Source organism: Kitasatospora sp. NPDC036993 (assembly GCF_055607525.1).
The window spans coordinates 653,978-707,626 of sequence record NZ_JBVJRP010000001.1 but is presented as its reverse complement, the minus strand read 5'-3'; the positions used below and the strand labels follow the sequence as shown (position 1 = coordinate 707,626).

The following is a 53,649-nucleotide window of genomic DNA, read 5'->3' as shown; positions in this document are numbered from 1 at the left end:
TCATCCAACTCGCCGGTGTCTTCGGGGCTTTGACGCCCTGTCCGACGTTTCAAACTCTAGCCGATCCCCGCTCCGAAAAGCGAATCCGACCGCAATCCGATAAAATGCGCACGCCGAATAAGCCCCAGGCCGTCACGCGGAAAAGCGAAACGACCGGCACGAACCGGAAGTGGTGATTCAAAGGATTGGCCACCCGGGGGCCGTCCGCGCAAACGCGTGTCCGGTGCTCCCTGCCAGGCAACTCGAAGAACTCTAGACCTCTGGGGTGGCCGGGTCAAGCGGCGCAAGCGGATTTTCGGCGCCCTCCTCCGCCGGCAGCTGGAAGGCCAGGACGGCGACGTCGTCGTCGTGCTCGGAGGTCACGCCCATCGCCCGGAGCAGCCGGGCGCAGATCACCTCGGGGGCGCCGATCGCGCCGGTCAGGGTGCGGGCCAGGAGGTCGAGGCCTTGGTCGATGTCCTCGTCGCGGCGCTCGACCAGTCCGTCGGTATAGAGGACGCCGGTCGTTCCGGGGAGCAGGCGCAGGGTGTGGGAGACGTGGGTGCCGCCGCCGGTGCCGAGCGGCGGGCCGTTCTGCTCCTCGCTGCGCAGGATGGTGCCGTCCGGGCAGCGCAGCAGCATCGGGAGGTGTCCGGCGGAGGCGTAGGAGAGGGTGCGGCGCCGCGGGTCCCAGGCGGCGTAGGTGCAGGTGGCGATCTGGTTGGCGTCGATCTCCATGGCGAGGCCGTCGAGCAGGCGCATGACCTCGTGCGGGGGCAGGTCGAGGCGGGCGTAGGCGCGGACGGCGGTGCGCAGCTGGCCCATGACGGCGGCGGCGCGCAGGCCTCGGCCCATCACGTCGCCGATGACCAGGGCGGTGCGTCCGCCGTCGATGGCGATGACGTCGTACCAGTCGCCGCCGACCGCGGCCTCGGCGCCGCCCGGCTGGTAGGTGGCGGCGACCCGCAGGTCGGCCGGCTGGTCGAGCTTCTGCGGGAGCAGGCTGCGCTGGAGGGTGACGGCGGCCTCGCGCTGCCGGCGTTCGGCTTCGCGCAGCCGGGCGGCGGCGAGCACCTGGTCGGTGACCTCGGCGGCGAAGACCAGCACTCCGGCGGGCGGGCCCTCGGCCGGGGCGTCGCGGTTCTCGCCGGTTCCGAGCGGGACGCAGGAGACGTTGTAGTAGCGGTTGCCGGTGAGGCCGAGGATGCAGCGGGCCTTGACGCTGCGCGGGCGGCCGCCGCGGATGACCTGGTCCATCAGGGGCAGGACGCCCATGGTGCCGAGTTCGGGGAGCGCCTCGCCGGCGGGCAGGCCGGTGGGGCGCTCGCCGAACAGTTCGCGGTAGGCGCGGTTGGCGTAGCCGAGCTGGTGGTGCGGGCCGTAGGTGACGGCGACCGGCGCGGGGATGCGGTTGAGGACCTCGCGCAGGTGCTGCGGCTTGTGCGGGTCGAGGAGCTCGGTGGTGGCGGTGGGGCCGCTCGGGTCGCGGGGGCTGGGCACGACGACGCCGTCGGGGCAGGGCGTGCCGTCTCCGGGGCCGGTCCCGTTGGCCGGGACGGCACGCCAGGGGACTCCGGTGAGCCGGGCGCTCCAACGCATGAGGTTCAAACGACGCCCGCTTCCTCGTTTTCCAGGCATATCATCACTTTTTGTGTACGCGAAAGCACACGGGGTAATGACCAGGTCGGGCTGATCCTGTCAGGCGGAGGCCCGGTTCCGGAAGTCGCGCGCCCGGCGTGGCCGCCCGATCCACCACCCGATCCGCCGTCCGATCCGCCGTCCGATCGACCACGGGCCCGGGTCGGCGGGTGCGGTCACCCGGGGGCATCCGGTCCGGCGTCGGTCTGCCGTCCGGACTTCGGATCGAACCCGCCCTCGAAGGCCGAGCGCGGGTGCTCCATCGCTCCCAGCGAGACCACTTCTCGGGAGAACACCCCGCCGAGCACCCAGTCCATCAGCACCCGGACCCGGCGCTCCGCGCTCGGCAGCCGTCGCAGGTGCCTGGCCCGGTGCAGCCACCAGGCCCGCCGGCCGGTCAGCTTCCCGCCCCGCCGGGTGTGCGCGACGGCCCGGCGCGGGCCGAGCGAGGTCGAGCAGGCGGCGGGCCCCGGCCGGTAGGCCGCCAGGCCCGGGGCGTGCGGCCCGCCGTCCAGGGCGACCACGACGTTGCGGGCGAGCAGCTCGGCCTGGGCGAAGGCGTGCTGGGCGTTGGGGGCGCAGGGGGCGCCGTCCGCGTTCGGATCCGGTACGGCGGCGCAGTCGCCGGCCGCCCAGACGCCGGGCAGGGCGCGGCCGTCCGGTCCGACGGCCTGGAGGGTCGCCAGACATCGGACCCGGCCGAGGGTGTCCAGCGGCAGGTCGGTCTCGCGCAGCAGGGGGGCCGGCCGGACACCCGCCGTCCAGACCAGGGTGCGGGCACCGAAGCGGCTGCCGTCGGAGAGCGCCACGACCCGGTCGGCCGCGGACTCCAGGGTGGTGCCCAGCCGGATCTCGACGCCGCGTTCGCGCAGTTCGCCGAGGGTGTGCTCGGCGAGCTCGGGCGACTCCTCGGCGAGGATCCGGTCGGTCGCCTCGACCAGGACCCAGCGCAGGTCCTCGGGACGGACGTTGTGGTAGGTGCGCACGGCGGCGCGGGCCATGTCCTCCAGTTCGGCGAGCGCGCCGACGCCCGCGTAGCCGGCGCCGACGAAGACGAAGGTGAGCGCGGCCTCGCGCAGCGCGGGGTCGCGGGTCGCGGAGGCGAGGTCGAGCTGCTCCAGGACGTGGTTGCGCAGGCCCACCGCCTCCCCGACGGTGGAGAAGCCCAGGCCGTGCTCGGCGAGGCCGGGCACCGGTGCCGTCCGGGAGACCGAGCCCGGGGCCACCACGAGGACGTCGTAGGGCAGTTCGACAGGCGCGGGGGGTTCGCCCGGGCCGGCGGCGTCGGCGAGCGCCCGGCGGGCGGCGTGTTCGATCCGGGTGATCCTGGCGGTGAGCACCCGGCAGTCCGGCAGGACCCGGCGCAGCGGGACGACCACGTGTCTCGGGTCGATCGAGCCGGCCGCCACCTCGGCCAGCAGCGGGTGGTAGGTGAAGTAGGCCTGGGGTTCGACGACGGTGATCTCCGCCTCGCCGCGCCGCAGCCGTTCCCGCAGGGCGCGCTGGAGGTGGAGTGCGGCGGCCGTTCCGGCGCAGCCGCCGCCGGCGATCAGGATCCTGATGGTGCGCCTCCTGCCGATGTGACGTTTCGCCCCGGCCCCGCGGCCGGGGGTGTCCCCCCGTTCACGCCCCCTATGAAGTACCGGCGGGGGGCGTCTTGTCCACAGTCCGTACGGTGCTGGTTGCGACCCGAGTGGCCACCGGGGCCAGATGTGCTTGCCGGGCGACTTTCTGACGCACTTTCGGCCGCGAAGAGTGGTGAACTATGGTCGGATTGTGTACCGGGGCGGCCGTCGCCATGACAATCGGCGGCGACGCACCGTGGAGCGGCCATTACGGCCAGTTCCAGCGTTGGCGTGAGAACCCGACTGGGGGACAGTCATCCGGGGAAGGGTAGTTCCCGGACAGGGCCCCGGACGGTGCCGACGCGCCGAGCCGGACGTGGACCCGGCACGGCGGCACGAACCGTGGTCACCGGAACGGGACGGGCGGCACGAGCGATGGTTCATCGGGTCATTTCTGACGGGCTGAGCTGCACCGGGGGGTGCAGGGGCGGGCGACGACAGGGTCCGGTTTCGGACGCCTGCGGGGGAGAGTTGGGATGATGGAGCAGGAGCAGGTGTTGGGGCGGGTAGGTGCACCGCAGGCCGGACCGGGCATGGTCCCCGAGCAGCGTGGTCCGGTGGATCTGCCGCCACAGGGCGGATCGGGACAGGCCGCGATGGCGCGGGCCCCCGTGCCGTACCGGGCCGAGCCGGCGCCGGCCGCCGTGCCGGTGCCCGGGGCCCGGCTGCGGGTGGACGCCCGGCGGAACCTGGAGAGCGTGCTGCGGGCGGCCCGCGAGGTGTTCGGCGAGTTCGGCTACGGCGCGCCGATGGAGGAGGTCGCACGCCGGGCCGGGGTCGGGGTCGGCACGGTCTACCGACGCTTCCCGAGCAAGGAGGTGCTGGTCCAGCGGATCGCCGCCGAGGAGGTGGCGTGGCTGACCGCGCAGGCCCGGGAGTCGCTGTACGGCGGCGACGGAGCCTGGGAGGCGCTGGCCGGCTACCTGGCCCGCGCGGTGAGCAGCGGCGCCGGGCGGCTGCTGCCGCCGGAGGCGTTCCGGTACGCGGAGGAACTGGGCCGGGTGCCCGAGCAGCGGGCGCCGGAACCACCCGCGGCCGTCCGCTTCGACCTGCGCGGCGAGGAGGCCCGTTCCGGCGGGGTGGTCGAGCCGTCGGCGGCGGACGCCGATCCCCGGCTGCTGCTCCAGTTACTGGCCGCCCTGGTGGCGCGGGCCGGTGCGGCGGGCGAACTGCGGCCGGGCGTCACGGTGTCGGACGTGGTGCTGGTGCTGACCGCCTCGGTGCCGGTGCACGCGACCCGTGCCTCGGTCTCCGCACCGGCGGCCGGCGGTTTCTCGCCGATTTCTCCGCAGACGGACGGCCAGTCGGCCGCCGGACCCGCGGACCGGCTGCTGGAGATCCTGCTGGACGGCCTGCGGGCGCGCTGACGCCCGGCGGCCGGCCGGGCGTCACCCGCGACGGACACGGGAGTTGGAGGGATGACCGGCGCGCGGCCCGAGTGCGCGCGCCGGGTGTGGGAGTCGCACACCCCGTCGCCGCACGCTGGGCGAACGCACCCGCGACGGCCCCACGGAGGAGGGACGGCGGCCGGTCCGGCTACCGTCGGTCCCTGCGCTATGCCATCCTTTGCCCGTGGTTGGAGTCAATGTCCCGATGCGCGCCCTTCGCGCGCCGTCGGCGCCGTACGTCGGGGAACCGTGCGCCTACGCACTCCCGCGCGCCCTGCCACACTACGGGGGCTGTCGTGGAATCTGGGGTCCGTTGTGAGCGCCGAGGAACAGAACGACTACGGGTACGGGCTCGACTTCGGAGGCTTCTCCGGTAGTACGGCCGGGGGGTCCGCCGCGGGCCCCGGTGGTACCGGCGGTGCGGGCCAAGTGCCGGGCGCCGCCGCGGGTCCGACCGCCGGTCACGTCCCCGACCAGGCCGGGATGCCCAGCCGCGAGTCGCTCTCCGCCTCCGGCGCCGCGCTGCCGCCGGGCCGGGTGCCCGGGCAGGCCCCCGCGGGCCTCGGCGGCGTCGCCCCCGAAGCGTTCGTCGGCGAACCTTTCCCCGGCCGGACCGCCCGGCCGACCGTGCCCGCCCCCGCCGACCCGGTGGACGGCGAGCGCCCCGCCTCCGACGCCGAGTTGACCGCCAGGGTGCGGGCCGGCGACGACACCGCGTACGAGGAGATCTACCGTCGGCACGCCGACTCGGTGCGCCGCTACGCGCGCACCTGCTGCCGGGACAACTTCACCGCCGAGGACCTCGCCGGCGAGGTGTTCGCCCGCACCCTCCAGGCGCTGCGGGCGGGCAAGGGGCCCGAGTTCGCCGTCCGCGCGTACCTGCTGACCGCCGTGCGCAACGTCGCCGCCGCCTGGCACCGCAGTGAGCGGCGCGAGCAACTCGTGGACGACTTCGCCGTGTTCGCGCAGACCTCGGCCGCCGTGGTCGACTTCGACCTGGCCGACCCGGGCGCCGACGCCTGGGCGATGGCGATGGCCGACCAGCGGATGGTCATGCAGGCCTACGCCGAACTGCCCGAGGACGACCGGGTGGTGCTCTGGCACACCGAGGTCGAGCGGGAGTCGCCGAAGACCGTCGCGGTGATGCTCGGCAAGACCGCCAACGCCACCGCCGTCCAGGCCCACCGGGCCCGTGACCGGCTCGCGGCCGCGTTCCTCCAGGCGCACGTCTCGGGCAGCCAGGAGAGCGGGTGCGAGGCGTACGCCAACCGGCTCGGGGCGTACGCGCGCGGCTCGCTGCGCAAGCGGGCCTCGGCGGAGGTCGGCCGGCACCTCCAGGAGTGCGACCGCTGCACGGCGGCCTGCCTGGAACTGACCGAGATCAACACCGGGCTGCGCGCCCTGCTGCCCGGCGGGGTGCTCGTCTGGATCGGCGTCGGCGGGTTCGGCGCCGCCGCGGCCGCCGTGGGCGGTGTCGCCGCGGTCGGCGGTGCGGCCGCCGCGGGCACGGCCGCCGCGTCCTCCGGGACCTCGGGCGCCGCCGCGGGTGCGGCCGCCGCCGGGTCGGCCGGTGCGGCCTCCGGCGGGAGCGGGGCCGGCGCGGCCGCGGCCGGCGAGGGACTGGGCACCGCGGCCAAGGCCGGGATCGCCGCCGCGATCGCGGTGGCGGCGGCCGCCGTCGCCGCGTACGCGCTCACCGGCTCGCCCGAGCCGAAGCCCCCGGCGGCCGCTCCGCCGGTCACCAGCGCCCCGGCCGTCCCCGCCCCGGCGCCGCCCGCGACCGCGGCTGCGGCCGCGCCCGCTCCTGCTCCCGCGCCCGCCGATGCCCCCGCCCCGGCGCCCGGCGCCGCCGAGCCGGCTCCGGCGGCACCCGCGACGAGCCCCGGCGCCAAGCCGGCCGACAAGCCCGCCCCGGCGCCCCCGTCCGCCGCCACCCGGGCACCGGAGGAACCCACGACGCCCGCGTCCGGCACCCCGAAGGCGCCGAAGCCGACCACCGCTCCCCCGGTCGTGCCCGTGCCCACCCTGCCGCCGCTGCCCACGCCCGACGTGCCGGTCATCCCGACGCCCACCGTGCCGCCGGTGCCGACCCCGACCTTCACCCAGCCCTCGCCGCCCGCGCCCACGGACTTCTGGGGCAACTCGCTGCCCGTGCTCAAGCCCGGCAACAACCGGGTGCCGCCGCCGGAGCCGAGCATCCGGCAGAAGGGCAGCGACGCGTTCTGGCAGCGTGACGGCGGCTGGATCGGCGGCGACTACCACCAGCACGCGATCACCGTGCACGCCCCGGCGACCACCCTGATCGACCTCAACCGCACCTGCACGTCCTTCGACGCGGTGGCCGGGGTGGACGACGCCACGCTGTCGCCGGGCGGGGTCGTCTTCTCCGTCCAGGGCGGCGACGGCACCACGCTGTGGCGTTCCCGTCCGCTGGCCGTCGGCGACGAGGCGGTGCCGGTGCACGTGCCGCTGGCCGGGCAGAAGTCGGTCAAGCTGGTGGTCGCCCCGGTCAACGGGATCTGGTCGGCGCTGAACGTCGCGAACTGGGCCCAGGCCCGCTTCCGCTGCTCGTGACGAGGGCCCGCGCCGGGCGGTCGTGACGGGCGGTCGTGACGGAGGCCCGCTCCAGGGGTCCTGGAGCGGGCCTCGGGTCCGCGGCGATCCAGGCGGGGGCCGCCCGGGGACGTCAGATGGCGCAGGAGCCGTCCGCGCAGGCCTCCCCGGCCGGGGCGACCTGCACCGGGACGGGGCGGCGCTCGCCGATCTCGGTGGCGACCTGCTCCAGCACCTTGCGGAAGGTCGCGGCGTCCTGACCGCCCTGGACGGCCCACTTGCCCTCGAAGACGAAGGTCGGCACGGCGCTGATGCCCAGCTCCCGGCCCTCGGCCAGCTGGGCGTCGACCTCGGCGGTGCCCTCGTCGCCCGCCAGGTAGCCGGTCACCCGGTCCCGGTCCAGGCCGGCCGACACGGCGACGTCGGTCAGCGCGGCCCGGTCGCCGACGTCCACGCCGTCGGTGAAGTGCGCCTTCAGCAGTGCCTCCTTCAGCCGGCCCTGGACGGCGGGGCCGTACTCCGTCTCGGCGAGGTGCAGCAGGCGGTGGCCCAGGAAGGTGTTGGCGTGCAGCGCGGCGTCGAAGTCGTAGCTGATGCCCTCGGCGCGGCCCAGCTCGGCCACCTGCGCGTCCATCGCCACCGACTGCGGGCCGTAGCGCTCGGCCAGCCAGGCACGGTGCGGGCTCGCCGTCTCCGGGGCGTCCGGGACCAACTGGTACGGACGGTAGACGACCTCGACCTGCTCCTTGCCTGCGAAGTCCGCGAGGGCCTGCTCGAAGCGGCGCTTGCCGATGTAGCACCAGGGGCAGGCGATGTCGGACCAGATCTCGACCTTCATGCGGATGGCTCCAGGGGACGTCTTGTGGGATGCGGACAAGATGGGTGAACGATGAACCATCTCGGTACATTCCCGGCACCTCATGGGCGTCCCGGCCGGTCAGGCCCCGGACGGGCCGGTCAGACCCCAGGCGGGCCGGTCAGGCCCCGGACGGCGCGGGGACCACCAGCACCGGGCAGGCCGCGTGGTGCACCACCGCCGAACTCACCGAACCCAGCAGCAGCCGGGCGAAGCCGCCGTTGCCCCTGGTGCCGATCACCAGCGTGTGCTGCCGGGTCGCCGCCTCCAGGAGCACCTCGATCACGTTGCCCAGCACCACGTGCAGCGACAGCTCCCCCGCGTACGGCACCGGGCGCTGGCGCTGGACGACGGCCACCGAGCGGCGCAGCCCGTCCGCCATGCTCTCGACCAGCGTCTCCACGCTCTCCTGCACCAGTTCCGCCATCCCCGGCGGGTAGCCGGCCGGCGCCGGGTTGACCACGGCGAGCACGTACAGCGGCAGCCCGAACAGCCCGGCCTCCGTCATCGCCCGGTCCAGCGCCCACAGCGACCCGTCCGACCCGTCGCACGCCACCAGCACCCCCGGCACCCGCCCGGCGGGCGGACGCCCGAGCACGGACAGCACGACCGGCACCTCCCTCCCCGCGCTCCCACCGGCCACCGCACGTCCTCCTCACCCCGGATGCACAACCCCGCCATCATCACCGGCCCCCCGATCCGGAACCGGCAACCGCGCCGCAGGGAGGAGGCGGCCGGAGAGGCGGGCGGCCGGAGAGGCAGCGGGCCCGGACCGGGTCAGGGGCTGAGGGCGGGCTGCCGCGGACCGGGCAGGCCGGTCCAGCAGGCGCCGTGGCGGCGGGCGCGGACGCGGCGGAGCCAGAGTTCGGTGGCGACGAGGTCGGCGAGGCCCGCGAGGGCGAACGGCGAGAGGGCGGAGGGGTCCGCGGAGCGGGCGAGGCCGGCCCGGACGGCGGTCAGGTCGATGAGGCCGGCTTCGGCGAGCAGGGGGGCGTCGAAGAGTTCGGCGAGGCCGTCGGCGGCGAGGCGCAGGCCGGCCCTGGCGGGGGCGGTGCGGTCGGGGCGGGGGGTGCGGCCCCAGTCGGGGGGCAGGTCGGTGCGGCCGGCGCCGGTGAGGACGGCGCGCAGGAGGGCGTGCCGGGCGCCGGGCTGGAGGCGGACGTCGTCGGGCAGCAGCCGGGCGGCCCGCACCACCTGGTTGTCGAGGAAGGGCGCGTGCAGCCGCTGGCCCGGCTGTTCGGCGGCGTGCACGAGCGTGCGGAAGGAGCGCGCCTGCCGGTAGAGGGCGTGCCGGGCCCGATGTGCGCCCGGATGCTCCTCGGGCGCCGGCTTGCGCGCCGCCAGGCGGAGCCGCAGGGCCACCGCGGAGAGCGCCTCGTCGGAGAGCCAGCGGGCGGCCGGGCCCGGCACGCACCAGGCGAGGTCGGCGGCCGAGCGGGCCCCCGCGGTACCGACGCCGTCCGGGACGTGGCGGGCGGTCAGCTTGGCGGCAGCCTCGTCCAGCGCCTCGGCGTAGCGGACCCGGGAGAGCCGGTGGGCGGCCCGGAGCACGGTGAGCGGGGTGCGCAGCGCTCCGGTGAGGACGCCCGCGGCCGCCCGGTCGGCACCGGCCAACGCGGCGACCGGGGGCAGCAGTTCACGCGTCCGGCCGGCCCGGATCAGGTCGGCGAGCCTGGCCGGGTGGCCGTCCAGGACCTGCCGGGCGCCGTAGCCGGTGAGGTGGTCGGTGCCGCCGGCGTCGAAGCGGGCCTCGGCGCGGGCGGCGGCGACGAGTTCGGGCCCCGGCTCGTCGGTGAGCCGGCCGGCCTGCGGGTCGGCGCCGGGGCCGGCGTAGGGGAGGGTGTCGGGGCCGGGGTCGAGCACGGTGTGCCGCAGCCGCGGGGTGTCGGGGGCGAGCGCGAGGCCGGCCGGGGGGTCGGTCTCGCCGAGCGTGACGGCGGCCAGCTGTTCGGGGGCGGCGGGCCCCTGAACGGCGGCGCGGGCCCAGGAGCCCTTGACCGCGCCGCTCCTGGCCCCGGCGGTGGCCACCCGGGCCGCCGCGGTGGCCGAGGGCAACGGTGGCAGCGGTACGGCGGCGGCGAGCAGCGCGACGGTCGCGGAGGCCGTCCCGTACGAGAGGTCGACGCCGAGCCTGGCCCGCCCCGCGGCGTCGAGGGGCGGGGCGGTGGTGCGGACCCGGGAGCGGACGGACTCCAGCAGCGCGCGGGTGAGTTCGCGGACGGCGGGCGCCTCGTCGCGCGGCTGCTCGGCGCCGGCCGGGTCGTCGTAGCCGGACAGGTACGGACGGCCGCCGCGGACGGCGAGCAGGTGGCCGGGCGGCACCTGCTGGACACCGAGGTACGGGGTGCCGGTGCCGAGCGCCTCGGGGGACTCGGGGCAGGCGAGCCGGGCGGCGAGGTGGCCAGTGTCCAGCGGGGCGCCGACCAGGTCGGCCAGTGGCAGGGCGGCGGTGGCGTACGCGGTGCCGCCGGCCCACGGGGTGTGGAAGACCGGCCGGGCGCCGGCGAGGTCGGTGAGCAGCAGGGTGGAGCGGGTGCCGGAGCGCAGCACCACGGTGTAGCTGCCGGGCCAGGCGGTGAGGTGGCGGACGGCGCCGCCGCGGGCGGCGGCGAGGCCCGCGGCGAGTTCGGCGTCGGTGGCGCCGCAGTGGCCGAGGACGGCGAGCCTGGAGGTGGCGGGGGTGTCCTCGGCCTGGTCGGGGGTGGTGGGCCCGGTGCTGACCACGGCGGCGGCACCGGGGCGGAGGGTGACCAGGCGAATCTCCCCCGGGCGCCAGTCGCCCACGGCCCAGAGCGGGTCGGGCCCGGTCCACAGAGGGCGCGCGGCGATCGGCGTGACCGTGCCGAGCACCTCGTGTGCCGGAGTGCCCGCGCTCGGCGCACCCGTGCACCAGCCCGTCAGCCACCGCATCGTGCCTCCACCGGACGAGGACCTGCATCCGTGCGGCGCGTTCGCCGCCCGCCGGGCGGCCGGGTGGTGTGCCGTGGCGGCCCGGGCGCGTCCCGACGTGCCCCCGCAGCCCGACGCGCCGTCAGGAGACATCGTGCCATCGCCGGACGCCGCCGTGGCCGGTGTTGCGGGTTCCGCCTCCGTTCGAACCGATCGCGCGACGGCCGTGCCGTCCCCCACGCGGCGTTGCCGCGGCCGTACGGGCCGGAGCGGGCGCGCTCCGCGGCGCCGGGCGGCTCCGCCGGCCGATCACTTCGGGCGGGCAAGTCGGGTGCACCGGCCGGGAGTTCGGATCGTCCTGCGGTTGCGGGGTCGGGCGGGCCGGACCTCCCCCTCCCCGGCCCGGACCGCCCGCGAACACCTTTGTCATGGGCATCGCGAGATGGCCGAAAGGCGTCGCCCAGCCCGGGAGGGCATCCGCATGCCCTCCCGGACTTCACCGCCGCCCGCGGGGATGGAGACGGCGGCTTCCCCCGGCCTGCCGGGTCCTCGACGGCAGGCCGGCCCACGACCACCAGCGAATCGCCGACCAGCCGGTCGGGCCAGGGGGCACGGCCGGGCGCACGTGAACACGGGACCGGAGCACGAGGCTCCGGCGCGCGGCGCGGGCGGCCGGATCCGAGTGGTCCGGACCAACTCCCGTGCGACACCGCCGAGTGCACGATCCCGCCATCCGGAATGCGACCTCTTAACCGTCGGAACGCGTCCGACTACTCTAGGTGCAGCAGCTACGGCCCGGTGCCGCCCGGGCCCCGCGCACAAGGCCGCAGGAGGTGCCGCCGCCACCATGACCGTCAGCCCACGAGGACCGAACGAACGGCTCGGCACGCTCCTGACCCTCGCCCAGATCAGCAACGCCGGACTGGCCCGCCGGGTCAACGACCTCGGCGCCCAGCGCGGACTGACGCTGCGGTACGACAAGACCTCGGTGGCCCGCTGGGTCAGCAAGGGCATGGTCCCGCAGGGGCCGGTCCCGCACCTGATCGCCACCGCGATCGGCGGCAAGCTCGGCCGGCCCGTCCCGCTGGAGGAGATCGGCCTGGGTGACACCGACCCGGCGCCCGAACTCGGCCTGGCCTTCCCGCGCGAGGTCGCCGACGCGGTCCGCTCCGCGACCGACCTGTGGCGGATCGACCTCGACCTGCGCCGCGGCCCCGGCGGCGGCCGCTGGAGCGACAGCCTGGCCGGCACCTTCTCGGTCGCCGCCTACGCGACCCCCGTCTCCCGCTGGCTGATCACCCCCGCGGACGGCTCGGTGGCCCGCGAGGTGCCGCGCTCCCCCACCGACACCTCCTCCTACCGGGTCGGCCACTCGGACGCCGCCAAGCTCCGCGAGGCGGCCCAGGAGGCGCGCCGCTGGGATTCCAAGTACGGCGGCGGGGACTGGCGTTCGTCGATGGTGCCGGAGTGCCTGCGGGTGGAGGCGGCACCGCTGCTGCTCGCCTCGTACAGCGACGCGGTCGGCCGGGCGCTGTTCGGCGCGACGGCCGAACTGACCAGGCTGGCCGGGTGGATGGCCTTCGACACCGGGCAGCACGAGGCCGCCCAGCGCTACTACATCCAGGCGCTGCGGCTCGCCAGGGCCGCCGCCGACGTGCCGCTCGGCGGCTACGTGCTGGCCTCGATGAGCCTCCAGGCCGGCTACCGGGGCTTCGCCGAGGAGGCGGTCGACCTCGCGCAGGCCGCGCTGGAGCGCAACCGGGGCCTGGCCACCGCCCGCACCATGAGCTTCTTCCACCTGGTGGAGGCCCGGGCCCAGGCCAAGGCCCGCAACGCGGCGGCGTGTGCGACGGCGCTCGGTGCGGCGGAGAGCGCGCTCGAACGGGCACGCGCCGGGGATCCCGATCCGGCGTGGATCGACTTCTACGCCTACGACCGGCTCGCCGCCGACGCCGCCGAGTGCTTCCGCGACCTCGGAGTGCCCTCCAAGGTCCGGCAGTTCACCCGCGAGGCGCTGGCCACGCCCACCGAGGGCTACGTCCGCTCGCACGGCCTGCGGCTGGTGGTCTCGGCGATGGCCGAGGCGGAGGCGGGCAACCTGGACGCCGCGGTCGCCGCCGGCGAACGCGCCGTCGAGGTGGCCGGCCGGATCTCCTCGCAGCGGAGCCGGGAGTACGTGGTGGAGATGCTGCGGCGGCTGGAGCCGTTCCAGGGTGAGCGCCGGGTGCGGGAGCTGACCGAGCGGGCCCGGGCGGTGATCGTCGCCCCGGCGTGAACGCCGGGGCGAGCAGCGGGCCGTACGGCAGGACGTCGCGGCGGTGCTGCGCCGCGCCGTCGAGCCCGGCGAGCTGCTCGCCCACTGGACCTCGCGGTACGGCCGGGCGCTGCCCAGCCGCTCAATCGCGGCGTCACGGACGCCATCGCGCGCCGGTACGGCGCCCGTTCGCTGCTCGAATACGACACCGCGGGCAAGGGCTACCGCTCCGGCGCTCCTGGCGTCGATGCACCCGGCTCCTGATCTTGCGAAACCCTGGGCAGTGCGCGCCGTTCCGTCACCCGCCGGGTTGCCGGCAGCGCCGTCCCGCACCCGACCGGCCGGTCACCTGCCGCCGACCGCGCACGATCCAGGTAGCTTGCAGCAGCTCGAAGCCGTTCAGCCTCGTCGGCGAAGAGACCGAGTGCCGTGTTGCAATTCGAGCAGAGCAATCCACGCGTCGCCCCGGTCGCGTGACAGTGGTCCACCACGAACCGGCTGGCGAAGGCCGTACGGCAGATCGCACACCGCCGCCCCTGTGACTCCCACAGCGCACCGATCTCCGCACGATCCAAGCCGTACTTCCGGGCCCAGATGCGGGCTCGCTCGGCGCCTCGGCATCGCCAACTTCGCTTTTCAGAGGCGAACTTCCGCTGTTCGATTCGCTCACGGATATCTATGGGGCCGCACACCGAACACAGGGCCGTCCGACTCGCCTCGTCTATCTCCGTGAGACAGTGCCTGTTCCGGATGTTCGCCGCGAGCAGATCTGCCAGTTCCGGCGAACTGTACCGACACTTGGGCGAGCAGAATCGCTTGTTGGACGACGGGTAGGCATCGAACGTGGCATCACACTCGATCCCCTTACACACCCGGCTCTGCTTGCTCGACTCCCGAATCGGCCGACGGCCACTCCCAGGCCGCCTGATCCGCACACCGATCCCGCGGAGTGCACGGATCACGGGCTTGTAGGTTTCGAGCCCGCATTCTGTTGCCAGACTTTGCGCAGACTCTCCGCTTTCATAGCGCCGACGGACTTCATCGAACGAGATCTGCCACGGAGTTCGAGGTCGTCCCATACAGGCGATTATGCTGTCGCCGGCTCCGTCGGCTCTGGGATTCGCAACAAGTCATACCGGAGCAATTCGCGAGGCGGCTCAACACCGTTCGGCGCCCCGGACGGACGCCCGCTGGTCCTGGGAGGAGTAGCGGCGGCGCCGGCCGGGGGCCGCCGCCGGGAAGGAGCCACCACAGAGGGGGACTCCTTCCTTCGTCCTCCTCGCGGCCTGGCGGTGGCGGCCCGCAGGGCCCCGCCGGGGCCCGGATGAGCCCGGTCACAGGCCCGGCCGGAGCGCCCCGACAGCCCCGTAGACTCGGGTGATTGTGACTGCCACCGCCCCGATCCCCCAGCCCTCGCCGTCCGCCCGGATGTCCGCCGCGCCGGCCGCCTACCCCGCGCCGATGTACCCGCACAAGGCCACCGAGGCCCAGCACCGCGAGCGCCGCATCCGCAGCTTCCAGCCGCGCCGGGGCCGGATGACCAACGCCCAGGCGAGCGCCCTGGACCGGAGCTGGGAGACCTACGGCATCCCGATCGACGGCACCCCGCTGGACCTGCCGGAGCTGTTCGGCGGGCTGCCGGTGACCCTGGAGATCGGCTTCGGCATGGGCGAGACCACCGCCGCGATGGCCGCCGCCGACCCGGCCATGGGCATCCTCGCCGCCGACGTGCACACCCCGGGCCACGGGAACCTGCTCGGCCTGCTGGAGCGCGACGGTTCCCGGAACGTCAGGACCGCCGCCGGCGACGCGGTGATCCTGCTGCGCGACATGCTCCCGGACGCCTCGCTGGCCGGTCTGCGGGTCTACTTCGCCGACCCGTGGCCCAAGCCCAAGCACCACAAGCGCCGGCTGGTCCAGCCCGCCTTCCTCGACCTGGTGCTCCCCCGGCTCGCCCCAGGCGCCCTGGTGCACTGCGCCACCGACTGGGAGCCGTACGCGGAGCAGATGCTGGCCGTGCTGTCCGCCTCGCCCGAGCTGGAGAACCTGCACCCCGAGGGGGACGGGACCGGCTGGACGGAGCCCGCGGACCACCCGGACGGCAGCATCCCCGGCTACGCCCCGAGGCCGGACTGGCGTCCGGTCACCAAGTTCGAACGGGCCGGGATCGCCAAGGGCCACGTCGTCCACGACCTGCTGTTCCGCCGCCGCTGACCCACCGGCGCCGTTCGAACAGGCGGCCGCGCGGCAGCCGTACGGGCGGGGAGGGGCCGGACGGTTCGTCCCGAGTCCTCCCGGCGGGCCGCCGCGGTGGCCTACCCTGTGCCGCATGGGCAGCCCGTCCGGCGGCGGGTCCGGGACGAACGGCCGGACGACCGGTCGCGCCGCCGCCGACGCAGCGGAGGCGGTCCCGAGCACCGGCGGCACCCGGACCATCCCGGGGCCCCGGAGGCGCCGGGCCCACCGGCTGCTGCCCCGGCCCGCCCCCGCCCTGCCGGTCTTAGCCGAGGCACCCACGGCCGTCCCGGCCGTCCCGGCCGCCGCGGCCCCGGCCGCCGCTCCCGCCCCGGTCACCGCCACCCCCGGGGCCCCGCCGGGCCGCAACCGTTCGGTGGCACTCTCATCCGTCACCGCGACCGCCGTGCTGACCCTGATCGGCTGCGGGGTGCTGATCCTCCACCTGGTCCAGCGGCAGACCGGCACGGTCGGGCTGCTGGTCGGCCTGGGCCTGGCGATGGTGCCGCTGCCGTTCGTGCTCGGCGGCCTGGCCTGGCTCAACCTCACCGCCAGGGTCCCGCTGCGGCACACCGTGTTCTGCCTCGGCTGGGGTGCCTGCGCCGCCACCACCGTCGCCATCCTGGCCAACAACTGGACGGCGAGCTACCTGACCCGGCACCGGGGACCGTTCGGCGAGCTGCTGGGCGCCGGGATCGCCACCCCGGTGATCGAGGAGACCGCCAAGGCCACCGCCCTGCTGGTGCTCCTGCTCCCGCTCGGCCAGCGGCTGCGCTGCCACGGCCGCCGCACCGGGCGCCCCTGCGCGCCGCTGCTGCGCCGGCTGCCCGCGCCCCGCAGCCCCCGCCCGTACCCGCGCCACCCGGTCGGGCCGCACGCCCGCGGCCGGCTGCGGCTGCGCCCGTACCTGCGGCCGCTGCCCTACCTGCGGCCGGCCCCACCCGCCGGTGGCCCGCCGCACCACCGCTCCCGGCCCCGCACCCTGGCCGCCGGGGTGGTGCTCGGCGGGATGACCGCCTGCGGCTTCGCGTTCACCGAGAACGCCCTCTACCTGGGCCGGGCCTTCACCAGCGACCAGCGGCAGCGGCTGGACAGCATCGGCCTCGGCGACCCGCCCAGCCTGCGCGACTTCGACAGCACCGTGCAGACCTTCGTCCTGCGCGCCCTGCTCTCCCCCTTCGCCCACCCGCTGTTCACCGCGCTCACCGGGATCGGCCTGGCCGTCGCCCTCACCACCGCGCGGCGCTGGCTGGCCCGGCTGGCCGTGCCCGCCGGGCTGCTGATGGCGATGACCCTGCACGGCACCTGGAACGCCGCCGCCGACCTCGGCACGGACGGCTTCCTGGTGGTCTACGGGGCGCTGATGGTGCCCTGCTTCGCCGCGCTGGTCTGCTTCGCGGCCTGGGCGAGGTCCCGCGCGTCCCGGCACCCCCCGCCCGGCCGGCGGCAGGCGGAAGGCCGGGCGGAGGGACGGGCCCGGGGACGCGCTTCCCGGCAGCCCGCCGAGGGCGTCTGAGGAACCGATTTCCCATCTCGGCGACTTCCCCGTATTGTTGTGTTCACCGACGCGGGGTGGAGCAGCTCGGTAGCTCGCTGGGCTCATAACCCAGAGGTCGCAGGTTCAAATCCTGTCCCCGCTACTCAGTAGCCGAAAGGCCCGGAGGATTCTTCCTCCGGGCCTTTCGCGTTCCCAGGTACGGGCAGGGCACGGTCCTGCCACGAACCTGTAACGGCGGCCTGTCCCGTAATCCCCTGTCAGCGGCCTGAACCATACTGAGGAAAAATTCATCCGATTGGGGGCGGCTCGACCACCCCGGACAGGAAGCACCACATGTTGTCGAAGCGACTGGTCAGTACCACCGCGCTCTGCCTCGTCCTGGCAGCCGGCACCGCCGCGTGCGGCAGCTCCACGAGCGACGGCAAGGCCGGCTCCGCGCAGAAGCTCGACACCGACAAGCTCAGCGCCCAGGACATCTCGAAGCAGGCCAAGGAAGCCCTGGCCTCCGCGGGCTCCCTCAAGATGGTCGGCAACATCAGCAGCGACGAGGGCAAGATGGAGCTGAACCTGACCCTCGACAACAAGAGCCAGTGCACCGGCAGCATGTCGATGCCGGGCATGGGCAAGTTCGACATCATCAGCGACGGCAAGACCTCGTACGTCAAGCCGGACACCGCCTTCTGGACCAACATGGGCGGCCCGAACGGCGCCAAGGCCGCCGAGCTGTTCAAGGGCCGCTACCTGACCGGCTTCGAGAACGACCCGTCGATGGGCTCCCTCATCAGCGTCTGCAACCTCGCCGAGTTCAGCAAGAAGATCACCGAGGACAAGAGCAGCAGCGACAAGGTCGAGAAGGGCTCCGCCGGCAACGTCAACGGCGTGAAGACCTTCAGCCTGAAGTCCACCGACTCCGACGGCGAGACCTCGACCATCCACGTCGCCACCGAGGGCAAGCCCTACCCGGTGCGGATCGAGCACACCGGCGCCAAGGACGGCAACGGCCAGATCGACTTCACCGACTTCGACAAGCCGCTGACCATCCAGGTCCCGCCGGCCGACAGCACGATCGACTTCACCAAGTTCCAGGACCAGCTCAAGACCGCCTGAGCGGCGGACGCGGGTACCGCGGAATAATCCGTTGCCCTCCCCCGGGTGCGCTGCCTACGCTGGCAGCACACTGAAGGGAGGTGATCCTGAGTTGAGTTCCATCAGGATGTGTGAGGTGGCTGCTCGCTAGAGCGCCCCTGCCTGCGCAGGGTGAGGCCCCAGGCCTCCGGCAGGCGAAATCCATAGCAGTCACCCGGCCCGCGGGCTCACCGGTTCATCCCCGGTGCCTCGGCGCCTGGCCAGTGCACGGGCCGGCGCGGAGGAGCAGCCCGCGGGTCGTCTGCGTTCCCGGGGAGCTTCCGGCATCGGTTCCGGAGGCTCCCCGCGGCGTGTCCCGGGGGACGGGTCGGGGGGACGGGTCCGGGGGGCGGACCCTGGGAACGGGTCCGGGGGAAGGGCCTTGGGCGTCCGGCGGACGTTCTCGTGGGCGTTCAACCGGAGGGACGGCGGCGCTAGAGTTCGGCGCGGGTCCCGGAGCGGAGCCGCGCGGACACAGGGGGTAGGGGATGGCGAAGGCGAGGCGGCCGGGCGGCGGGACGACGCCGCGGACGGCGCGGTGGGGCGCCGGAGTGCCGGCCGGGACGGGGCTGGCCGGGCTGCTGCTGTTCGCGCTCGGCCGGGAGCACGCCTGGCAGGCGATCGGCGGCGGGCTGGTGGTGGCCGGGGCCTCGGTGGTGCTCGGCGGCGGGCTGGGTTTCCTGTTCGGGGTGCCGCGGGTGCGCGGCGGCGCGGGAGAGCCGCAGGGCTCGTACGCGCCGAACACCAATCTGGAGCAGGTCTCCGACTGGCTGACCAAGGTGCTGCTGGGCGTGGGGCTGACCCAGCTGGGCTCGCTCGGCGAGCGGCTGCACGACCTCGGCACCGCGCTGGCGCCCGCGCTCGGCGGGGGCCGGGACGTGGTGCCGTTCGCGGCGGCGCTGGTGCTGTACTTCCTGATCCTCGGCTTCCTGGCCGGCTGGCTGGTGACCCGCCTCGCGCTGCCGCAGGCGCTGACCGAGACCGACCAGGCGCTGGACCTCTTCCTCGCCGGGCAGGACCGCGACCGGCACGGCGACAAGGTGGGCGCGGACGACCTGCGGGTCCGCGCGATGCAGCAGCTCGGACTGCTGGGCGGCAGCGCGGAGCACCCGGCCGCGCTGGCCGGGCAGCTGCCGCCCTCCTCCGGCGCGCCCGCCGGGCCGGAGGGCGTGGTGGCCGAGGTCCGCGCGACCGCGCGGCGCTCGGCGCTGACCGCCGACCAGGTGCGGGCGCTCTTCGCGGACGGCTCCGAGGGCCGGCGGATCCAGGCGCTCGCCCTGATGCAGGGCGATCCGGCGCTGGCGGACCTGACCAGCGTGCTGGACGCGATCGAGCACCCGCGCTCGGGCTTCGAGCAGTACCACGCGCTGCTGGCCGCCCGGGGGCTGCTCTCCCTGCTGCCCGCCGCCGGGGCGCAGCGGCTGCGGGACGCGGTGGCGGCCCAACTGGTCGACCCGCAGGGCATCCCGTACGGGTCGGACCGCAGCTGGCTGGCGGAGAAGATCCTGTCCCGGCTCCCGGCGGCGGCCCTCGTACCGGCCCAGCCGGGCGCTGGGGGCAACTCCTAGACGGGTGAGTCCGGTTGCCGGGCCGAGCGGGCATCAGGGCCTCGGGGAGATGCGGACGGTTCGCCCGTTCGTCTCGTTCGCCGCCGAAGCTCAAGCCGCGCGGGCCGAGTGACCCTCAAGGGAACGGTGGGGTAAACCACCTTCCAACCCCCCTGTACGCAGCAGATATGACTTATCGTCACGACTTTTCCACAGGCAGTTCGGCCATGTAGCGTGCGCAGCAACGAAACAACCCCCGCCGGTGCTCGCAACACCGAACGGGGGTCTGACCGACACGATCGACCGACTCTAAGGAATCGATCCTGTGGCTACCCACGACAATACCGCCATGGCCGCCCCCGGGTACGGCAAGCAGTCCGCCCCGGAGCAACTCCCCCGCTCCGCGACCGACTTCGCCCACCTCCCGGCCCGCGAGGCCTACCTCGCCTCGCTCATCGACCACCTCCCCGACGGCGCCGCCATGGACGTCAAGACCCTCGCCGTCCTCCAGCCCCACTACGGCCAGATGGCCTGCCGCACCGCCCTCACCAGGCTCTCCACCGCAGGCCACCTGCGCCGCGTCCGCGAACGCCTCAGCTCCACCGACTGCCGATGGGTGTTCCACACCTACTTCTCCCGCACCCCCCGCTCCGACGCCTGGTGGAACCACTTCCTCGCCACCGGCGGCACCAACGACAGCGGCGACGCGTCAACGCCCGCCGACCCCGACCCCCCGGACGAGCGAACGCCCATCCGCAACCACACCCCCCTCCCCTCGGCCGCCTACGCCGCCCTCGCCGGCCTCGGCCTCACCGACCCCCGCCTCGCCCTCTCCGCCGCCGACTGCACCACCCTCGAACCCCTCGCCGCCGAATGGTTCGCCCGAGGCACCACCCCCGCCCTCTTCACCATCGCCCTCACCAACAGCCTCCCGCCCGACATCCACAGCCCGGCCGCCTTCACCCGCCGCCGCCTGATCGACAAACTCCCCCCGGAACGCCCCCGCCCACCACAGACGACCCGCATCCCCGAATGCACCACCTGCCGCACCCCCTGCCGCCCCCACGCCCTCCTCGGCGGCCTCTGCCGCACCTGCCACGGCACCCCCACACCCCCACCACCCCGCCCCGGCGCACTCCCACCAGCCGCCGTCCACCGCCACGCCGCCCACGTCAGAGCGGCACTCAGGCGAAACAGCGCCTCATCCCCGCCTGCGTACGCCTAGCCGGCCCGGACGGTGAAGCGCAGTTCGGGGCGGTCCCAGGTGATCCTCCCGTGGGCGGGGAAGGTGCCGACGCGTTCGGCGCCCACCCGCAGGTAGAAGCGCTCGGCGGGCGGGTTGGAGACCACCCGCACCTCGGTGATCCCGGCGCCGCGGGCCAGCTCCAGCATGTGGCCGATCAACTCGCGCCCGGTGCCGCGCCCCTGGGCCTCGTCGGCGACGAACATCAGGTCCAGTTCGGCCGGTTCGCGGATCAGCGCGTAGAAGCCGAGCAGTTGCCCGGCGGCCCGGTCGGCGGCGAGGAACACCTCGTGGCGGGCGATGTAGTCGGGCGTCACCCGGTAGCCGTCGATCATCGCGGCGTACTCGCCGCGGTAGGCGGAGCAGGTCTGGATCAGGTCGGTGAGCCGCTCGGCGTCGGTCTCGTCGGCGCGCCGGATGGTCGTATCGGTCATGCGGGAGAGTATAGGAGTGACCCCTGACAGTGACTCTTACATGCTCCCTGGGAAAGCGGCCCGGCGGTGGTGGTCGGCGGCCCGCAGCACCAGGAGTCGGAGGGTGCGGCCCTCCACCGGGCCGGAGAGACGGCGGACCTCGCTGGATATCCGGCGCTCGCCGAGCGCGTACCGCAGCCGGTCGAGGTGGCCGCAGCGGCGGCCGTACCCGTCGTTCAACGGCTGCACCCGGACCTCGCCATCCGGGGAGGTGACCCGGACCAGCTCCGCCAGCGCGGCCGACTGGCCCTCCAGGCCGAAGAGTTCGGGATAGGCGAAGAGCAGGTGGCCGCTCAGGGTGAGGGCGAAGGCGCCGTCCGCGAAGGGCAGCCGGGGCAGCGCGGCGGCCACGTACTGCTCGGGGTGGGCGGCCGAGTCGGCGGCGAACAGCCGCCGGGCCCGGTCCCAGCTGCGCAGGTACCGCTCGGCGTGGTCCGGGCGGGGCGCGGGGTAGAGCCGCGGGCGGGCGGCCATCGCGGCGGCCATCGCCACCCGGGCGGCCAGGGCGCGGTCGGCGACCGCGGGCAGCGGCAGCGCGTACGCCGGGTCGACGGCGATCACCCGGCAGCCCAGCTCGCGCGCCTCGGCGGCCAGGCCGGCCGCGCCGCCGGGACAGTCCAGCAGCGGCCCGGGCAGGGCGGCGAGCCGGGCCCGGGTGAGGCCGAACTGGGCGCAGTACTCGTCCAGCGGGCGGGAGGTGACCAGGACGTCCGGCTGAGCGGGGGGAAGGCCGGCGGCAGCCACCCGGTCATCCGAACACGGGGCGGCCCCGCCCGCATCCGGAGGACGTCCGGGGCGCGGGCGGGGCCTGGGAGTGGGCGGAGCCGGCGGTCAGCGGCCGAGCAGGCCCCGGACGGCGGCCCGGTTGACGTTGGTCAGGCCGCGGACCAGCTGGGTGGTGAGGAAGACCAGCAGCACCCCGAGGAGCGACAGCGCGGCGATCTGCCAGGGTGCCTGGATCTCGTACACGTGCTGGACGCCGTCGCCGTCGCGGAAGTCGAACAGCCGGTACCCGTTCCAGGGCGTGTAGGCCCGGAAGACCCAGTGGTACAGCGGGTAGAGCGCCAGCGACCAGCCGAGCAGCAGGAACACCAGCGTCACCACGAAGCTGAATATCGCCCAGGGGAACATCACCACCTGGTACAGCACGGCCTTCCAGCCGGCCCCGTCCGCCAGCCGCGCGGTGATCGCGCCCCAGCTGCCAGGGCGGACCTGGCGCACCGGCTCCGGGCCGGGGACGTCCAGCGCCAGCATGCCGCGCACCCGGGCCCGCTCCAGCCGGCCGAAGCCGCGGGCGAGGCTGGTCAGGGCGCCCAACACGGGCAGGCCGAGGACGGTGACGAAGGTGCCGAGGCCGAAGCAGAACATGGTGATCGAGACGGCGAACCCGGCGATCGCCACCGGCAGGCCGGTGAGCGCGTAGCCCACCTCGCGGTAGTAGTACGCCGAGAACGGCGCCCGCCACGCGGCCGGCCGCTGCCCGGTCCTGCGGGCCGCGGCGGGACGCGGGACGCCACCGTGACCGCCCAGGACGTCCCACTCCCGGTCCTCCATGCTGTGGCTGCTGCTCATGCTCCCGGCCCCTCGTTCTGGCGTTCGTTCGTCCCGCTGACGAGGTCCAGTCTGGTGGACGCGCCGACCGGGCGTGATCCGGAGGCCTGGCGGATCCGGGGTGGGGTTAACCCCCCTCCCCCCGGGCGGCCGGGCCCGGCCACTCGTCGGCGAGCAGCGCGTAGAGGTACGAGTCGGACCAGACGCCGTCCTTGAACCCGTCGTGCCGCAGCCGCCCCTCCCGCCGGAAGCCCAGCCGGGTGAGCACCTTCACGGAGGCCGCGTTGTCCACGTGGACCCGGGCGGTCAGCCGGTGCAGGTCCAGCGGGCCGAAGGCGAGGCCGCGGAGCAGGCCGACGATCTCGCCCGCGTAGCCGCGGCCCCTGACCTCGTCGGCCAGCACGCACCCCAGGTCGGCGGAGCGGTGCCCGCCGAGGACGAGCGAGGCCTGCCCGACCGGCGGCGCGTCCCGCGGGTCCTCGGCGTCGGCGAGCCTGGTGACGGCGAGCCGGTAGGTGTCCCGCTCCCCGGCCATCGCCTCCTCCAGGTAGAGCTCGATCTGGTCGGCGCAGGCCTCCCGGTCGCACGACCCGAAGGGCAGGTACCGGGTGACCTCGGGGTCGCCGAACAGCGCGTGCAGCGCGTCCACGTCGCCCTCGGTGTGGTGGTACTCGCGGATGGCCAGTCGCGGGCCGGTGAGTCGTACGGGGAGCATGGCTGCCGACCCTATCCCCGCCCGGCGGCTACCGTTCGGACTATGAACGACGAAGACCTGCGGCTCGCCCCCCGCACCAAGGCCGCCGACCTGCTCGCCTGGGCGGCCGAGCAGGGCCGCGCGCCGGTGGCCGAGGGGCCGCTGCGCACGGTGCTGGCGCTGCTGGAGCTGGGCGAGGGCAGGATGCACGACGGCTGGCCGGAACTGACCTCGAACGCGGTGGAGCACCTGCTGTACGAGCGCCTCCACCTGTACGTCCAACCCGCGCCCGAGGAGGACCCGCTCGCGTACGGCGACGCCGTCCGGATGCTGGCCGACCACCAGCGGGCGGCCCGGCGGCTCAACGCCAAGCGCCAGGAGCGGCTGCACGCGGAGGCCGAGTGGCAGGGCGAGGTCGCGGCCGGACTGCTGCGCCGCGCCGACCTGGTGACCTGGCCCCGGCTGTACGCGCTGCTGCTGCACGCGCACGGGGTGGACGTCGCCGACGGGGAGGCGGTGCGGGACTGGCTGGCCGGTTTCGGCGGGCTCGCCGAGGAGGAGCGGCTGGCCGCGTACGAGGACCTGGCGCCGGCCGGCTGGCTGGACGAGCCGGACGAGCAGGGCTGGGGCTGGAGCCGGGTGCTCTCGGTCGGCATGGCCACCGACGGCGCGCGGCGGCTGCTGGAGCAGGGCCTGATGCGGCGCAGCTACCGCAACCTGGCCGAGCTGACCGCGCTGGGACGGCCGATGCCGGACGAACTGGCCGGGGACTTCGGCGAGTTCGAGGACGCGGCGGTCGAGGCGGCGCTCGACCTGTTCGGCGAGTGGACGGTGCCGGGGCTACCGCGGCTGCTGGTGGAGGAGTTCCCCGAGCTGGCGCCGGAGCCGGGCCAGGAGGAGATCGACGCGTACCTGGCGCAGCTGCCCGCCGAGGAGTGAGAGACCGCGAAGACCCCCGGCCGGGAGCTCGTGCTCCGGGCCGGGGGCCTTCGCGGGGGCGTCTGCGAGCGGGGGCGTCTGCGAGCGGGTGCCTCAGCCGGCGGGTGCCGTGAGACCGGGGGCCGTCAGGCCCGGGGCGTCACGGGTTGAGGCCGCGCTGCTGGAGCCAGGGCTCCGGGTCGACCGGGGCACCGCCGCCGGGGCGGATCTCCATGTGCAGGTGCGGGCCGGTGACGTTGCCGGTCGCGCCGACCTTGCCGATCTGCTGGCCGGCGACGACCTTGCCGGAGCCCTTGGTGATCGAGGAGAGGTGGCAGTACCAGATCTCGGTGCCGTCGGGCAGGGTCTCGACGATCCGGTAGCCGTACGAACCGGCCCAGCCGGCCGAGGTGATGGTGCCCTGGCCGAGCGCGTGGACCGGGGTGCCGGTGTCGGCGGCGAAGTCCAGGCCGGTGTGCAGGTTGGCCCAGTAGCGGGCGCTCTGGCCGTAGTGGGCGGAGAGCCGGTAGTCGTCCACCGGCAGGGTGAGGGCGGCGGCCTTGGCCCGCTCGGCCTCCTCGGCGGCGCGCTTGGCCTCGGCCTCCTTGGCGGCGGCCTTGGCCTCGGCCTCCTGCGCGGCCTGGACCCTGGCGGTCTCCTCGGCGGCGGTGCGCTGGCTGTCGGCCTGGTGCTGGATGCGGGCGGCGAGCGCGAGGCCGGGGTCCGCGGAGAGGGCGACCGGGGCCTCGTCCGGGGCTTCGACCGCGGGGGCGGCGGCCGGGGTGGCCGAGGCGAAACCGGTGGCCCCCAGGGTGGCGGCGACGGCGGTGACGCCGAGCAGCGGGGAGGTTCCGCGGGTCTGACGCGGCATCCGGTGGCGGTTGGTCTCGGCCTCCGGGCCGAAGGCGTCGGGGCCTTCCGAGCCGGGGTGGTCGAGGAGCTGGGTACCGGCTGCGGGGCCGGCCGGGTGTGCCGGGGTGTACGTCGACGCCACGGAGGCGCGCTCCTTTCCTTCCTTCGCGCCTACCGGGTTAGCTGACGGGTTCGGAGCAGGAAGGTCTCCTACGGCCGGGCCTGGGCCCCGCCGATTCACCCCAGGGAACGTGGTTCCCCGGCTCCCTGACCTGCCCGGAGGCCGGTCGGTGGGATTAGGCACCGCGCACGGTGCCGTCTGGGTACGGCGTTGACGACCGCGCTGCGTTATCAAACGTTAATCCTAGGAGGCGCCGATTCCAAGCCATCCGGTGGAAGCGACTGTCGACCATATGATCGGACGTCAACGAACGACCCCTCATGCACGGCTCCATCTGAGTACTCCTACTCATGTGCGGTCCGGCCGGGCGGCCGCATCCTGACGCCATGAGCGCACCGATGCAGACCCGCACGACGGCCGCCTACTACATCCAGGCCGTCCTCTCGTTCGCCCTGTCCGGCACCACCCTCGCCGTCGGGATCGCCTATCTGCCGGTCGGCGGGTGGACCCGGGCGTTCCTCGGAATCGGCCTCCTCTACACCGTCACCTCCGCGTTCACGCTGGCGAAGGTGATCCGGGACAAGCAGGAGACCAACGAGATGGTGACCCGGGTCGACCAGGCCCGGCTGGAGAAGCTGCTCAGCGAGCACGACCCGTTCAGGGTCGAGGGCGCCTGACCCGCCCCCTTCCCGGATCGCCGCCCGCCGGCCGCTTGACGGCTAAGGCTATTAGCCTTAGCTTTATGGCTATCGGCAGCAACGCCGATGCCCCGCCCCGGCGGCCCGAGGAGGACCCCCATGAACGGCACCATCACCCCGAGCACCCAGTACCTGACCGTCCCCGGCGGCCGGATCGCCTTCGACGACACCCGGCAGGGCGACGGCGCCCCCGTCGTCCTGCTCCCGGGCATGCTCGACAGCCGGGCCGCGTACCGGCACCTGCGCCCGCTGCTGGTCGCCGCCGGCCACCGGGTCGTCACCATGGACCTGCGGGGCTTCGGCGAGTCCTCGATCGCCTGGGACGACTACGGCCCGGCCGCCCTCGCCGGCGACGTCCTCGCCCTGCTCGACCACCTCGGCATCGAGCGCGCCGTCCTCGCCGGGAACTCGTACACCGGGGCGACCGTCGTCAGGGCCGCCGGGGATGCGCCCGGGCGGGTCGCCGGGATCGTGCTGATCGACGCCTTCGTCGAGACCCCGCCGCCGGGCGCCCTGATGCGCGCCGCCATGGGCCTGATGGGCGCGGCCCTCGTCCACTGGCCCGCCGCCTGGGGCTTCTACCTGCGCCGGATGGCCTTCCCCGGCGCCAGGCCCGCCGACTTCGACGCGTACGTGGACGGGCTGGTCTCCGACCTGCGCACCCCCGGACGCAAGACCGCCACCCGCGGGTACGTCGACGGCGACTCGGCGCCGGTCGGCTGGACGGCCGCGGTGCGGTGCCCCGCGCTGGTGGTCATGGGCAGCAAGGACCCCGACTTCCCGAAGCCGGAACTCGTCGCCGACCGGCAGGCCGCGGCGCTCGGCGCGCGGAAGGCGATGATCGAGGGGTCCGGGCACTACCCGATGGCCGACAACCCGGCGGCCACCGCGGACGCCCTGCTGCCCTTCCTCGCCGAACTCGGCTGACCGACCGCCGCCCGCCGGCCGCCCGACCGTCGCCCGCACCCGCCCGACTTCCGTACGGAGAGCCCGAACCCATGCCCCGCGTAGGACTGACCCCCGACCAGGTCGTCGACCACGCCCTCGCCCTCATCGACGAGCAGGGCGCCGAGGCCCTCACCCTGGCCTCCGTCGCCGCCAGGGCCGGGGTCGCCACCCCCTCGCTGTACAAGCACGTCAGCGGCGGCCTCGCCGAACTGCGGCGGCTGATCGCCGTCCGGGTCACCGGGGAGCTGGCAGACCGGCTGGCCGAGGCGGCGGTCGGCCGCAGCGGGGACGACGCCGTCGCCGCGGTGCTGCGCGCCTACCACGCGTACGCCACCGAGCACCCGCACCGCTACAACGCCCTCCCCCAGGCCCCGCAGCCCGACGACGACCTGGCCCGCGCGGCCGCCCGGCTCGTCGGCGTGATCATCGCCGTCCTGCGGGAGTACGGCCTCGACGGCTCCGAGGCGATCCACGCCGCCCGCACCGTCCGCTCGCTCGCCCACGGCTTCGCCTCCCTCAGCGCCGCCGGCGCCTTCCGGCTCGCCGAGGACCTCACCACCACCCACGACCGCCTCATCACCACCCTCACCACCGGCCTCCGCGCCTGGCCTGTTTAGCCCAGCCGCCCGGGCCCGGCTCGGTCACCATCCGCCCCCCGGGGAAATGGGGTATCAAGGGTCAGTGCCCCTGGAGCCCGCCGGCAGTCCGACCACGCGCAGCGCGATGCGCTGCGTGCGCCTGCTGCTCGGCTGCACCAGCGCCGCCGGACTGCTCGGCACCGTCCTGGCCGAGGGCCCGGGCTGGATCACCGGCGAGGGGTCCGTGCTCTACCTGCTGGACTCCGCCGGGATGCTCCGGCTGATCGCCTCGCACGGGCTGCCGGACTGGGCGCACGAGCGCTACGGCGTGGTCGACCCCGCCGGTGAGCTGCCCGCCGCGATGGCCCTGCGGCTGCGCCGCCCGTACCTGCTCGGCCCCGAGCACACCAGCGTCGACTACCCGGACGGGAACGCCGGCATGGGCACCGGGATGATCACCGTGATCACCCTGCCGATGGTCGTGGACGAGCGGCCGATCGGCGTCCTCGCCCTCACGCTGGCCCACCGGGGCACCGTGCCGCGCCGCGACCTGGACGTCCTGGAGACGGTCGCCGAGGCCTGCGCCCACCGGCTCTCCCACCTGCTGGACCACGCCGACGCCCACCTCCCGCACGGCACCCGGGCCCCGTACGGCGTCCGGGCGCCCGAGGACCCGCGGGCGGCCGACGGCCGCCCCGCCGGGCCGGCCCACCCGCTGCTGTCGCTGGCCGTGCGGGCCGCCGGGCACGGCGCCTTCGAGCGCGACCTGGTCACCGGGGAGAGCTACTGGGACGCCGAGGCGTTCCGGCTGGCGGGCCGCCCGGCCGCCCCGGACGGCACCGCTCCCGAGCTGGACCGGCTGGTCCACCCCGAGGACCTGCCGGACGTGCAGGCCGCGCTGGCCGAGGCGCTGGCCACCGGCGGCCGCTACCGGATCGGCTACCGGGTGGTCCGGCCCGGCGGCAAGGTGGCCCGGGTCGAGGAGTCCGGCGAGGTGATGCTGGACGTGCACGGGCGGCCGGTGCGGATCGCCGGGCTGCTCGCCGACGCCGGGCACCGGGGGCAGCCGCCGGCCGAGGAGCGGAACTCCCCCGCCGCCGCCAGGACGGCGCTGCTGCTGACGCTCACCCGGGCGCTGTCCAGGGCGGTGACCGTCCGGGACGTCACCACCGCGGTCACCGACGTCGCCCGCCCCGCGCTCGGCGCCTCCGGCATCGTCCTGGACCTGGTGGACGAGGGCCGGCTGCTGCCCGTCTCGCACACCGTGTACGGGGGCCCGCGGCGCACCGAGCTCACCCGCCTGGCGGACCTGTCCGAGGACGTGATGCAGCGGTCGCTGACCCGCTCCGCCCCGCTGTTCAGCGACCCCGCGGCGGCCCGCACCCGGCGCGACCCGCTCTCCCCGGCCGCCTGGGCGGTGCTGCCGCTGGTCGCCTCCGGGCAGCAGGTCGGCTCCTGCCTGATCACCTTCGCCGCCGAGCGCGCGTTCGGCCGCGAGGACCGCACCCTGTACTCGGCGTTCGCCGGCATCCTCGCGCAGTCCCTGGAGCGGGCCCGGCTGTACGACACCCACCACCACCGGGCCACCGAGCTGCAGCGCGCGATGCTCCCGCGCACCCTGCCCCGGCTGCCCGGGATCACCAGCGCCGCCCGCTACCTGCCGAGCACCGAGGGCATGCAGATCGGCGGCGACTGGTACGACCTGCTGCGGCTCCCGGACGGCCGGATCGGGCTGGTGATCGGCGACGTCCAGGGGCACAACGCCGAGGCCACCGCGGTGATGGGCCAGCTGCGCAGCGGCCTGCGGGCGTACGCGACGGACGGGCACGACCCGGCTGCCACCCTGACCCGGACCAGCCGGCTGCTGGCCGAACTGGACACCGAGCTGTTCGCCACCTGCCTCTACCTGACCCTGGACCCGGCGGACGGCGTGCTGACCGCGGCCAGGGCCGGCCACCCGGCGCCGGTGCGGATCACCGCCGACGCCGCCGCCGTCGAGCTGGAGCTGGAGGGCGGGCCGCCGCTGGGCGTGGCCCCGGAGCGGCCGTACCCGCTGGCGGTGGGGCGGCTGGCGGTCGGCGAGACGCTGCTGGCGTACACCGACGGGCTGGTCGAGGACCGCGAGGAGGACTACGACGAGTCGGTGCAGCGGATGCTCGGCGGGCTCGAACTGTGGGCCCGGCGGGCCGGTCCGGGACGGGTCGGCCCGGCGTCGGCGCTGGAGCGGCTGGCCGACCTGCTCACCCTGAACGTGACCGAGCGGCGGTCCAGGCCGGACGACGTGGCGCTGCTGCTCCTGCACCGGACGGCGCCTCTTCCGTGACATCGTGCACACAGGTCCCACACATCGCCGGACGCGATCCGGCCGACCGGCTTGAATCCGCCGCCTCCCGCGGGACCGGCCGGAGCGTCGCGAGGCCTCGTCAGGCCGTGGGGTCGGGGTCGAACGACTGCCGATTGACGCCGAATTGACTCGATATTGACGAGATCCGGTCACTTGGCGAGATCCGTTCACACCTTCGTAGGATCATCACCCTAGAATTCGCGCGTGACGATGACTCAGTGGTGCGCAACGGCAACCGGCGTGCTCGCCGTCCTCGCCCTCGTGACCGCCGCGCGGTACCGCGCCGTGTCCGTCACCCAACGCGTCCGCGCCGACCGGCTCCACCGCGAACTCGCCGCCGTCCAGGAACAGCTCGCCGCCGGGCTCTCCCGCCGCGGCGCCGAACTCGCCGCCGTCCAGCAGGAGCAGGAGCACACCGCCTCCACCCAGCGGGCCTTCCTCAGCGTCGCCCGCCGGATCCTGGTGATGGCCCACGACCAGCAGGCGCTCCTCGACGAGATGGAGCGCACCCACGACGACCCGGCGCTGCTGGAGGGCCTGCTCAAGGCCGACCACGCGGCCGCCCAACAGGCCAGGCTGGCCCAGACCCTGGCCGTGCTCTGCGGCGCCAGGGCCGGCCGGCACTGGCCGGAACCGGTCGCCCTGGAGGACGTCGTCCGCGGCGCCCAGTCGCGCATCCTGCCGTTCCAGCGCGTGGTGGTGCGCAGCCGGATCGAGACCGCGGTGGTCGGCGCCGCCGCCGAGGCGCTGATCCACGCGATCGCCGAACTGCTGGACAACGCCACCCGCTACTCCCCGCCCAGCACCCAGGTGTTCGTCACCCTGATGCCGGTGCACAACGGCGCCGTCGTCGAGATCGACGACGGCGGCGTGGGCATGCCGGAGCAGGCCGTCGCCAAGGCCGCCGCCGCGCTGGCCGGCGGCAGCACCCTGGAGGTCTCCCGGCTGGGCGAGGTGCCGCAGCTGGGTCTGGCCGCCGTCGGCCGGCTCGCCGAGCAGTACGGCTTCCGGGTCACGCTCAGCTCGGCGCCCTCCCCGTACGGCGGCGTACGGGTGGTCCTGCTGCTTCCGAACGCGCTGCTCACCGAGCCGCTGCCGCCCACCGTCCCCGGCCTCGGGCCGGACGACCGGGCGTTCAACCCCGGGCCCCGGCCGGTCTCCCCCGCCGGTCACCCCATGGTGGAGACCCCGCCGCCGGGACGGCCCGCCGCCGACACTCCCCCGCCGCTGCCCCGCCGGAGCCACCGGCGCGCCCGCACGGGCCGCCCCGCCCAGCACGCCGCTCCCCCACCGCCGCCCGCGCCGCCCTACCGCTCGGCCCGGGACGCGCAGGCGTTCATGGCGATGTTCCAGGCCGGGACCGCCAGCGGCCGCTCGGCCGTCCGGGCCCAGGCCCAGTCCGACCCTTCCCTGCCCGCTTCCCCCCGACTTCCCCAGCGCTCCGGAGAGTTCCATGACCACCACCCCTGATCTCGGCTGGCTGCTCGCCGACATCATCGCCGTCCCGCAGGTCCAGCACGCCGTGGTCGTCTCCAACGACGGCCTGGAGATCGGCCGCAGCGCGGGCATCGCGCGCGAGGACGCCGAACGGCTCGCCGCCGCCTGCTCCGGGCTCCAGTCGCTGGCCCGCGGCGTCGCGACGGGCTTCGGCGGACCGGGCAGCGCCACCCGCCAGATCATCATCGAGTACGGCGGCGGCTACCTCTTCGTCGTCGCGGCCGGGGCCGGCGCGCACCTGGCCGTGGTGGCCGGCGACGCCGTGGACGCCGGACTGGTCGCGTACCAGATGCAGGTCCTGGTCGAGCGGATCGGCAGCCACCTCACCAGCCCGCCGCGCGTCGACCACGCGGCGGGGGGCCACCGGTGAGCGGCCCGGTCCGCCCGTACGTCATCACCGGTGGGCGCAGCCGCCCCACCCGGTCGGAGCTGGCCGTGGAGAGCCTGGTCAGCGCGTTACCCGGACCGCCGGAACTGCCCGAGCACCCGCTGCTGAACCGTGAGCACCGGCGCATCCTCGGCCTCTGTCACAGCCTGCTGTCCATCGCCGAGGTGGCGGCCCACCTGGGGCTTCCGCTCGGCGTCGTCAAGGTGCTGGTCGGGGACCTGTGGGACCTCGGCGCCGTGCAGGTGCTCCCGCCCGTCCCGCAGGCCGAACGCCTGCCCGCAACCCTCCTGGAAGAGGTGCTCGTTGGCCTCCGCCAACTCCGCTGAGACCGTCCCCGGCGCCGCCGGGTCCGCCGACGGGCCGCAGTACCTGCCCTCCTCGGTGCAGGGCGCGGTCAAGATCCTCGTCACCGGACCGTTCGGGGTCGGCAAGACCACCCTGGTCGGCTCGCTGAGCGAGATCACCCCGCTGCGCACCGAGGAGACGATGACCGCCGCCAGCAGCGGCGTCGACGACCTCACCGGGCTCGCCGGCAAGAGCACCACCACGGTGGCGCTGGACTTCGGCCGGATCACGCTCAACTCGCGGCTCGCGCTGTACCTGTTCGGCACGCCCGGGCAGCAGCGGTTCTGGCCGCTCTGGGACGACCTGTCGCGCGGTGCGCTCGGCGCGATCGCCATGGTCGACCTGCGCCGGCCGGACGAGAGCTTCGACGTGCTCGGCCGGCTGGAGGAGCAGCGCATCCCGTTCGCGGTCGCGGTCAACACCTTCCCGGGTACGCCGAGTTACCCGGAGGAGGAGCTGCGCTCGGCGCTGGACCTGCTGCCCGAGGTGCCGATCCTGTACTGCGACGCGCGTGACCGGCGGCAGTCCTACGACCTGCTGATCGACTTCGTCGACCATCTGCACCGCAGCTCGATCCTGGAGCTCCAGCGGTGACCGCCCCCGAGCCCACCGGGGCACCCGGATGCCCCGTCGCCCACGGCGGCGGCCCGCCCGGCGGCCCGTCCGGCCGCGGACTGCCCACGGGCGTCCCGCTGACCCCGCTGTTCGGCCAGTCCGTCGCCGAGGACCCGCACGGCCTGTACGCCCGGCTCCGCGAGCGCTACGGTCCGGTCGCCCCGATCGAGCTGGAGCCCGGGGTCGAGGCCTGGCTCGTCCTCGGCTACGCCGAACTGCTCGAACTCACCCGCAACGAGGCGCTGTTCTCCAAGGACTCGCGCCGCTGGCGGGTGCCCGCCGAGGGCCGGCTGGCCGCCGACTCCCGGCTGCTGCCGATGACCTCCTGGCGGCCCACCCTGCTCAACCTGGACGGCGCCGAGCACCAGCGGCTGCGCTCCGCGGTCTCCGACACCCTCGCCCAGATCGACCACCGCCAGCTGCGCGGGACGACCGAGGCCGCCGCCAACGGGCTGATCGACAGCTGGGGTCCGGACGGCACCGCCGACCTGATCGCCCAGTACGCCCGTCCGCTGCCGCTGCTGGTCTTCACCCAGCTGGTCGGACTGCCGGTGGAGAGCGGGCCGCGGGTGGTCGAACTGATCAGCCACTTCGTGGACAGCAGTTCGCAGTCCCAGCGCGCCGGAGCGGAGTTCCAGGCACTGCTGGTCGACCTGGTGCGCCGCCGCCGGGCCGCCCCCAGCGCCGACCTCACCTCCTGGCTGCTCGCCCACCCGGCCGGGCTGACCGACGAGGAGGCGGTGCACCACCTGGTGGTGCTGCTGGTCGCGGGCAACGAGACCTCGATCAACTGGACCGGCAACACGCTGCGGCTGCTGCTCACCGACCGGCGCTTCCGGGCCACCCTCACCGGCGGCCGGCTGACCGTCTCCGACGCGCTGGAGGAGGTGCTCTGGCGCGACCCGCCGACGCAGAACTTCCCGGGCCGCTGGGCCACCGGCGACACCGTGCTCGGCGGCCAGTACATCAGCGCCGGCGACATGCTCGTGCTCGGCCTCGCCGCGGCCAACGCCGACCCGGCCGCACAGGGCGTCTCGGCCGCCGCGCAGGGCTCGCTCGGCGGCAACCGGGCGCACCTCGCCTGGGGCGCCGGCGCGCACGTCTGCCCGGCCCAGCACCCGGCCAGGATCATCGTCGAGACCGCCGTCGAGACCCTGCTGCACCGCCTGCCGGACCTCCAACTGGCCGTGCCGGGCGGCGACCTGGCCTGGCGCCCGTCCCCGTGGTCCCGGGCCCTGACCGCCCTCCCGGTGCTCTACAGCGCCTTCACCCCGCCCCGCCCGCCAGCCCCCGAGAGGCCCGCATGGACACCGTCACCGACTCCGGAACCCGCGCCGAACCCGTCAGACTCGACCCCTTCGGCCGCGACCAGCACGGCGAGAACGCCCGCCTCAGGGCGGCCGGCCCCGCGGTCCTGGTGGAGCTCCCTGGCGGGGTGGTGGTCTGGGCGGTAACCCACCACGACGCCCTCCAGTCGCTGCTCGCCGACCCCCGGGTCGGCAAGGACGCCCGGCTCTGGAGCACCTTCAGGGAGGGCCGGCTCCCGGAGGGCTGGCCGCTGCTCAACTTCATCGTCGTCCCCGGCATGGTCACCGCCGACGGCGAGGACCACCGGCGGCTGCGCGGGCTGGTCTCGCAGGCCTTCACCCCCCGCCGGATAGCCGCGCTGGCGCCCGCGATCGAGGCCCGGGCGATCGCGCTGCTGGACGAGGTCAGCCGGCTGGAGGGCCCGTTCGACCTGCGCAGGCACTTCGCCTACCCGCTGCCGATGCAGGTGATCGGCGAACTGCTCGGCCTGGCGCTGGAGCAGCAGGACGAACTGCACGAACTGTCCGACACCATGGTCTCCAGCTCGGCCACCCCGGCGGCGGCGCTCGCCGCGCAGCGCGGCCTGAACGCGCTGCTGGCCTCGGTGGTGGCGGCCAAGCGGGCCGAGCCGGGCGACGACCTGACCACCGCCCTGATCGACGCCCACGAGGCCGGCCGGCGCCTCGACCAGCAGCGGCTCAGCGAGGCCGAACTGGTCGGCACCCTGCTGCTGATGCTGGTCGCCGGGCACGAGACCACGCTCAACCTGATCACCAACGCGGTCCGCGCCCTGCTCACCCACCCGGACCAGCTGCGGCTCGTCCTGGACGGGGAGCAGCCGTGGTCGGCGGTGATCGAGGAGACGCTCCGCTACGACTCCCCGGTCGGGCAGTTCCCGCTGCGCTACGCGATCGAGGACATCGAGGTCGGCGACGTGGTGATCCGGCGCGGCGAGGCACTGCTGGCCTCCTACGCGGCGGCCGGCCGGGACGAGGGGCACCACCGGGACGCCGACCGCTTCGACCTCACCCGGCAGCCCGCCAAGCACCTGTCGCTCGGCCACGGCCCGCACTTCTGCCTCGGCTCCGGGCTCGCCAGGCTGGAGGCCGAGACGGCGCTGCGACACCTGTTCGCCCGCTTCCCCGGGCTGGCCCTGGCGAAGGGCGCGACCGACGAGCCGATCGCCTCGTTCGTCAGCAACGGTGTGCGCACCCTGTGGGTGACGGTCTGAGCCGGCGGGTTACCTGAGGGCGGTCCGCGTCGTTCGGCAGGGCATGAAGAAACTCGCCACCCTGGCCGCCCTCACCATGGCGGGCCTCGCCCTCGCCGTCCCGGCGGCTTCCGCCACCACCCAGACCGCCTCCTCGCCGGACGTCACCGGCGGGCTCACCGACGGGCTCGAAGTCTCCCCGGCCGACCTCGCCCTGCGGACGGTGGGCAAGCTCCCGCTGGTCGGCAAGCCCGCCAACGAGATCGAGGCGATCGGGACCAACCAGATGAGCCACCCGGGGCTCAGCGGGCAGGTCCTGAACTGATCCGTCGCCCACCTGCCCGTGGGCGGTCGGCCGACCCCCGCACGGCCGGCCGCCCACGGTGCCCGGCCGCCGGGTGTCCGACTGCCCGAGCTGTCCGGCCGCCCGGGGTTTCCGGCTGCCGTGGTGTCCGACTGCCCGGAGTGTCCGGCCGCCTCGCTCAGCCCGCGGACAGCCGGTTGAGCTCCGGGTAGCCCAGCCCGTCGGCGAGCGCGGTGAACGTGCCGTGCCCGTACACCTCCTCGGCGGCCCGGCGGACCGCCGCGTACGCCACCTCGGCCAGTCCGGGGCCCAGGCTGATCCGGGCCACGCCCAGCTTCGCCAGCTCGGCGACCGACGGGGAGCCGGGGCCGGCCAGCACGTTCAGCGGCGCCGGGACGGCCGCGACCAGCGCGGCGATGGTCTCCGGGTCGGACACCCCCGGGACGAACACCCCGTCCGCACCCGCCTCGACGTACGCCCGCAGCCGCCGCACCGCTTCCTCCGGCCGGTCCTCGGGGGCGCCGATCCCGTGCAGGAAGACGTCGGTGCGCGCGTTGACGAAGAGCGGCACGCCGGCCGCGTCCGCCGCCGCCCTGGCGGCCGCGATCCGCTCGGCGGCCTCCTCCTGCGGACGGCCCTCGTCCTCCAGGTTCACCCCGACGGCGCCGGTGTCGAGCAGCGCGGCGATGGTCTCGCCGACCCCGGCGGCGGTGTCCGCGTAGCCGCCCTCCAGGTCCGCGGTGACCGGCAGGCCGACCGCGCGGACCACCTGGGCGGTCCTGGCCAGCACCTGCCCGGGGTCGGCGCCGCCGCCGTCCGCGCGGCCGAGCGACCACGACACGCTCGCGCTGGCCGTCGCCACCGCCCGTGCCCCGGCGGCGGCCACCAGCCGGGCGCTCGGCACGTCCCAGGCGTTCGCCAGCACCAGCGGCTCGCCCGGGCGGTGCAGCTCGCGCAGCAGCCGGGCCTGCTCCCGCCGGCCGGCCCGGTCGGTGGCGCTCACCTCGCGGCCGGGCTCATGCGGGTGGAGACGCCGATCCGGTTCCAGGCGTTGATCGTGGTGATCAGCGCGATCAGCTGGGCCAGCTCGGTCTCGTCGAACTGCGCGGCGGCCTCCGCGTACACGGCGTCCGGCACGTGGCCCTGGGTCAGCAGGGTGACCGACTCGGTGAGGGCCAGGGCGGCGCGCTCGCGGGCGGTGAACCAGGGCGTCTCGCGCCAGGCCGGGAGGGAGAGCATGCGGTGGTCCTGCTCGCCGTGCTCGCGGGCGTCGGCGGAGTGCATGTCGATGCAGAAGGCGCAGCCGTTGATCATCGAGGCGTGCACCTTGACCAGTTCGGCGATCACCGGGTCGACGCCCTCCCTGGAGGCCCGGTCCAGGGCGACCATCGCCTGGTAGAAGGCGGGGGCGAGCTTGTGCATCGGCATGCGCTGCTCGGGGGCGGGCACCGGGGCCCCGTTCGTCACGGTCGTCTCGTTCGTCGTCATGGCCGCCAGCCTAGGAGCACGGTGGCCTGCCGTCCTGGTGCATTCGGCCACCCGCATCGTGGGCCACTTCCGGCGTGCGAACGGCCGTGCGAGGATCGCCGGGAGGGGATCTCCGGCGGGTTCACCGGCCGGATCGCCGACCGGACGAGGTCAGGGGCAGCGGGTCGTGTGTACGGCGTTCGTCAGCATCGAGCCGGCAGCGGCGGTGCCGGTCCTGCTGCTGTCCGTCCGGGACGAGTACCTGGGCCGTGCCTGGCTGCCGCCGGACCACCACTGGCCGGACCTGCCCGGGCTGCTCGGCGGACTGGACCTCGCGGCCGGCGGCACCTGGCTGGCCGTCGACCCCGCCCGGCGCACCGCCGCCTGCCTGCTGAACGGCTTCGGCCCGGCCGCCCCCGCCGACGCCCGGCGCACCCGCGGCCGGCTGCCGCTCACCGCCGTCCGGGAGGGCGGGGTCGGCCGGCTCGACCTCACCCCGTACGACCCGTTCCACCTCGTCCTGGTCCGGGCCGACGGAGCCCGGGTGTCCAGCTGGGACGGCGGGCGGCTGGAGGAGCGCGAACTGCCGTCCGGCCTGAGCGTGGTGCTCAACGACGGGCTGGAGGGCCTGGCCGCCGGCCGGACCACCTCGGAGCGGATCCGCGCGCTGATGGCCGCGCGCGCCGCCCACTTCCGGGCCCGGCTGGCCGCCGAACCCCGGCCCGAGCCGACCGGCGCGGGCCCGGCCGCGGCGGCCTGGGGCGGCTGGCTGCCGATCGTCGCCGGGAACGGGCTGGCGCCGGACGCGGACGCCGCGCTGATCCAGCGGCGGGACTTCGGCGACGGGCGGATCTGGGGCTCCTCGTCGATCTCGCTGCTCGCGCTCGGCCCCGGCCTGCTGCGGTACGACTTCGCGGCCGCACCGGTGGCCGCGGACGGAACGGGGTGGCGGCGGGTCGCGGTGGACTGACCGGGGCCGCGTCGGCGGCGGGCGGAAAGGGCTTGAACCTGACGCTGCGGGAGGCGGCATCGTGGCCCGGGTCGAGCCCGAAGGAGATCCCCGTGAACCGCCCCGACCACCCGCGGCGCCCCCGCCGCCTGCTCGCCGTCCTGACCGTCGCCCTGCCCCTGGCGGGCACCCCGGCCGCGGTGACCGCCGTGATGCCGCTCGGCGACGCGGCGCACCGGGCCGTCCCGTCCGCCACCGTGCCGGCCGCCGTGGCGGCGGCGCTGATCGGCCGCTTCGCCCCCGGTGTCCTCCGGCCGTACGGCCGGTGAGGATCCGCGCGGCGGACCCCGGCTTCCGTCCGGGCCGGCCCCGGCCTGCCGTCCGGGCGGGTCTCAGACCTCCGTCCGGGCCGACTCGGCCAGCACCCGGGCGAGTTCGGCCGGCCGGGAGAACATCGGCCAGTGCCCGGTGTCCAGCTCCACCAGCCGCCAGTGGCCGTCCGCGACCAGCCGGGCGACCAGCGGCGGCGGCTCCGGCCAGTCCAGCAGGCACTTCACGTACACCGCCGGGAGCGCGCTCAACGGGCCTTCCAGGACGGCCGGTTCGGTCAGCGAGGGGCCCGGGTGCGGGGTCGCGCCCGCGGTGATCCTGGTGATCTGCTCGACGGTCAGCCCCTGCCCGGCGAACTCGGCCGGCGGCAGCGGCGGCCACCAGCCCCCGTGCGCGGCGAGGTCCGCCCGCAGCCCGTCCGGCTCCGGTATCTGGTCGGCGAAGGACTCCCCCGCCACCGGCACGTTGGCGTCCACCAGGACCAGCCGGGCCAGCCGGTCGCCGATCCGTTCCGCGGCCTGGCCCACCGGGATGCCCGAGTAGCTGTGCCCGACCAGCACCACCTCGCGCAGGTCCAGCCGCTCCACCTCGGCGACGACGTCCGCCACGTGCGCCCGCTGCCCGGCGGGCGCGCCGCTCTTCTCCGCGAGCCCGGAGAGCGTCAGCGGATACGCCCCGTGCCCGGCCGCGCACAGTTCCGCCACGACCTCGTCCCACGCCCGGGCACCGAGCCACGCGCCCGCCACCAGTACAAAGTTCGCCATGGGCGGCACGGTAGCGCGCGGGTCCCCGGACGGCCCCGGAAGCGACGGGAAACAACACGTGGAGGAAGCGTGACGGACCCGGCGGGCCGGCCGGCGGGGTGCCGGCCGGCCCGCGGGCACCGCCGGACGGTCAGGCCGTGAGGCCCAGGGCGGCCAGGCGGACCGGGTCGGTGAGGATGTCCATCGCGGTGATCCGGCCGCCGTGGATGGTGAACGACATGACCGACAGCGGGCGGCCCCCGGCGAAGGAGACCACCCCGGGCGAGCCGTTGACCAGGACCAGCCGGCCGCCGGCGGCGAAGCGGGCGAAGGCGATCGCCTGCGAGGCGACGTCGGCCGCGCCGCGGCGCAGCACGCCCGGCACCAGCGCGCCGCCGTCGGAGCGGGCCACCACCCCGGGGTCGAGCACGGCCAGCAGGGCGTCGAAGTCGCCGCCCCTGGAGGCGGTCAGGAAGGCCTCCACCACCTCGCGCTTGCGGGCGTTGTCGGAGTCCGCTGCCGGGGTGGCGCCCTGGACCCGGCGGCGGGCGCGGCTGGCCAGCTGCCGGGTGGCGGCGGAGGTGCGGCCGAGCACCTCGGCGATCCCGTCGAAGGGCACCTCGAACAGGTCGTGCAGCACGAAGGCGACCCGCTCCGCCGGGGAGAGCGTCTCCAGGACCACCATCAGCGCGATCCCGACCGAGTCGGCGACCAGGATCTCGTGCACCGGGTCCAGCGCCGACAGCCCGCTGACCACCGGGTCGGGCAGCCGCACCTGCCCGTCCTGCTCGGGCAGCGGATCCTCCCGGCGGGAGGCGCGGGAGCGCAGCTGGTCCAGGCAGACCCGGCTGACGACGGTGGTGAGCCAGGCCCCGAGGTTGCGCACCCCGCCCACGTCGCCGCGGCTCAGCCTCAGCCAGGCCTCCTGGACGGCGTCCTCGGCCTCGGCGATCGATCCGAGCATCCGGTAGGCCACCGCGCGCAGTTGGGGGCGCTCGGCCTCGAACCGCCCGGCGAGTTCGGCCGGTTCGGCCGGTTCGGCCGGTTCCGGGTCGTTCCGGGGAATGTCCTCGCTCACCCTGTCACATCCTCGCGTCGGGATCCGTCGGTCCGATGACGGACGCTAACCGACGGGGAGGACACCGTGGCCACCGCCCTCACCGCCCGCACGCGGACCCCGGCGGGCCGTCCGTCCCCGCCCCACCGGGCGAGAATGGGACCGTGAGCACCTCCTGGACCGCCTTCGGCGGCGACCTGCACCTGGACCTCACCGAGCGGCGGGCCGCCGGCGCCGGGCTGCGGGCCGCCCTGGAGGACGCGCTGCGCGAGGCCGTCCAGGACGGGCGGCTCGCCCCCGGCACCCGGCTGCCGTCCTCCCGGGCGCTCGGCGAGGACCTCGGGGTCGCCCGCAACACCGTGGTCGAGGCGTACGGCCAGCTCACCGCCGAGGGCTGGCTCAGCTCCCGGCAGGGCTCCGGCACCACCGTCGCCCGGCGGGCCGCGCCGGAGCCGGTCCGGGGCAGGCGGCCCGCCGCCCGGCCCGCGCCACGGCGGTCGACCGCCCCGTACGACCTGACGTCCGGCCGGCCCGACCTCTCCCTCTTCCCCCGCACCGCCTGGCTCGCCGCCGCCCGCCGCGCCCTCGCCACCGCACCGCACGAGGCCCTGGACTACGGCAGCCCGCTCGGCCGGATCGAACTGCGGCAGGCCCTCACCCACTACCTGGCCCGGGTCCGCGGCGTCCGCACCGACCCCGACCACCTGCTCGTCTGCACCGGCGTCACCCAGGGCCTCGGCCTGCTCTGCGCCGCCCTGCGGGACCGCGGCGCCCGGTCGCTCGCCGTCGAGGAGTACGGGCTGCCGCCGCAGCACGCGGTCGTCCGGGCCGCCGGGCTCGCCACCGTGCCGGTCCCGCTGGACGCGGACGGCGTCCTGGTCGACCGGCTCGACCGGCTCGACCCCAGGGCCGGCGCCCTGCTGCTCACCCCGGCCCACCAGTACCCCACCGGCGCGGCGCTGGCCGCCGAGCGGCGGGCGGCGGCGGTGCGGTGGGCGCGCGAGCAGGACCGGTACGTCATCGAGGACGACTACGACGGCGAGTTCCGCTACGACCGGCAGCCGCTCGGCGCGATGCAGGCCCTGGACCCGGAACGGGTGGTGTACGCCGGGACGGCCGCCAAGAGCCTCGCCCCCGGCCTGCGGCTGGCCTGGCTGGCCCTGCCGGACGCGCTGGTCGAGCCGGTCGCCCGGCTGAAGGCACTGGCCGACACGATGTCCCCGGTGCTGGACCAGCTGACGCTGGCGGAGCTGATCACCTCCGGCACGTACGACCGCCACGTGCGGCGCTGCCGCCTGCACTACCGGCGCCGCCGCGACCGGCTGGTCGCCGCGCTCGCCGAACACGCCCCGCACGTCCGGGTCACCGGCATCGCGGCCGGCCTGCACGTCGTGCTCCGACTGCCACCCGGCTCCACCCCCGAGCCCGAACTCCTCGCCCGCGCCGAGCACTTCGGCCTCTCCCTCAAGGGCCTCGCCTGGCACCGCGCCGCGCCGGCTCCCGCCGACGCCCCGCCCGCCCTGGTCATCGGCTACTCCACCCCGCCGGACCACGCCTTCCCGGCGGCGGTGCGGGCGCTCTGCGAGCTGCTGCGCACGGCGTGAGGGGGCGAACGGGGGAGCCGCGGGGAGCCCGGCGGGAACGGCAGCGGTCCGCCCGCCTCCCTCGGGGGCGGGGGCGGGCGGACGGTCCTGGGGCGCGGACTACTTGTTGCGGCTGCCGAGTTCGAACAGGAGGATGATGAAGCCGGCGAAGGCGTGACCTCCGACGGTGTAGATCAGCAGGCGGAGGTAGATCCGCTTGTTGGCCCACTTCCCGGCGTCCATGGTCTTCGGGCCGGCGGGAGTGTCGGGGGCGATGGTGGTGGTGGGATCGGCCATGGTGATCTCCTCCAGGGTGTTCTGACGGCGGGTCAGTGGACGGCGGTCGGGCCGCCGCCGAGGCAGAGTTCGCCGCCGGGGCTCTGCAGCAGGGTGTGGACGAAGAGCAGTTCGACGCCGCTGTCCGACTCCGCGGCGATGCAGTGCGGGGTGAGCGAGTCGTAGTGCGCGGAGTCGCCCACCCCGAGGTGGTGGACCCGGTCACCGAGGGTGACCCGGAGCGCGCCCTTCAGGACGTACAGCCACTCCTCGCCCGGGTGGACCCGGACCACCGTGTCCTGCACGCCCGGCGGGACGTGCACCCGCAGGGCCTGCATCGCGCGGCCGGGGGCCCCCGCCCTGCGGTAGCCCCAGCCGCCGGCCCGGCCCGGCTCGATGGCACCGCCGCGGACGACCGGGTCCGGCTCGGCCATGGTCTCGCCGAGGAGTCCGGAGACCGAGGTCCCGTACGCGCGGGCGAGGCCGAGCAGGACGGGCAGCGAGGGCTGCCGGCGGCCGGTCTCCAGCCGGGACAGATAGGCTGGGGAGAGCCCGACCCGGCCGGCGGCCACCTCCAGCGTGAGACGGCTGCTGAGCCGGTGCTCACGGAGACGGGCGGCGAGGCCGGCGACCTCCTGGTCGTCGAGTTGTTCGCCCGTGGTGGCGGCACCGGTGGAGCTGCTGGTCATGTGTCCAGTGGACACCCGGCGTGCCACATGGGCAAGAATTTTGCCTCAGAGGCAATGCCTCCGACGTCCTTGCTCACGGCACCCCCGCTCAGGGCCGCGGGATGTTCCGCAGGTTGCTCCTGGCCAGGTCGATCATGCGCCCGACGCCGCCCGAGAGCACCGTCCTGCCCGCCGCCAGCGCGAAGCCCTTCAGCTGGGCGGCGGTGATGTGCGGCGGGATGGACAGCGCGTTCGGGTCGGTGACCACGTCCACCAGGGCGGGGCCTGGCCGCTCCAGCGCCTCCGCCAGCACCTCCCCGACCCTGGCGGGATCGGTCACCCGCTTGGCCTGGATGCCCATCGCCCGGGCGATCCCGGCGTAGTCCACGTCCCCGTTGTCGATCTCGGACTCCGGGTAGCCGGAGACCAGCATCTCCAGCTTGATCATGCCGAGCGCACCGTTGTTGAAGACCACCGTCTTCACCGGCAGCCGGTGCCTGGCCACCGTGAGCAGCTCGCCGAGCAGCATGCCGATCCCGCCGTCGCCCGCCATCGCGACCACCTGCCGTCCCGGGCAGGCCAGCTGGGCGCCGATCGCGTGCGGGAGGGCATTGGCCATCGAGCCGTGCAGGAAGGAGCCGATCACCCGGCGGCGGCCGTTGGGCCGGAGGTAGCGGGCGGCCCAGACGTTGTTCATGCCGGTGTCCACGGTGAACACCGCGTCCTCGGCGGCCACCTCGTCCAGCACCGAGGCGACGTACTCGGGGTGGATCGGCAGGTGCTTCTCGATGTCCCTGGTGTACGCGCCGACCACGTCCTCCAGCGCCCGGCAGTGCTTGCGCAGCATCCCGTCCAGGAAGGCGCGGTCGCTCCTGGCGTCCAGCAGCGGCAGCACGGCCCGCAGGGTCGCGGCCACGTCGCCGTGGACGGCCAGGTCGAGCGCGGTGCGGCGGCCGAGCCTGGTGGCGTCGTGGTCGACCTGGACGGTGTGCGCCTGCGGCAGGAAGGAGTCGTACGGGAAGTCGGTGCCGAGCAGCACCACCAGGTCGGCGGAGTGCAGCGCCTCGTGGCACGCCCCGTAGCCGAGCAGCCCGCTCATCCCGACGTCGTACGGGTTGTCGTACCGGACTAAGGTGCGTACGTACGAGAGAGGCAAGAGCACAGAGTGATACCTGCACAAAGGGGACCGCGCGTCCTCGGCGCTACCCGACTCAGCCGGTACCGGGACAACAGCACTTCCCCTGAGCGTCAGGAGGCAGCGGTAGAGCGCGTGGCCGCCGACATTGGCGGACACGTCGTCGGGTGGGCCCGCGACATGGATGTGTCGGCCTCAAAGGTCCCGCCGCACGAGCGGCCGGAGCTGGGCGAGTGGATGCGTCGCCCCGACGAGTTCGACGTAATCGCCTGGTGGCGTCTGGACCGGGCCGTCCGCAAGATGGCGGACATGGCCCAGCTTGGCCAGTGGGCCAAGGACCACAAGAAGCGGCTCATCTTCGCCGAGGGGCCCGGGAGCGCCCGGCTTGAGCTGGACTTCGGCTCCCCCATGTCCGAGCTGATCATGATGGTGCTCGCCTTCGCTGCCCAGATGGAGGCGGAGGCCATCAAGGAGCGCACGACCGGGGCATCCGAGTTCCTGCGCTCGGTCGGCCGCTGGTCCGGCGGGCCGGTCCCCTTCCACGCGAGGCCGGTTCCTCACCCGACCGAGGATGAGGGATGGTGGCTTGGCCTCAACGATGAATCGGATGACCCAATGTGGAACACCGCAGAAATCGGCGACCACATGGTGGATATGGCACTCAACGACAAGAGCCGCCACGCGATATCCGACTGGGTGAACAAGAATCACCCGGCCGTAACTCCGGCAAACCACCGGCGCAGGCTTGCCGGGCGAGAAATCGACCCCGATGCGCGCTGGAACCCCGGAATGGTCACCGACTATCTCAGGAACCAGCATCTCACCGGCCGGTTCACGCACAATGGCAAGGTCGTGCGAGATGAGAATGGCGAATACGTGGTCAGGGGCGACGCCCTGATTCCGATCGAAGCTTTCAACCGACTGCAAAACAAGCTCGACGAGACTGCCGGAACGGCCCCGGAGAGGCGATCCGACGCACACCCGCTCCTGGGAATTCTTCATTGCGGAGTCTGCGGCGGACGACTTTACCAAGGCTGGCTTTCGCCAGGCCCGAACCGCAAAGAGCCAAAGCGCCAATACCGCTGCGCGGCAAGGGCACACGGCAAGTCATGCCGAAAGCCTGCATATGTGATCGCCGACGCCGTGGATCGCTACGCGGAGGACCAGTTCCTTACAGCATTCGGAGAAAAGGAGGTGTTCCAGATCATTGCAATACCCGGACAGGACCACAACGCCGAAATCGAGGAACTGACAGCAGACGTGGAGGAGCTGTCGGCTCAACTGGTCGGATTGCGCGGCACCGCCGCTGCGGCAGTCGCACGGCAGCTTCAGGCCCGGTCCGACAGGCTTGACAGGCTTTCCGCTGCACCTGTCATCCCGCCGAGGACGGAGGTCATCGCCACCGGCGAGACCTACGCGAAGCTGTGGCGCAGCGAGGACACGGAAGGCAAGCGGGACCTCCTCCGGCAGGTCGGAGTACGAATAGAGGTTGGAGAGACGACCCGAGGAAGCCGGGACGTGACTCGCCGCCTGTCGTTCGACATCGGGGTGTTCACGGACCCCGAAGCAGCGGCACTTGCAGCCGTTGAGCGAGAGGAACAGCTCGCGTAACACTCTCTAGCCCCGTCCGGCCCCTGTGGGTCGGGCGGGGCTTTCGCATGCCCGGTCCTCGGCACAGAAGCAGGACGAGAGAAGCCGCATTTCTGTCCTGGAAGTGACGAAGTGACGAAGTGACGAGTATCTGGCATCCACCCTAAGAAGAAATCCGCCCTTACTCTTACGCGCCGATGCGAACCGTGCCTCACTCCGTCACTTCGTCACGCCTCCCGCAGGACGCGCCGAACCTACGTGCCTTGCAGGGCGGTACCCGCGTGAGGGCTGGATCCCCCGCCGCAACCCCGGCCGGGGGCACTCTGCCCGCCCGCAGGGCCGTGACAGCCGATCAGCCGCTGTGAGGCCCGCCACAGGGCGGTTTGTAGGACCCCGCCAGGCCGGCGAGCAGGCTGGGGCCTGTCCTTGCTCGGCTGCCGCTTGGTACGCGCTGTGGGGGTCCTACAGGCGCCGTGCGTCGGCCGCCAGCGCGAGCGACCCGATCCCTTAACCACTCCCCATAAATACCCATGACAGCGGAGGTAGGCCGCAGGGTGGTCCCGTTAGGAAAGAAGGTAAGTGTTGTACCTACTTCTGTATCTATCTATAGGAGTACTCACATATAGCTCTGTAGGGGTATTGGGGAAACCTGTATCACCACCACGCTACTTTCCCAACACCACTTCGGGAGGCCGCTCCTGCTGACCATCGGAATCGCCTGCGGCCGGTGTGGCAGGACCCTGGCGGGCCGACAGCGCGCCGTCTGCTCGAACGCCTGCCGTCAGGCACTCAAGCGGGCCGAGAAGCGGACCACCGCCGATCTCATGGGGCGTCCCTGTGATGCCTGCGGCGACGCTTCCGACTACGCCAACGGCCACGGGGCGTGGTGTGAGGCACATACAGCCAGGGCCCGACACGAGGACGCCGAAGCAGCACGCTGGGACGCCATGTGCGCCCTGGAAGGCTGCGAGAACAGCGCCGGATGGGACGGCATGGGCCGGGCCCGCAAGTACTGCTCGAACGCCCACAGCCAGAAGGCGTACCGGCTGCGTAAGGCCGCTGCCGCTGCTGCCGTTATGGCTCCCCGGTTGACTCTGACGCCAGGGAGCGGACGGGAGGGCGTTACCCGCTCCGAGTAACCACAGGTGCCGGGGTGGTGGGACACCCCGACGCCTCGGCTTCCCCTGGCCCTAACTGAATAGCCGTTGATTCCGCCCTGCTCCGCCGATCTCCGGCAGCGCAGGGCTTTTGCATGCAGAAAACCAAAGGACCCAAATGTTTGATCGCAGGGAATTTGTGAGCTCGGTCATGGCGAAGGTTGTGGCAGAGAATGAATCGGAGGAAGGTCGTCCCGCCAAGGTCGATTCTCCGGACGTGACCTCACCGGAGATCACCGCAATGCGCGAGAAGGTGGCGAAGTCGTCCGGCCTTTCTCTGGCGCTGGCTGGCCGGCTGAGCGGAACTACTGAGGCTGAGATTAAGGCGGATGCCGATCGCCTCATGGAGGCAATTCGGTCTATGCCCGCGAACCTGCGCACTCAGCCGAAGTCCATTCTGCCGACTGGTGGAGCTGTCGACCAGCCGCCGCACCACCTGGACATTGACCCGATAAAGCTTGCGGCCAACATCATGGCCCGCCGACTGGGGAGCTGAATATCAATGACCGAAACTAGTGGAATCCCCGAAATCTCGGACCCGTCCATTCGCGCGCTCAACCCGGAGGGCTCGAAGGGAAACGGTCAATTCGGCTGGCACTTCTGGTGCGACCCGGCCGACACCGACGACACGGCGGAGGGCTGTGAATGACTGAGTACCGAAATGCCAACTTCCTGCCCGCCATGGAGGCGACGGCGAGCGTCCTCACCTTCTCGGCAGAGGGCCGCCCCTCGCTGGCTTTCCGGCCGGTGATCGGCTGGCTTTCGGACCCCGTGCTCACGTACGCCGAGAAGACAGGCGGACACTCGATCCCGTACGCCATTCCGCTCGTTCTCACCGCTAGCGGTGTGGCGCACGGAATGTCCCCGGCGGAAGTTTCCCCGAAGGAAACCGGGGGCGGAATCCGCGTGCCGGCCGATGAATTCCTATTGGGCGTATCGCCGACCCGGGCCGAGGCCCAGCAGGTGTACGGCGCCGTCCTGGATTCAATCGAGCGCCTGTTGGTCGACATCGCCGAGCAGCAGGCAGCCGCCGAGGCCGAGGCCCGAGAAGCTGCCGAAAGTGCGGCACGCGCCGAGCATGAAGCCGCTAAGCATGCTGCCGACATAGCTGCCGCAAAGGTTGCACAGCGAGCCGACGTGATCAGCGGCGCCGATGCGCTAATTGCCGAGAACCGCGAATTCATCGCATCGCATTCCGTCACCACGCCTGAGGAGAACACCCATGCCTGAGAATCTGACGTCGGAGCAGCAGCGCGCGAAGCGCCTTGAAATGCTCCGCACCCATGCCGAGAGGGCCATCCCGTATTACGTTGACCTGGTGACCCCGGATTCCGTGCGGGCCGCCCTCGCGGAGCTGGAGAGCACTCGGGAGCGCCGGGACGCCGTGGACGACCTGGTGGGCGCGCTTCGCATGGAGCTGGCAGGCCTGGATGAGAAGGACGCCAGGGCCGCCAAGGACGCGCTCCGCGACGGCAAGCCGATCCCCAAGGCCACGAACCGGGGGCCGCTGGAGAACAAGCTTGCCGAGGCCGAGCGTCAGCAGATGCCGCTGTACGAACTGGCAGCCGAAGCGGCCCACGCGGTGAAGGCCGCAGCCATCGCAGTCCGCGCGGACTGGCGACAGGCCATCTGCGAGGAAGTCGAGAAGACCCGCACCGAAGCGCTGGCTACGACCGCCCGGCTTACCGCTCTCATGGATCAACTCAGCAACTACGCAACGGCAGTTGAGATCATGGACGGCGACCTTGCCCAGCCGTGGGGGGCGAACGAGCGACAGTGGCGGATCATGGCCCCGCGCGGCGGAATCCCGTGGGATACCGACCGGCGAGCGCTGGACCGGATCGCCTCGGACCGGCTGGAGTACTCGACCACCTATCCCGGCGGTCTGCCCGGCCGACTGAGCCCCGACGCCGATCCGGCGGAGGAGCACAACCCGCTGGCCATTCCGTCGGCCCCGTTCGGCTCCCGAGGATGGTGACCGGGGGCCAGGCGTGGGAAGGCAGCGACCGGCGGGCACGCCTGCCGCGCAACTGGGCCACTCTCCGCCGCAGCGTCATGCAGCGCGCTGGCTGGCAGTGCGAATGGATGCGGGCGGACACGGGCCAGCGCTGCCCCGAGGTGGCGTCCGACTGTGACCACGTGGTCCCCGGCGACGACCACAGCCCGAGCAACCTGCAAGCGCTGTGCGGCTACCACCACGGGGTGAAGTCGGGCCGTGACGGTGGCCTGGCCGCTGCTGCCGGTCGGAAGCCCGGCGGCCGGTACTCACGGCTGCGCAAGCCACCCGAGCACCCTGGTTACGTTGCGTAGCACCTCAGGGTGGGGGAGGACTCCCCTCCCCCTCTCTCAGGGATCGGTGCCGATAGCAGGAATCGGCCTCTCTACGGGTCTGGGAGTTCCGGCCGGGCCCGCGTGTCACCCGCTGTGACCTGGCCAAGCGCCTGATTCGCTGCCCGGCTCACCCGCGCGTGCACAGCGCGGGTGCACCTGCGCGCCCGCCCGCGCACATGTGAGGGCGGCCGAGCCCAGGAAGCCCCACAGAGCCGCCACCCGGGGCCTTGGTCGGCCCGACAGCCGGCCGGGGCCCAACGGGTCCACCGGACCGACCACGGGCCGCCAAGTACCCACTGTGGCAACAAGACTGGAGATGCCCATCCGAACACCCTTCGTTCATCCGCCATGCGGCCGAGAGTGGTCCGGCCAGCGCGCCGAGCACTGCCCGGCCTGTCACGAGACCTTCGCCAGCACCCGAGCGGGAGACGCCCACCGAACCGGCCCGCACGACGCCCGCAGGTGCCTGCCACCGGCCACGGCTGGACTCTGGCAGGACGCCCGGGGCCTCTGGCACCGGAAGCCCTATCGGGACCGCTGAGCAGGCCCTTGCCTCCGTTCTGCCCTCGCTGGGCAGGACGGGGGCTTTCGTCGTTTGCCATGACGCCCTCTTGCGCTGATCGGCTGACGGGTCGATAGTCGTGCAACTGAGTGCAATCGACTCGACACAGGGAGAGGTCATGAGGTTGCGTTTCCTGGGGATCATTCCGAACACCCCCGTTGACGACTCGCCGACGATCTGGCTGGACGAGGACACGGGGGATCTGTTGATCCAGTCCTACAAGGCCACGGAAGACGAGGTGAAGGCGTGCCAGCAGATCGGGTCAATCCCCGGTCACAGCACCGACGTTCCGGCTCACGAGACGATCATTCGGCTCCCGGCCGTGATGCTGGAGTACATCCCGCGACCGGAGGGCGTCAACGGTGAAGTACCCCGTACGTGAGGGCCTGGCTGGGGCCCAGCGCTCCGCCGTGCACCTTGAGATGCGCGACAGCTACACGCCGGATGATCCGGAGTTCGCTCGCTGGCGCGCTGGCCATCGGTACAGCAACGATGCGGCCAACCTGCCTGATTGGTGGGCTACTTGGGCCGAGCTGGTGGCCGAGACAACTCGACGCGGTGTGGTCATGAGGCGGGCCCGAATCGTCTCGGAGCCTGTGACGGACTACATCCGGTATGAGCATGACCTCACGTTCGCCAACGTCGCAGCGGGTGAGCAGGTCCGTTGGTTGCCCCGGCGGAAAGCTGCGGACATCGCGCTGCCGGGAACGGACCTGTGGATGTTCGACGGGTCGGCCGTGCTGTTTACCTACTTTTCCGGGGACGGGGAAGTAGTGGACCGGGAATGGCGCACCGAACCGGCCGTCGTGGAGCTGGTCAAGTCCGCCTTTGAGACCGTGTGGGAGCGGGCTACCCCGCACGAGGAATACAAGCTGGCCTGACCCACCATGTCCGTTTCTGGATCGTCTCACGTCCAAGCCGCCCGGCAAGTCCTTGCAGATCGCCTCCGGGAGATGTGCAAGGACGCCGGGTTGGACGGCAAGCAACTGGCGGTGCTGTGCGGCTGGCACCCGTCCAAGGTGTCCCGGATCTCCACCGGCAAGACCTCCCCGTCCGCCGATGATCTCCGTGTGTGGTGCAGTGCGTGCGGCAGGGAGGATGAGACGGCGGACCTGGTTGCCTCCCTGCGGGCCGTGGAAGGCATGTGGGTCGAATGGCGCCGCATGGAGCGTGCAGGGCTGAGAAGGGCGCAGCAGGCCGTTCTGCCCCTGTTCGAACGAACCCATTGGTTCCGGGCCTACTCGTCATGGCTCGTACCTGGACTCCTCCAAACACACGGCTACACCGAGGACGTGTTGCGGGCCGTCCAGCAGAGGCGCGTAACAGTCGACGATGTGGCCGATGCCGTGGCCGTGCGGATGGAACGGCAACGCGTGCTCCGCGAGGGGCAACGGCGTTTCGCGTTCCTGCTTGAGGAGTCCGTACTTCGCAACGGACTTGGTAACGCTGATACCCAGGCCGAACAGCTTGAACGGCTGATCACGGTGAGCACGCTTCCCAATGTCAGCGTCGGGATCGTCCCCGCCCGGCTGCACCGCACACGGATGCCAGTCGAAGGCTTCTGGATCTTCGATATGGCTCAGGTGAACGTCGAGCTTGTGTCTGGGCATCTGACGTTGACGCAGCCCAGCGAGGTGGCGATGTATGCCGACACCTTCGCCACGCTGTCGGACATGGCGGCCTACGGCTTGAAGGCACGTGCGCTGATCACTGCTGCCATTGGTGCTCTCGGGTGATGGCGTGCAATCTCGTAGAATTTTGTGGCTCCCAACTTGTCTGACTTCCTAGCGTGTTGCCCATCGGTTCCAGCGACGCCGAGGGAGTGGCCCGCATGGCGGTGAGCACCAACACCCGCAAGATCAAGACCCGCGAGGAATACAGGGCGGAGCAGCGGAAGCGCGCCCCCGCCGGGGATGCGCTGGCCGACTACGACCCGGCATACGCCGCCAAGGCCATGGGGCGGGGCATCCCGAAGGACTGGCCCCTGTGCACCTGCGGTGCGGACACCTGCCCCGACAGGGGGATCGCGTGACGCTGCCCACGATCCCCACCCTGGCGGTAGGTGCGCCGGAGAACCCCTGTCTTGAATGCGCCTACTTCGATGGGGTCGACGCGCAGTACCCGGCTGACACGAATCCCACCATTGCGCGGCACCTGGTTCGGTGGCGGCAGAGGCACGCCGACGACGGCGAGTGCACGAACCCGGTGGTGGTCCCGGATGAGTGACCACCAGGACGACCGCCAGACGGCCACGCAGGACCCCTCAGGGGACGCTGAGCCCGTGGACCCGTTCGAGTGGCTGAGGACCCACCCATGGCCCCGTAAGCGGCCCGCCGGGCCCCGGCCGGTCCTCACCCCCGAGGAACACGCCGGGGTCCCCCTGTCGGCCGAGGACAGGCGTCGGCGCGCCGAGTTGCTGGCGCGGGTCCGCGAAGCCAACCACCCGAGGCACTGACGCCCCGGCCCACCCATACCCCCGCCCCGGCCGTCGTCCCTGGCAGGCAGCCGACCGGAGCGGGTTCCGCAACACCGAACGGCCCGGACGCCAAACGGCGACCCGGTACCGCCTCGCTGTGAGGAGACACCAGTATGCGCAACACGCCGACCGAGCGCCCGCCCGGCCCGATGCCGCCGGACACCCCGGTGACCCCGGCCGCCGGCTGAAACCCCCGAGGGGACGGCTCCGCCCCGACTCGCGGACGGAGCCGCCCCCTTGGGTCTCACCAGGACTCACCCACAGGAGGGAACGCACATGGGAAAGCACGGTGGAGGATCGGGCGGGGACGGCCCCGGCAAGGCCGGTGGTGGTAGCGGCGGCGGGCACTCCGGCAAGCCCGACACCGCGCCGCACGACGGCCAGCGGGATGCGCCGCCCACCAACCTGCCCAAGCCGTCCAAGCCGTAGGGGGAAACCATGACGTGGGACAAGCTGACCGACGCACTCCGGCAGTCCGGGGCGTTGTCGGCCGACTGGGAGAAGACGTTCCGCACCACCCCGCGCGACCTGTTCACCCCGGACCAGATCTTCCACGACGGCGCATGGATCGACCGCGCCGAACACCCGAACCGCTGGGCCGAGTTGGTCACCTCCAACCTGGCCCTTGTGACGCAGGTCTACGACAAGACCGACACCCCGTCGTCGTCCAGTTCCATGCCCACCGTGGTCGCGCAGATGCTCCGGCACCTGGACGTGGCCGAGGGCATGCGGGTCCTGGAGGTGGGCACCGGTACCGGCTGGACGGCGGGTCTGCTGGCCCGCCGGATCGGCGCGGAGAACGTGACCAGCATCGAGCTGGACCCGGACCTTGCAAGCCAGGCCCGATACCGGCTGTACGCCGCCGACCTGCGGCCCACCGTCCTCGCCGGTGACGGCACGCTCGGCCACCCCGAGGGCGCACCGTTCCAGCGGGCCCACTTCACTGCTGCCGTCCAGCGGGTGCCGTCTGCGGCCGTCGAGCAGGTGGAACCCGGCGGCGTCATCCTGGTTCCGTACGGCACGCCGTTCTGCAACGGGGGTCTGCTGCGGCTCACCGTGGCCGAGGACGGGCAGTCGGCGAGCGGCCCGTTCGTCGAGGACGTGTCGTTCATGTGGGTGCGCGACCAGCGACCGGACAGCGGCGCGTTCGACATCGAGGACGTGCGGCACGGAGCCTCCGGCATCGACCCCGCCGAGGTGGCGGAGCAGACGCACGCCGCCTTCGCCATCGGCCTGCGGATGCCGGACCTGTTCCGCCAGGACGTGTGGGCGGGTTACGACCGGTTCGGCACCGGCCGTGCCGAAGTCTGGGACGGGGAGTCGTACGCCCACTGCCGCCTTGCCGACTGGGACGGCAAGCACGCCGTCTCGCAGTCAGGGCCCCGCAACCTGTGGGACGAGGTGACTGCGGCGCACGCCTGGTGGGTACGCAACGGCAAGCCGGACCTCACTCGATTCGGCATGACCGTGACCGTGGCCGGTGAACACCGCCCGTGGCTGGATGAGCCCGGGAACACCATCGGCTAACCCCAGACCGGCCCGGCCGTCGCTACGTCCCCCACTGGGCGGCCGGGCCACCCGCTAGGCACAGCGACCCGAGGACGCGGTAACGTACGCACATAGGTCCGATACGGGTTGTCGAACTGGATCC

50 protein-coding genes, 1 tRNA gene, 3 pseudogenes and 1 riboswitch (1 of these 55 running past the window's edge) are annotated in these 53,649 nt (G+C 73.7%); of the genes and pseudogenes, 35 read left to right on the top strand and 19 right to left on the bottom strand.

What is annotated here, in order from left to right; all coding sequences use genetic code 11:
• Nucleotides 1-285: 285 nt before the first annotated feature.
• Together ACZ7C5_RS03440 and ACZ7C5_RS03435 are read right to left on the bottom strand one after the other, a co-directional pair.
• Nucleotides 286-1,587: pseudogene (locus ACZ7C5_RS03440) on the bottom strand (SpoIIE family protein phosphatase); the annotation flags it as partial.
• 206 nt (nt 1,588-1,793) lie between these two features.
• The gene (locus ACZ7C5_RS03435; protein ID WP_401089269.1) at nt 1,794-3,179 is read right to left on the bottom strand and encodes an NAD(P)/FAD-dependent oxidoreductase; all 1,386 of its coding nucleotides are present in this window, start codon (nt 3,177-3,179) and stop codon (nt 1,794-1,796) included.
• A gap of 620 nt (nt 3,180-3,799) precedes the next feature.
• Between ACZ7C5_RS03435 and ACZ7C5_RS03430 the strand changes: the two genes are divergently transcribed.
• Nucleotides 3,800-4,609 (top strand): TetR/AcrR family transcriptional regulator, encoded by an 810-nt coding sequence (locus tag ACZ7C5_RS03430; protein WP_470321866.1) that lies wholly within the window; start codon nt 3,800-3,802, stop codon nt 4,607-4,609.
• 504 nt (nt 4,610-5,113) lie between these two features.
• On the top strand, nt 5,114-7,204 hold the full coding sequence (locus ACZ7C5_RS03425; RefSeq protein WP_470321865.1) for a sigma-70 family RNA polymerase sigma factor: 2,091 nt from the start codon (nt 5,114-5,116) through the stop codon (nt 7,202-7,204).
• A 112-nt stretch (nt 7,205-7,316) separates the two neighbouring features.
• On the opposite strand, the gene ACZ7C5_RS03420 is transcribed toward ACZ7C5_RS03425, so the two are convergent.
• The 3 genes from ACZ7C5_RS03420 to ACZ7C5_RS03410 form a co-directional block, all read right to left on the bottom strand.
• The gene (locus ACZ7C5_RS03420; protein ID WP_188295119.1) at nt 7,317-8,021 is read right to left on the bottom strand and encodes a DsbA family oxidoreductase; all 705 of its coding nucleotides are present in this window, start codon (nt 8,019-8,021) and stop codon (nt 7,317-7,319) included.
• A gap of 139 nt (nt 8,022-8,160) precedes the next feature.
• Nucleotides 8,161-8,682 (bottom strand): universal stress protein, encoded by a 522-nt coding sequence (locus ACZ7C5_RS03415; protein ID WP_401088918.1) that lies wholly within the window; start codon nt 8,680-8,682, stop codon nt 8,161-8,163.
• Nucleotides 8,683-8,816: 134 nt separating this feature from the next.
• Nucleotides 8,817-10,949 (bottom strand): asparagine synthase-related protein, encoded by a 2,133-nt coding sequence (locus ACZ7C5_RS03410; protein ID WP_470321864.1) that lies wholly within the window; start codon nt 10,947-10,949, stop codon nt 8,817-8,819.
• 826 nt (nt 10,950-11,775) lie between these two features.
• On the opposite strand from ACZ7C5_RS03410, the gene ACZ7C5_RS03405 reads away from it, so the two are divergent.
• Nucleotides 11,776-13,203, top strand: a complete 1,428-nt coding sequence (locus ACZ7C5_RS03405; protein WP_188297284.1) for an MFS transporter — start codon at nt 11,776-11,778, stop codon at nt 13,201-13,203.
• 200 nt (nt 13,204-13,403) lie between these two features.
• On the opposite strand, the gene ACZ7C5_RS03400 is transcribed toward ACZ7C5_RS03405, so the two are convergent.
• On the bottom strand, nt 13,404-14,261 hold the full coding sequence (locus ACZ7C5_RS03400; protein ID WP_470321863.1) for an endonuclease VII domain-containing protein: 858 nt from the start codon (nt 14,259-14,261) through the stop codon (nt 13,404-13,406).
• Nucleotides 14,262-14,610: 349 nt separating this feature from the next.
• On the opposite strand from ACZ7C5_RS03400, the gene trmB reads away from it, so the two are divergent.
• The 6 genes from trmB to ACZ7C5_RS03370 all read left to right on the top strand — a co-directional run bounded on the left by trmB (nt 14,611) and on the right by ACZ7C5_RS03370 (nt 20,812).
• Complete coding sequence (trmB, locus tag ACZ7C5_RS03395) at nt 14,611-15,396, top strand: tRNA (guanosine(46)-N7)-methyltransferase TrmB (RefSeq protein WP_401089271.1); 786 nt, start codon at nt 14,611-14,613, stop codon at nt 15,394-15,396.
• 397 nt (nt 15,397-15,793) lie between these two features.
• A complete protein-coding gene (locus ACZ7C5_RS03390; RefSeq protein WP_470321862.1) occupies nt 15,794-16,933 on the top strand; it encodes a PrsW family intramembrane metalloprotease in 1,140 nt (379 codons plus the stop codon).
• 50 nt (nt 16,934-16,983) lie between these two features.
• Nucleotides 16,984-17,057: transfer RNA gene (locus ACZ7C5_RS03385), tRNA-Met, on the top strand.
• Nucleotides 17,058-17,248: 191 nt separating this feature from the next.
• On the top strand, nt 17,249-18,022 hold the full coding sequence (locus ACZ7C5_RS03380) for a hypothetical protein (protein ID WP_401088927.1): 774 nt from the start codon (nt 17,249-17,251) through the stop codon (nt 18,020-18,022).
• Between the two features lie 506 nt (nt 18,023-18,528).
• Nucleotides 18,529-19,608: a hypothetical protein gene (locus ACZ7C5_RS03375; RefSeq protein WP_401088929.1), complete on the top strand. Its 1,080-nt coding sequence runs from the start codon at nt 18,529-18,531 to the stop codon at nt 19,606-19,608.
• Nucleotides 19,609-19,936: 328 nt separating this feature from the next.
• Nucleotides 19,937-20,812 carry a hypothetical protein gene (locus ACZ7C5_RS03370; RefSeq protein ID WP_470321861.1) on the top strand — a complete coding sequence of 292 codons (876 nt, stop codon included), beginning with the start codon at nt 19,937-19,939 and terminating at the stop codon, nt 20,810-20,812.
• Here the strand turns inward: ACZ7C5_RS03370 and ACZ7C5_RS03365 are convergent.
• The 4 genes from ACZ7C5_RS03365 to ACZ7C5_RS03350 all read right to left on the bottom strand — a co-directional run bounded on the left by ACZ7C5_RS03365 (nt 20,809) and on the right by ACZ7C5_RS03350 (nt 23,569).
• The gene (locus ACZ7C5_RS03365; RefSeq protein ID WP_401088933.1) at nt 20,809-21,264 is read right to left on the bottom strand and encodes a GNAT family N-acetyltransferase; all 456 of its coding nucleotides are present in this window, start codon (nt 21,262-21,264) and stop codon (nt 20,809-20,811) included. The two genes, ACZ7C5_RS03370 and ACZ7C5_RS03365, sit on opposite strands and share 4 nt — an antisense overlap.
• A gap of 36 nt (nt 21,265-21,300) precedes the next feature.
• Nucleotides 21,301-22,047 (bottom strand): hypothetical protein, encoded by a 747-nt coding sequence (locus ACZ7C5_RS03360; protein WP_401088935.1) that lies wholly within the window; start codon nt 22,045-22,047, stop codon nt 21,301-21,303.
• A gap of 87 nt (nt 22,048-22,134) precedes the next feature.
• A complete protein-coding gene (locus tag ACZ7C5_RS03355; RefSeq protein WP_401088937.1) occupies nt 22,135-22,875 on the bottom strand; it encodes a sensor domain-containing protein in 741 nt (246 codons plus the stop codon).
• Nucleotides 22,876-22,981: 106 nt separating this feature from the next.
• On the bottom strand, nt 22,982-23,569 hold the full coding sequence (locus ACZ7C5_RS03350; protein WP_470321860.1) for a GNAT family N-acetyltransferase: 588 nt from the start codon (nt 23,567-23,569) through the stop codon (nt 22,982-22,984).
• A 42-nt stretch (nt 23,570-23,611) separates the two neighbouring features.
• Between ACZ7C5_RS03350 and ACZ7C5_RS03345 the strand changes: the two genes are divergently transcribed.
• Entirely contained in the window at nt 23,612-24,487 is an 876-nt protein-coding gene (locus tag ACZ7C5_RS03345) for a hypothetical protein (RefSeq protein WP_470321859.1), read from the top strand.
• A gap of 139 nt (nt 24,488-24,626) precedes the next feature.
• Here the strand turns inward: ACZ7C5_RS03345 and ACZ7C5_RS03340 are convergent, their stop codons facing one another.
• A complete protein-coding gene (locus tag ACZ7C5_RS03340; RefSeq protein WP_401088943.1) occupies nt 24,627-25,460 on the bottom strand; it encodes a M23 family metallopeptidase in 834 nt (277 codons plus the stop codon).
• A 12-nt stretch (nt 25,461-25,472) separates the two neighbouring features.
• Nucleotides 25,473-25,631: riboswitch (cyclic di-AMP (ydaO/yuaA leader) on the bottom strand.
• Nucleotides 25,632-25,825: 194 nt separating this feature from the next.
• On the opposite strand from ACZ7C5_RS03340, the gene ACZ7C5_RS03335 reads away from it, so the two are divergent.
• From ACZ7C5_RS03335 to ACZ7C5_RS03285, 11 genes are all read left to right on the top strand, one after another.
• Entirely contained in the window at nt 25,826-26,116 is a 291-nt protein-coding gene (locus tag ACZ7C5_RS03335) for a YiaA/YiaB family inner membrane protein (RefSeq protein WP_188300943.1), read from the top strand.
• Between the two features lie 120 nt (nt 26,117-26,236).
• Nucleotides 26,237-27,064 (top strand): alpha/beta fold hydrolase, encoded by an 828-nt coding sequence (locus ACZ7C5_RS03330; protein ID WP_470321858.1) that lies wholly within the window; start codon nt 26,237-26,239, stop codon nt 27,062-27,064.
• 71 nt (nt 27,065-27,135) lie between these two features.
• Nucleotides 27,136-27,702 (top strand): TetR/AcrR family transcriptional regulator, encoded by a 567-nt coding sequence (locus ACZ7C5_RS03325; protein ID WP_188300942.1) that lies wholly within the window; start codon nt 27,136-27,138, stop codon nt 27,700-27,702.
• 64 nt (nt 27,703-27,766) lie between these two features.
• Nucleotides 27,767-29,986 (top strand): SpoIIE family protein phosphatase, encoded by a 2,220-nt coding sequence (locus tag ACZ7C5_RS03320; protein ID WP_470321857.1) that lies wholly within the window; start codon nt 27,767-27,769, stop codon nt 29,984-29,986.
• A 231-nt stretch (nt 29,987-30,217) separates the two neighbouring features.
• Nucleotides 30,218-31,477 carry an ATP-binding protein gene (locus ACZ7C5_RS03315; RefSeq protein ID WP_401089272.1) on the top strand — a complete coding sequence of 420 codons (1,260 nt, stop codon included), beginning with the start codon at nt 30,218-30,220 and terminating at the stop codon, nt 31,475-31,477.
• Nucleotides 31,461-31,874, top strand: a complete 414-nt coding sequence (locus ACZ7C5_RS03310; RefSeq protein WP_188300939.1) for a roadblock/LC7 domain-containing protein — start codon at nt 31,461-31,463, stop codon at nt 31,872-31,874. The genes ACZ7C5_RS03315 and ACZ7C5_RS03310 overlap by 17 nt, the downstream gene beginning before the upstream one ends.
• A complete protein-coding gene (locus ACZ7C5_RS03305) occupies nt 31,871-32,218 on the top strand; it encodes a DUF742 domain-containing protein (protein ID WP_401088951.1) in 348 nt (115 codons plus the stop codon). Before ACZ7C5_RS03310 ends, ACZ7C5_RS03305 begins: the two co-directional genes overlap by 4 nt.
• Complete coding sequence (locus ACZ7C5_RS03300; RefSeq protein ID WP_188300937.1) at nt 32,196-32,831, top strand: GTP-binding protein; 636 nt, start codon at nt 32,196-32,198, stop codon at nt 32,829-32,831. The genes ACZ7C5_RS03305 and ACZ7C5_RS03300 overlap by 23 nt, the downstream gene beginning before the upstream one ends.
• Nucleotides 32,828-34,306: a cytochrome P450 gene (locus ACZ7C5_RS03295; protein ID WP_401088953.1), complete on the top strand. Its 1,479-nt coding sequence runs from the start codon at nt 32,828-32,830 to the stop codon at nt 34,304-34,306. The genes ACZ7C5_RS03300 and ACZ7C5_RS03295 overlap by 4 nt, the downstream gene beginning before the upstream one ends.
• On the top strand, nt 34,291-35,391 hold the full coding sequence (locus tag ACZ7C5_RS03290) for a cytochrome P450 family protein (protein ID WP_401088955.1): 1,101 nt from the start codon (nt 34,291-34,293) through the stop codon (nt 35,389-35,391). The genes ACZ7C5_RS03295 and ACZ7C5_RS03290 overlap by 16 nt, the downstream gene beginning before the upstream one ends.
• Nucleotides 35,392-35,434: 43 nt before the next feature.
• On the top strand, nt 35,435-35,695 hold the full coding sequence (locus tag ACZ7C5_RS03285) for a hypothetical protein (protein ID WP_470321856.1): 261 nt from the start codon (nt 35,435-35,437) through the stop codon (nt 35,693-35,695).
• A 157-nt stretch (nt 35,696-35,852) separates the two neighbouring features.
• On the opposite strand, the gene ACZ7C5_RS03280 is transcribed toward ACZ7C5_RS03285, so the two are convergent.
• Nucleotides 35,853-36,677: an isocitrate lyase/PEP mutase family protein gene (locus tag ACZ7C5_RS03280; protein ID WP_401088959.1), complete on the bottom strand. Its 825-nt coding sequence runs from the start codon at nt 36,675-36,677 to the stop codon at nt 35,853-35,855.
• Nucleotides 36,674-37,162: a carboxymuconolactone decarboxylase family protein gene (locus tag ACZ7C5_RS03275; protein ID WP_401088961.1), complete on the bottom strand. Its 489-nt coding sequence runs from the start codon at nt 37,160-37,162 to the stop codon at nt 36,674-36,676. Before ACZ7C5_RS03275 ends, ACZ7C5_RS03280 begins: the two co-directional genes overlap by 4 nt.
• A 166-nt stretch (nt 37,163-37,328) precedes the next feature.
• Between ACZ7C5_RS03275 and ACZ7C5_RS03270 the strand changes: the two genes are divergently transcribed.
• Both ACZ7C5_RS03270 and ACZ7C5_RS03265 read left to right on the top strand, forming a co-directional pair.
• A complete protein-coding gene (locus ACZ7C5_RS03270) occupies nt 37,329-38,111 on the top strand; it encodes an NRDE family protein (protein ID WP_470321855.1) in 783 nt (260 codons plus the stop codon).
• Nucleotides 38,112-38,203: 92 nt separating this feature from the next.
• Nucleotides 38,204-38,419: a hypothetical protein gene (locus ACZ7C5_RS03265; protein ID WP_401088965.1), complete on the top strand. Its 216-nt coding sequence runs from the start codon at nt 38,204-38,206 to the stop codon at nt 38,417-38,419.
• Nucleotides 38,420-38,482: 63 nt separating this feature from the next.
• Here the strand turns inward: ACZ7C5_RS03265 and ACZ7C5_RS03260 are convergent, their stop codons facing one another.
• Together ACZ7C5_RS03260 and ACZ7C5_RS03255 are read right to left on the bottom strand one after the other, a co-directional pair.
• Entirely contained in the window at nt 38,483-39,184 is a 702-nt protein-coding gene (locus tag ACZ7C5_RS03260; protein ID WP_470321854.1) for an alpha/beta fold hydrolase, read from the bottom strand.
• Nucleotides 39,185-39,314: 130 nt separating this feature from the next.
• Entirely contained in the window at nt 39,315-40,241 is a 927-nt protein-coding gene (locus ACZ7C5_RS03255) for a sigma-70 family RNA polymerase sigma factor (protein ID WP_401088970.1), read from the bottom strand.
• Nucleotides 40,242-40,384: 143 nt separating this feature from the next.
• On the opposite strand from ACZ7C5_RS03255, the gene pdxR reads away from it, so the two are divergent.
• Nucleotides 40,385-41,824, top strand: coding sequence for a MocR-like pyridoxine biosynthesis transcription factor PdxR (pdxR, locus tag ACZ7C5_RS03250; protein ID WP_470321853.1), 1,440 nt, complete (start codon nt 40,385-40,387; stop codon nt 41,822-41,824).
• Between the two features lie 99 nt (nt 41,825-41,923).
• Here pdxR and ACZ7C5_RS03245 read toward each other — a convergent pair whose 3' ends face one another.
• The 3 genes and pseudogenes from ACZ7C5_RS03245 to ACZ7C5_RS03235 form a co-directional block, all read right to left on the bottom strand.
• Nucleotides 41,924-42,100: a DUF6126 family protein gene (locus ACZ7C5_RS03245; RefSeq protein ID WP_223245213.1), complete on the bottom strand. Its 177-nt coding sequence runs from the start codon at nt 42,098-42,100 to the stop codon at nt 41,924-41,926.
• Between the two features lie 32 nt (nt 42,101-42,132).
• Entirely contained in the window at nt 42,133-42,768 is a 636-nt protein-coding gene (locus tag ACZ7C5_RS03240) for a helix-turn-helix domain-containing protein (protein WP_188300254.1), read from the bottom strand.
• Nucleotides 42,769-42,856: 88 nt separating this feature from the next.
• A pseudogene (locus ACZ7C5_RS03235) lies at nt 42,857-43,876 on the bottom strand (thiamine pyrophosphate-dependent enzyme); the annotation flags it as partial.
• Between the two features lie 36 nt (nt 43,877-43,912).
• On the opposite strand from ACZ7C5_RS03235, the gene ACZ7C5_RS03230 reads away from it, so the two are divergent.
• The 11 genes from ACZ7C5_RS03230 (at nt 43,913) to ACZ7C5_RS03180 (ending at nt 53,525) form a co-directional block, all read left to right on the top strand.
• On the top strand, nt 43,913-45,493 hold the full coding sequence (locus ACZ7C5_RS03230; RefSeq protein WP_400657175.1) for a recombinase family protein: 1,581 nt from the start codon (nt 43,913-43,915) through the stop codon (nt 45,491-45,493).
• Between the two features lie 1,254 nt (nt 45,494-46,747).
• Nucleotides 46,748-47,125, top strand: a complete 378-nt coding sequence (locus ACZ7C5_RS03225; RefSeq protein ID WP_470321852.1) for a hypothetical protein — start codon at nt 46,748-46,750, stop codon at nt 47,123-47,125.
• A gap of 149 nt (nt 47,126-47,274) precedes the next feature.
• Nucleotides 47,275-47,859, top strand: coding sequence for a hypothetical protein (locus ACZ7C5_RS03220; RefSeq protein ID WP_470321851.1), 585 nt, complete (start codon nt 47,275-47,277; stop codon nt 47,857-47,859).
• Nucleotides 47,852-48,607, top strand: coding sequence for a hypothetical protein (locus tag ACZ7C5_RS03215; protein WP_470321850.1), 756 nt, complete (start codon nt 47,852-47,854; stop codon nt 48,605-48,607). The genes ACZ7C5_RS03220 and ACZ7C5_RS03215 overlap by 8 nt, the downstream gene beginning before the upstream one ends.
• Before the next feature lie 669 nt (nt 48,608-49,276).
• A complete protein-coding gene (locus ACZ7C5_RS03210; protein WP_470321849.1) occupies nt 49,277-49,501 on the top strand; it encodes an FDXHR family putative zinc-binding protein in 225 nt (74 codons plus the stop codon).
• A 139-nt stretch (nt 49,502-49,640) separates the two neighbouring features.
• On the top strand, nt 49,641-49,904 hold the full coding sequence (locus ACZ7C5_RS03205) for a hypothetical protein (RefSeq protein WP_400657183.1): 264 nt from the start codon (nt 49,641-49,643) through the stop codon (nt 49,902-49,904).
• Nucleotides 49,885-50,403 (top strand): DUF6879 family protein, encoded by a 519-nt coding sequence (locus ACZ7C5_RS03200; protein ID WP_400657185.1) that lies wholly within the window; start codon nt 49,885-49,887, stop codon nt 50,401-50,403. The genes ACZ7C5_RS03205 and ACZ7C5_RS03200 overlap by 20 nt, the downstream gene beginning before the upstream one ends.
• A 6-nt stretch (nt 50,404-50,409) precedes the next feature.
• On the top strand, nt 50,410-51,258 hold the full coding sequence (locus tag ACZ7C5_RS03195; RefSeq protein WP_400657187.1) for a helix-turn-helix domain-containing protein: 849 nt from the start codon (nt 50,410-50,412) through the stop codon (nt 51,256-51,258).
• A 95-nt stretch (nt 51,259-51,353) separates the two neighbouring features.
• Complete coding sequence (locus tag ACZ7C5_RS03190; protein WP_400657190.1) at nt 51,354-51,554, top strand: hypothetical protein; 201 nt, start codon at nt 51,354-51,356, stop codon at nt 51,552-51,554.
• A 720-nt stretch (nt 51,555-52,274) separates the two neighbouring features.
• On the top strand, nt 52,275-52,427 hold the full coding sequence (locus tag ACZ7C5_RS03185) for a hypothetical protein (protein WP_355253943.1): 153 nt from the start codon (nt 52,275-52,277) through the stop codon (nt 52,425-52,427).
• Between the two features lie 9 nt (nt 52,428-52,436).
• The gene (locus ACZ7C5_RS03180) at nt 52,437-53,525 is read left to right on the top strand and encodes a protein-L-isoaspartate O-methyltransferase family protein (protein WP_470321848.1); all 1,089 of its coding nucleotides are present in this window, start codon (nt 52,437-52,439) and stop codon (nt 53,523-53,525) included.
• Between the two features lie 101 nt (nt 53,526-53,626).
• On the opposite strand, the pseudogene ACZ7C5_RS03175 reads toward ACZ7C5_RS03180, so the two are convergent.
• A pseudogene (locus ACZ7C5_RS03175) lies at nt 53,627-53,649 on the bottom strand (thiamine pyrophosphate-binding protein) (its annotated part continues 691 nt past the right edge of the window); the annotation flags it as partial.

Excerpts from the sequence above, each read along its gene's own strand:
- ACZ7C5_RS03425 (WP_470321865.1), top strand. The coding sequence starts at position 5,114 with ATGCCCAGCCGCGAGTCGCTCTCCGCCTCCGGCGCCGCGCTGCCGCCG.
- ACZ7C5_RS03420 (WP_188295119.1), bottom strand. The coding sequence starts at position 8,021 with ATGAAGGTCGAGATCTGGTCCGACATCGCCTGCCCCTGGTGCTACATC.
- ACZ7C5_RS03410 (WP_470321864.1), bottom strand. The coding sequence starts at position 10,949 with ATGCGGTGGCTGACGGGCTGGTGCACGGGTGCGCCGAGCGCGGGCACT.
- ACZ7C5_RS03405 (WP_188297284.1), top strand. The coding sequence starts at position 11,776 with ATGACCGTCAGCCCACGAGGACCGAACGAACGGCTCGGCACGCTCCTG.
- ACZ7C5_RS03400 (WP_470321863.1), bottom strand. The coding sequence starts at position 14,261 with ATGGGACGACCTCGAACTCCGTGGCAGATCTCGTTCGATGAAGTCCGT.
- trmB (WP_401089271.1), top strand. The coding sequence starts at position 14,611 with ATGTCCGCCGCGCCGGCCGCCTACCCCGCGCCGATGTACCCGCACAAG.
- ACZ7C5_RS03380 (WP_401088927.1), top strand. The coding sequence starts at position 17,249 with ATGTTGTCGAAGCGACTGGTCAGTACCACCGCGCTCTGCCTCGTCCTG.
- ACZ7C5_RS03375 (WP_401088929.1), top strand. The coding sequence starts at position 18,529 with ATGGCGAAGGCGAGGCGGCCGGGCGGCGGGACGACGCCGCGGACGGCG.
- ACZ7C5_RS03370 (WP_470321861.1), top strand. The coding sequence starts at position 19,937 with ATGGCCGCCCCCGGGTACGGCAAGCAGTCCGCCCCGGAGCAACTCCCC.
- ACZ7C5_RS03365 (WP_401088933.1), bottom strand. The coding sequence starts at position 21,264 with ATGACCGATACGACCATCCGGCGCGCCGACGAGACCGACGCCGAGCGG.
- ACZ7C5_RS03355 (WP_401088937.1), bottom strand. The coding sequence starts at position 22,875 with ATGAGCAGCAGCCACAGCATGGAGGACCGGGAGTGGGACGTCCTGGGC.
- ACZ7C5_RS03350 (WP_470321860.1), bottom strand. The coding sequence starts at position 23,569 with ATGCTCCCCGTACGACTCACCGGCCCGCGACTGGCCATCCGCGAGTAC.
- ACZ7C5_RS03345 (WP_470321859.1), top strand. The coding sequence starts at position 23,612 with ATGAACGACGAAGACCTGCGGCTCGCCCCCCGCACCAAGGCCGCCGAC.
- ACZ7C5_RS03335 (WP_188300943.1), top strand. The coding sequence starts at position 25,826 with ATGAGCGCACCGATGCAGACCCGCACGACGGCCGCCTACTACATCCAG.
- ACZ7C5_RS03330 (WP_470321858.1), top strand. The coding sequence starts at position 26,237 with ATGAACGGCACCATCACCCCGAGCACCCAGTACCTGACCGTCCCCGGC.
- ACZ7C5_RS03325 (WP_188300942.1), top strand. The coding sequence starts at position 27,136 with ATGCCCCGCGTAGGACTGACCCCCGACCAGGTCGTCGACCACGCCCTC.
- ACZ7C5_RS03315 (WP_401089272.1), top strand. The coding sequence starts at position 30,218 with ATGACTCAGTGGTGCGCAACGGCAACCGGCGTGCTCGCCGTCCTCGCC.
- ACZ7C5_RS03310 (WP_188300939.1), top strand. The coding sequence starts at position 31,461 with ATGACCACCACCCCTGATCTCGGCTGGCTGCTCGCCGACATCATCGCC.
- ACZ7C5_RS03285 (WP_470321856.1), top strand. The coding sequence starts at position 35,435 with ATGAAGAAACTCGCCACCCTGGCCGCCCTCACCATGGCGGGCCTCGCC.
- ACZ7C5_RS03275 (WP_401088961.1), bottom strand. The coding sequence starts at position 37,162 with ATGACGACGAACGAGACGACCGTGACGAACGGGGCCCCGGTGCCCGCC.
- ACZ7C5_RS03260 (WP_470321854.1), bottom strand. The coding sequence starts at position 39,184 with ATGGCGAACTTTGTACTGGTGGCGGGCGCGTGGCTCGGTGCCCGGGCG.
- ACZ7C5_RS03245 (WP_223245213.1), bottom strand. The coding sequence starts at position 42,100 with ATGGCCGATCCCACCACCACCATCGCCCCCGACACTCCCGCCGGCCCG.
- ACZ7C5_RS03240 (WP_188300254.1), bottom strand. The coding sequence starts at position 42,768 with ATGACCAGCAGCTCCACCGGTGCCGCCACCACGGGCGAACAACTCGAC.
- ACZ7C5_RS03225 (WP_470321852.1), top strand. The coding sequence starts at position 46,748 with ATGTTTGATCGCAGGGAATTTGTGAGCTCGGTCATGGCGAAGGTTGTG.
- ACZ7C5_RS03220 (WP_470321851.1), top strand. The coding sequence starts at position 47,275 with ATGACTGAGTACCGAAATGCCAACTTCCTGCCCGCCATGGAGGCGACG.
- ACZ7C5_RS03215 (WP_470321850.1), top strand. The coding sequence starts at position 47,852 with ATGCCTGAGAATCTGACGTCGGAGCAGCAGCGCGCGAAGCGCCTTGAA.
- ACZ7C5_RS03210 (WP_470321849.1), top strand. The coding sequence starts at position 49,277 with ATGCCCATCCGAACACCCTTCGTTCATCCGCCATGCGGCCGAGAGTGG.
- ACZ7C5_RS03205 (WP_400657183.1), top strand. The coding sequence starts at position 49,641 with ATGAGGTTGCGTTTCCTGGGGATCATTCCGAACACCCCCGTTGACGAC.
- ACZ7C5_RS03195 (WP_400657187.1), top strand. The coding sequence starts at position 50,410 with ATGTCCGTTTCTGGATCGTCTCACGTCCAAGCCGCCCGGCAAGTCCTT.
- ACZ7C5_RS03190 (WP_400657190.1), top strand. The coding sequence starts at position 51,354 with ATGGCGGTGAGCACCAACACCCGCAAGATCAAGACCCGCGAGGAATAC.
- ACZ7C5_RS03185 (WP_355253943.1), top strand. The coding sequence starts at position 52,275 with ATGGGAAAGCACGGTGGAGGATCGGGCGGGGACGGCCCCGGCAAGGCC.
- ACZ7C5_RS03180 (WP_470321848.1), top strand. The coding sequence starts at position 52,437 with ATGACGTGGGACAAGCTGACCGACGCACTCCGGCAGTCCGGGGCGTTG.